This window comes from Rhodococcus sp. JS3073, from assembly GCF_026810085.1.
Taxonomy (GTDB): Bacteria; Actinomycetota; Actinomycetes; order Mycobacteriales; family Mycobacteriaceae; genus Rhodococcus_F; species Rhodococcus_F wratislaviensis.
In genome coordinates this window covers 1,885,153-1,940,989 of record NZ_CP113951.1, presented here as the reverse complement: position 1 = coordinate 1,940,989, position 55,837 = coordinate 1,885,153, and the positions used below count along the sequence as shown (strand labels likewise).

Below are 55,837 nucleotides of genomic sequence, written 5' to 3'. Positions count from 1 at the left end.
GCCCTGCTCGACCAGACCGACGGCATCGCCGCCCCGCTGCTCAAGGCGGTCGGCGTCGACCCCACCGCGGTCCATCGTGAAGCGCAGAATCTCGTCGACCGGCTGCCCAAGACGACGGGCGCCACGACCACACCGCAGCTCGGCCGCGAGGCCCTCGCCGCACTCACCGCAGCACAGCACCTCGCCACCGAACTCGACGACGAGTACGTGTCGACGGAACACCTGATGGTCGGGCTCGCCTCGGGTGAGTCGGATGTGGCCGGGCTGCTGAAGCGGCACGGCGCCACCCCCGAGGCGCTGCGCGACGCGTTCACCACCGTGCGCGGCAGCGCGCGCGTCACCAGCCCGGATCCGGAAGGTACGTACCAGGCCCTCGAGAAGTACTCCACCGACCTCACCGCGGCGGCCCGGAACGGCAAGCTCGACCCGGTGATCGGCCGCGACACCGAGATCCGCCGCGTCGTGCAGGTACTCAGCCGCCGGACCAAGAACAACCCGGTGCTGATCGGTGAGCCCGGCGTCGGCAAGACCGCCATCGTCGAGGGGCTGGCCCAGCGCATCGTCGCCGGCGACGTTCCCGAATCGCTGCGTGGCAAGTCCGTGATCTCCCTCGACCTCGGATCGATGGTCGCGGGCGCCAAGTACCGCGGCGAGTTCGAGGAGCGACTCAAGGCCGTCCTCGACGACATCAAGAACTCGGCCGGTCAGGTCATCACGTTCATCGACGAGCTCCACACCATCGTCGGTGCGGGTGCCACCGGCGAGTCCGCCATGGACGCAGGCAACATGATCAAGCCGATGCTCGCCCGCGGTGAGCTGCGGCTCGTCGGCGCGACCACCCTCGACGAGTACCGCAAGTACATCGAAAAGGACGCGGCCCTCGAGCGTCGCTTCCAGCAGGTGCTGGTGGGCGAACCGTCCGTCGAGGACACCGTCGGCATCCTGCGCGGGCTCAAGGAGCGGTACGAGGTGCACCACGGCGTGCGCATCACCGACTCCGCGCTCGTCGCCGCCGCCACGCTCAGCGACCGCTACATCACGTCCCGGTTCCTGCCCGACAAGGCGATCGACCTCGTGGACGAGGCCGCGTCCCGGCTGCGGATGGAGATCGACTCGCGACCCGAGGAGATCGACTCCGTCGAACGCATCGTCCGCCGACTCGAGATCGAGGAGATGGCGCTGCAGAAGGAATCCGACGCGGCGTCGAAGGACCGGCTCGAGAAGCTGCGTCAGGAACTGGCCGACGAACGGGAGAAGCTCAATCAGCTCACCACCCGCTGGCAGAACGAGAAGCAGGCCATCGACTCCGTGCGCGGGGTCAAGGAGCAGCTCGAGATGCTGCGCGGCGAGGAGGAACGCGCCGAACGCGACGGCGACCTCGGCCGGGCCGCGGAGCTGCGCTACGGCCGCATCCCGCAGCTCGAGAAGGAACTCGAGCAGGCGGCCCACGAATCCGGTGCCGCCGCCGACGGCGACGTCATGCTCAAGGAGGAAGTGGGTCCCGACGACGTCGCAGACGTGGTCGCGGCATGGACCGGCATCCCCGCCGGCCGCATGATGGAGGGCGAGACGGCCAAACTGCTGCGGATGGAGTCCGAGCTCGGCAAGCGGGTCGTCGGCCAGGAAGAGGCCGTCGTCGCCGTGTCGGATGCGGTTCGCCGCGCCCGCGCCGGAGTCGCCGACCCCAACCGGCCCACCGGGTCGTTCCTGTTCCTCGGACCCACCGGCGTCGGTAAGACGGAGCTCGCGAAGTCCCTCGCGGACTTCCTGTTCGACGACGAACGCGCCATGGTCCGCATCGACATGTCCGAGTACAGCGAGAAGCACTCGGTGGCCCGGCTCGTCGGCGCCCCGCCCGGATACGTCGGGTACGAGGCCGGCGGCCAGCTCACCGAGGCCGTGCGGCGGCGTCCGTACACGGTGGTGTTGTTCGACGAGGTGGAGAAGGCGCACCCCGACGTGTTCGACATCCTGCTCGCCGTCCTCGACGAAGGCCGGTTGACGGACGGTCAGGGACGCACGGTCGACTTCCGCAACACCATCCTGATCCTCACGTCCAACCTCGGTGCGGGTGGATCGCGGGAGCAGGTGATGGATGCGGTGCGGCACGCGTTCAAGCCGGAATTCATCAACCGGCTCGACGACGTCGTGATCTTCGACCCGCTCACGGAAGAGCAGCTCGAGTCCATCGTCGACATCCAGCTCGACCAGCTGTCCCGCCGGCTCGCGGCGCGGCGGCTGACTCTGGACGTGTCCGACTCGGCCCGCTTCTGGCTGGCCGTCCGCGGCTACGACCCCATGTACGGGGCCCGGCCGTTGCGCCGGCTGATCCAGCAAGCCATCGGCGACCAGCTCGCGAAGCTGCTGCTCGCCGGTGACGTCAAGGACGGCGACACCGTCCCCGTGAAGGTGTCCGAGACCGGGGACGCGCTCGTCCTCGGCTGATCCCCCATGTGAGTGGCACGGTGTGCTCCCGCACGCCGTGCCACTCACCTGTGTTTTCACAGCGACGTCTTAAGTTTCGCCGTTACCCTGGACCGTCCGTAACCGCAGGACACCGGCCAGACGAACCCGAGGGAGGGGCCGATCATGACGAACCCCGACGACCCGCGCACCCCGCAGGAACGCGCGTACGACGGAACCGAGTCGTGGACGACGGAGGACTCCGCCTCGAGGGCTGGTGGCGAGGATCCCACGCAGGCGTGGTCGCGGCAGGACCAGCCGACCGAGCATCTCGCCTCGACCGAGCAGCGCACCGAGTACCTGGGCCCCGCAGGCGGTCCGACCGAGCAGTTCTACACGTCCGACCCGACCGCGGCGTACGGGCAGAACCAGCCCAATCCGACGCAGGCCTACCCGACCTACGATCCGCGGTACGACCCGCAGGCTCCGCCGCCGAACGCCACGCAGGCGTATCCGGCGTACCACGCCCAGCAGTACCAGGGTGGGTATCCGACGGGGCAGTACCCGAACGCCCAGGACCCGCCGGACCAGTACCCGGGCTCCCGGTACCAGGCGCCGGTCGCGGAGACCACCGAGGAAAAGAAGCCCCGACGGATCGGCACCTGGATCGCCGCCGCGGCGGCCGCGCTGCTGCTGATCGCCGTCATCGGCTTCGGTGTTGCCCTCGTCACGACCGCGCCGAACAACTCGTCGAGCACTACCGCGGCGGGCCCGACCACGTCCCGTCCGCCCGCGACCACCGCGCCGCCGAAGACGACGGCCCCGCCGCCGTCGACGACGTCGGAGTCGCCGCTCGATCAACTCCCCGGCGGAATCGGCGAGGCCATCGGCGCTGCCGGCGCCGCGTTCGGAACGATCAGCGCCAACGACGGCTCCACACTCACCCTCGACGCACTCGGCGGTTCCCAGTTGACGGTCCAGACCAACGCGCAGACCAACGTGATCGCACTCGACGGCACCACGGTCGCCGATCTGAAGCCCGGATTCACCGTCATGGTGCAGGGGACGAAGGTCGAGAACGGCACGATGATGGCCGAGACGATCATCAGTACCGAGCTGCCGAAGCTCGGCGGTAACTGAGACGATGGGTCCGGGCAAAACCGACACGGGGTGTCCGGGTACCGCTTCGCCTCGTAACGGCGTCGACTCGCTAGGCTGATCACCGATGACGGGAATGTGGTTCGTACTGGCGTTGATCGCACTCGCAGGCGCGTGCGCACTGCTCTATTTCGATCGCTCGCGTCGTGATCAGACAGGTCGTGTGCGGCAGATCTGGGCCAAGGCCCAGGGCTACACGTACGACAACGTCGAAGAGAAACTGCCCGGCCAGTTCCATCGCGCCGCGCTGGCCAAGCAGGAGTACCTCAGCGCCATCGATGTGGTGAAAGGCGAACGCCGGGGCGAGTCGTTCATTCTGTTCGACCTCGAGGAGACCGCGACCATCGTCGCCGTGCGCCGCCGGGTGGGCTCGGACGTCGACATCGACCTGCGTCTCAAGTCGACCCCGCCGCCGAAGGACTCGGATCTCGAACTCCTCGGTGCCATCGGACCGCGAGTCGTGTTCGCCACCGACCTCGAAATCGCCCGCAGGGTTTGCGATCAGCGCATGGTCGCGTTCACCGAGTCGGTGCCGCCGCACGTGAACATGCTGTGGAGCGAGGGCGAATGGACCCTCGGTTCGCTGCCCATCGGCAGCAGCGGACGCGAGTGGGATTCGGCCATCGAGGCCGTCGCCCGGCTGTCCGGCATCCTGCACGTCCTGCCCCCGGTCACCGAGCCGCGGGGACTCGACCGCGGCCACCACGACCCGAGCCGGCCGCGACTGCGGGAAGGCGCTCCCGCCGAGGCGCGTCCGGCGTCTCCCCGGCAGCAGACCCCAGGCGCTCCCCGCCCGCCGGCACCAGGCGCTCCGCGCCCGTGAGTGCGTGACGAGTCCTGGGACTCGCTAATCGCGCACAGGCGCGCAGCGCCTTGCTACCGTCACCGGTATGTCGACGCCCTCCAGTTCCGCCCGACCCGTTGCCCTCGTCACCGGACCGACGTCGGGGCTCGGTGCCGGTTTCGCGAGGAAGTTCGCGTCTCTCGGTTACGACCTCGTGCTCGTCGCGCGTGACGAGACCCGCTTGCACGCCCTCGCCGACGAAATGAAGGCGTTGTTCGACACCGAGTCCGAGATCCTGCAGGCCGATCTGGCGACGGTGTCCGGGCGCGAGGAAGTGGCGCAGCGCCTCGGGAAGGGTGTCGAGGTGCTGGTCAACAATGCCGGATTCGGCACCTCGGGGGAATTCTGGACCGCGACGCCGGAGCTGCTGCAATCGCAGTTGGACGTGAACGTCACCGCCGTCATGCAGCTGACCCGCGCGGCGCTGCCCACCATGATCGCGTCGGCGAACGGCACCGTCATCAACGTGGCGAGTGTCGCCGGACTGCTGTCCGGGCGGGGATCGACCTATTCGGCGAGCAAGGCGTACGTGATCTCGTTCTCCGAGGGATTGGCGAACGGGCTGGGCGGCACGGGTGTGCGGATCCAGGCGCTGTGCCCGGGATTCATCCGCACCGAGTTCCACGAGCGCGCGGGCATCGAGATGAGTTCGATTCCGAAGCCGATGTGGCTGAGCGTCGACCAGGTGGTCGCGGCGTCGCTGGCCGATCTCGAGGACGGCAAGGTCGTGAGCATTCCCGGCCTCCAGTACAAGGTGCTGACGACCGCCGGTCGGCTCGTCCCGAAGAGTCTGGTCCGGCGGCTGACCAACGTATTCGGCCGGGGGCGTGCCCGCACGTAGAGGTGGGTAGGGTTTCGGGCATGAGTGATCGCGAGGATCTGGCCGCGTTGGTGCGTGAGCTGGCTGTTGTGCACGGCAAGGTGACGTTGTCTTCGGGCAAGGAAGCCGACTACTACGTGGACCTTCGCCGCGCCACGCTGCATCACGAGGCGGGCCCGCTGATCGGGAAGCTGCTGCGTGAACTGGTGGCGGACTGGGATTTCGACGCCGTCGGCGGGCTGACGATGGGCGCCGACCCGGTGGCGATGGCCGTGATGCACGCTCCGGGCAGGCCGATCGATTCGTTCGTCGTGCGCAAGGCTGCGAAGGCGCACGGCATGCAGCGGCAGATCGAGGGACCGGACGTCGTCGGCAAGCGTGTCCTCGTCGTCGAGGACACCACCACCACGGGCAACTCTCCGCTCACGGCGGTGAAGGCGTTGCGTGACGTCGGGGCGATCGTCGTCGGTGTCGCGACCGTCGTCGACCGCGCGACCGGTGCCGACGAGGTGATCGCGGCCGAGGGTCTCGAGTACCGTTCGCTCCTCGGTCTCCCCGACCTGAACCTCTGACCACACACGTGAGTGGCGAAGCGTGCCGGAGCACACTTCGCCACTCACGTGGGGGTATCAGTCGGCGTCGGCGGCCGTGACGGCCAATGCCTCCTCGACGCTGTGCGGTTCGGGATCGTGCTCGTCGACGTGGGCGAGGACCTTGCGGCCGGTCGCGAGCACGATGATCGCGGCGGCGGTGCACACAGCGCCGACCCAGAACGGCATGTGGATGTTGCTCTCACCGAGCTTGCCCGCGACCCACGGTGCGGCGGCGCCACCGACGAAGCGGACGAAGCTGTACGCCGCCGACGCCGTCGACCGCTCGACGGGGGCGGAGATCATCACGGTCTCGGTGATGAGCGTGTTGTTGACGCCGAGGAAGAGCCCGGCGAGCACGACCCCGACGACGAGCACGGCCTTGTTGTCGGTGAACGCGGCCATCATGGCGAGATCGAGCGCGAACAGCGCGAGGGCGACCATCATCATCGGCAGGGTGCCGAAGCGCCGCTGCAGGCGCGGGGCGAGGAACACCGACGCGACGGCCAGCGCGAGACCCCATCCGAAGAAGATGAATCCGATCGAGTACGTGCCCATGTCGAGGGGGAACGGCGTGTACGCGAGCAGTGTGAAGAAGCCGTAGTTGTAGAGCAGTGCGGTGATCGCGACGGTGAGCAGGCCGCGGTGGCGCAGGGCGAGGAACGGCGCGGCGATCGACGTGCGGTGCTCCGGCTTGGGTGCGGACGGCAGCATCACCACGATGAGGATGAACGCGACGGCCATCAGGGCTGCGACGCCGAAGAACGGTGCGCGCCAGCTGATGTTGCCGAGGACACCACCGACCAGCGGGCCGACGGCGATGCCGATGCCCAGCGCGGCCTCGTAGAGGATGATGGCCCGCGCGACGCCGCCGCTGGCCGCGCCGACGATGGCGGCGAGCGCGGTGGCGATGAACAGGGCGTTGCCCAGTCCCCAGCCGGCGCGGAAGCCGACGATCTGGCCGATGGTGCCGGAGCTGCCTGCCAGCGCCGCGAACACGACGATGACGGCAAGCCCGGTGAGGAGCGTCTTCTTGGCGCCGATCCGGCTCGACACCACGCCGGTGATGAGCATCGCGACACCGGTGACCAGCATGTAGCTGGTGAACAGCAGCGACACCTGGGACGGTGTCGCGTCCAGTTGCTCGCCGATCGGTTTGAGGATGGGGTCGACGAGCCCGATGCCCATAAACGCGATGACGCTGGCGAAGGCGACGGCCCACACCGACTTCGGCTGGTGGAGGAGACTCGGTGGCGCCTCGCTGGATGTGCTGTTCGTGACGGTTGCGGTCGTGGTGCTCACGGCCACCTCCTTCGATGTACGTCGGGGTGTGGATGGGTTGTCAGGAGCGGGCCGACGACTTGACGATCGAGCGCAGTTCCGACAGGCCCTGCGTCAGTCGTTCGAGTTGCTCGGGCTCGAGGTCGGCGAAGTGCGGGGCGAGTGCACCCGCGATCTCGTTGCGGGACACGGTCAGCCATTCGCGTCCCAGATCCGTGATGGATACCCGGACTGCCCGGGCGTCCTCGGGATCGGGGCGGCGGGCCACGTATCCGCGATCGGCCAGTTTCTGGAGCAGTGCGGTCGCGGACGGTTGTGAGCAACGGTCGATGCGGGCGAACTCGCTGATGCGTAGCTCGCCGTGGTCGTCGAGCAGGGCGAGGGCACGTGTCCACGGCCGGGGGTGAGCCTCGGATCCGAAGGAGCTCGCGAGCCTGGTGAATCGGTGAGAATTCGTGACCAAGTCGACGAGCAGGCTCTGCAGCCGCGTGTCGTCGTCCATGGCCAACACATTACATAGGCTAACTAACTATGTAAACCCGATGAAGTGCCGCGCGGCCCGCATCCGCCCCCGGCATCGCGACGGCGGGGTGCGGGCCGCGAAGGTCAGGACGAGTGCTTCGCGCCCTGTTCGACCTGGCGCCGCAGGGTGGCGTCGGTGTGGCGGATCGCCTGCGCGACGAAGGGCTCGATGATCTTGCCGAGCGCCTTACCTGCGAGTCCGCCGGGCAGGTCGTAGTGGAAGTCGACCGTCAGGCGGGTCTCGGTTTCGCCGACCGCCTCGAACTGCCACCGAGACCGGGTGTACAGGCCGTCGATCGATTCGAGCTCGATCACCGAATTGCGTTCCCATCCGGTGACCTTCACCACGGAGCCGAGAGTCTTGGGGCCGACCTTCATCGCGGCGTCGTAGACCGCGCCGAGTCCCCGATCCTGGTCGCCGATCGGATCGAACTTCGTGATCCCGAACATCCAGGACGGGACGTGGCGATAGTCGTCCACGTAGTCGAACGCGGCCGCGACCGGTGCGCCGGCGAGGGCAGTGTGATGGATCTCGATCATCGTGACTTTCCTGAGGGGTGGAGGGCGGGGGACTGTTCTGTCCGGTACGGCCGGATGGCGTAGTTCTCGAGGTCGAACCGGGCGAGGCGACGGCGCAGGGACCCGGTGGACCAGGGCCAGGCGGCGAAGTTCCTGCCGTCGGCGTCGAGGTAGTAGCTACTGCAACCGCCATTGTTGAAGACGGTCGGCTCCAGACCCTTCTGCACCGCGTCGTTGAACCGGCGGAACGGCTGAGCGCGCACCTCGAGCACTTCGATACCCTGCCGCTCCGCCTTGGTGAGTCCGTCGATCACGTAGTCGAGCTGGGTCTCGGCCAGTCCGAGAAACGAGTTGTACACCAGGATGTTCGGGCCGAGCATGATGTAGGCGTTCGGTGCGCCGGGGGTCGTGGTGGCCAGGTAGGCCTCGGGGCTCTTCGACCACTTCGCGGACAGCAGTGTTCCGTCGCGTCCGCGGATCCGGCTCGCGATCGGCGGATGACTCACGTCGAAGCCGGTGCCGAAGATGATGACGTCGACCTCGCGGCGGGTGCCGTCGGCTCCGACGACCACGCGACCGTCGACCTCGGCGAGGGCGTGCGGAATCAGCTCGACGTTGCTCTTCGTCAGTGCCGGGAGATACGTGTTGGACAGCAGGAGGCGTTTGCACCCCAGCGTGAAGTTCGGTGTCAGGGCCGCGCGAAGTGCCGGGTCCGGCACCTGCCTGGCGAGCCAGCGGGTACCGAGGGGGTTGAGGAGCCGGGCGGTACGTTCGCGGCGCATCGCCAGGGTGAGTGTCCGCAGGACGACGTCGAGGAGCCGCCGGAACGCGCGCTGCACCGAGGGCACACGTGTGAAGACCCGCTGGGCGAGCCGGGGGAACGGAAAGTCCAGGCGCGGCACCACCCAGGCCGGGGTGCGCTGGAAGATGTACAACTCCTCGACGTCCGGCTGAATCTCGGGGATGAACTGGACCGCGGACGCGCCGGTACCCACGACCGCGACCCTCTTTCCGGTGAGGTCGACGTCGTGGTTCCAGCGGGCGGAGTGGAAGATGTCGCCGTCGAAGCGGTCGATTCCGGGGACGGCAGGAGTGCTCGGTTCGGTGATGGGCCCCGCCGCGAAGATCACGTGCTGGGCCACGATCGTGCCGCGGCTGGTGTCGAGGACCCAGCGGCGGCGCTCGTCGGACCATGCGGCTTCGTGGAGTTCGGTCTGCATCGCGATCCTGGACTGCAGACCGAACGTGTCGACGGTGTCCTCGATGTAGGACAGCAGTTCCGGTTGCAGTGCGAAATTGCTGCGCCACCGCGGATTGGGGTGGAAGGAGAACGAGTACACGGGAGCGGGGATGTCGACACCGCACCCGGGGTAGGTGTTCTCGCGCCACACGCCCCCGACACGATCGGACTTCTCCAGGACGACGAAGTCCGTGATGCCCGCACGTTCGAGCTTGACCGCGGCGGCGATCCCGGACAGTCCGGCGCCGACCACGACGACGCGGAGGTGCCGCTCGTCTCCGCTGCCGTCGGGTGCGGCGGAGGGCTGAGTGGTTGTCGCTGTCATGGCTACTTCCCTGGGCGGATGTGGAACCGTCGACGTCAGTCTAGTTAACTGAGACGCCGTGTCACAGTAAAAGGAAGGAGGCGCGTTGGCAAGCAACCGCGTGTCGTTTGCGTCTTGACTTATATAAGCCGTCACTGAAATTTTGGCCGCATGCACGCCTTCGACGTTCTCGGCGATCCGGTCCGTCGTCGGATCCTCGAACTGATCGCGGCCGACGAGAAGACGTCCGGCGCCGTCAGCGACGTCATCCGCGCCGAGTTCGGCATCTCCCAGCCTGCCGTATCTCAGCATTTGAAGGTGTTGCGGGAGAACGGATTCGCCACCGTCCGGAGTGACGGTCCGCGGAGGCTGTACGCGGTGAAGGCGGAACCGCTCCGTGACATCGACGCGTGGCTCGGCCAGTTCCGGCGTCTCTGGGCGCCGCGGCTCGACGCGCTGGCCACCGAGATCGCGCGCGGGCGCCGCGAGAAACGACTGTCCGGCGAGGACGGAAGCGACACGACACGAGGGAGCGATCGATGATCGACGTGAAGGAACAGATCACCGCGGTACGCCGGTCGGTGGGCAGCCGGACACTCGAGGCGGGCGAGGCCCGCACCGTGACGATCGGTCAGACCTACGACGCCACCGTCGAGGAAGTGTGGGAGGCCTGCACCACCGCCGAGCGAATCCCGCGGTGGTTCCTCCCGGTGACGGGTGACCTGCGCCTGCACGGTCGCTACCAGCTCGAAGGCAACGCCGGCGGCGAGATCCTCACTTGCGACCCGCCGAACGGATTCACCGCGACCTGGGAGTACGGCGGCGACGTCAGCTGGATCGATGTGTCCTTCACCGGCGACCCGGCCGGGGGTACCCGTTTCGAACTCCAGCACACGGCGCACGTCGACGACAAGTTCTGGGACGAGTACGGGCCCGGAGCGGCAGGTGTCGGCTGGGAACTCGGGGTCATGGGGCTGTACTTGCATCTGCGGTCGGGGGAGTCGATGGACCCGAAGGAGAGTGAGGCCTGGTCGATGACCGGCGAGGGTAAGGAGTTCATCACGGCGAGCAGCGAGAAGTGGCGGGACGCGAGCATCGCGTTCGGTACGCCGGAGGGTGCGGCGACCGCGGCAGGTGATCGCACGACCGCGTTCTACACGGGAGCCGGCACCGAGGCGGGCTGATCCGGGTCCTGGAAGAATGGCGTTCGTGACCGAGCGCAAACCTCCCGGGGTGAGCTTCGAGAGCTGGATCGACAAACAGATCCGGCTTGCGCAGGAGCGCGGCGACTTCGACGATCTCCCCGGTGCGGGCAAGCCGATTCCGGCGGGCGATGTCGACGATGAACTGTGGTGGGTGAAGAACTACCTCCGGCGCGAGAATCTGCCCAGCGACTCGCTGCTCCCCACGCCGCTGCAGTTGCGGAAGGAGATCGAGCGGCTGCCCGACACAATCCGCGGGCTGCCGTCCGAGCGGGCGGTGCGGGATGTGGTGGCCCAGCTCAACCTGCAGATCGTCGCCTGGTTGCGGGCGCCCTCGGGTCCCCGGATTCCGGTGAGTCCGGTCGACGCGGACGAGGTCGTCGCGACGTGGCGGCAGCAGAATCAGCCGGCGCGGAAGCCGCCGGTGACGGCGCCCGTCGATCCCGAGTCGGATCCGCGGCGGGCGGGCAGGCGGTGGTGGCGGCGGAAACGGTGACGGATCACTCCTTCCGGAAATCGCCCGATTCCATCACCCGGGACACGAGCAGTCCGGCGATCAGCCCCCAGAACGCGGCCCCGATGTTGAGGAACTGCACGTTCGACACGGTCACGAGGAAGGTCACGAGCGCGCCCAGCGTGTGCCGGGAGCTGAACGCGGCGACGAACGAACCCTGCAGCGCCCGGAGCATCGCGAGCCCGCCGAGCGTCGCGACGAACGCCACCGGGGTGGCCAGCATCAGCTGAACGAACAGCGGCGCGAACAGGCCGACGACCATGGCGAGCACTCCGCAGACGACGGCCGCCGTGTACTGCCTGGTGCGCTGCCCCGACGCCACCAGCAGGGCGTTGGTCGGACCCGTCAGGCACGTCGAGACGGCTCCGACGGCGGAGGTGGCGAGGGACCAGGCCCCGCACAGGACGGTGCCGATGTTCATCGGCGGCTTGTGGCCGGCAGACGTCAGCACCGCCGCGCCCTGACCGTTCTGCACGACGATGACCGTGATCGCCAGCGGCACGACCAGCTCGGTGATCGCCTGCCAGGTGAACTGCGGAGCCTGGAACATCGGTGCCGCGATCCACGGCGTACCCGAGCCGGTGGGGTGGAAGCGGCCGGTGACCGCGACCGCGGCCGCCCCGACGAGCAGTGCGCCGAGGATCGGGGGCATCCACCGGCCGAACGCGGCGCGCGATGCCAGGACGACGAAGACGACGACCATCGGAACGGCCACGGCCGCATCGGTTCCCACGGCGTGAACCAGGTCGGTGCCGAACTTCAGGAAGACGCCGGCCACCATGGCCATGACGATCGGCATCGGGAGCATCGCCATCACCTGACGCACGCGCCCGGTCAGTCCGAGGGCGAGGATCACGAGCCCGGTCACCAGGAACGCGCCGAGCACTTCCGGCCACGACAGGTGGGTGAGCGAGCCGCCGACGATGATCGTGCCGGGAATCGTCCAGAAGAACGCGAGCGGCTGGCGGTACAGCCAGCTGGCGAGGGCGGTCAGGATGCCGTTGAGGAAGAAGACGCCGAAGATCCACGACGCCATCTGCTGGGGCGACAGTCCGCCCGCGGAGCCGGCGGCCAGGATCACGGCCACGGGACCCGTCGCGGAGAAGATCAGCCCGATCAGCCCGTTGGCGGCGTAGGTGCCGCCGAGGTCGCCGATCAGGCGGCGCGGGCCCGCAGGCGGCCACGGCGGTCGTTCGAAGCGAGGGGGACGAGTCTGCACGTCTTCGCTGCGAGTCGGTTCCTCGGTGGTCGTCATGTGGCCTTCCTGCTCGGGCAATGCTCGTTGTGTACGCAGAGCGGGCGTACATATCGCAATGCGTACATGATGGGTGTGGTGTGGATCATAACCACTCGCGTCCGGGGGTCCCACGTCGGGCCGTCGAACCCTGGGTGGGTGCTTTCCATCCCTGGGGGGAACGACACTCGGGCGGCATCGCGGCAGACTCGAAAGCGTCGACCCGACACCACCCGCACCGACGACCATGCGAGGAAGGGCCACATGGCTGAACTGACCCGAATTCCCCGAGAGCGACGCGCCGCGTACGCACGGCGCCCCACGGTGGCGCCGGAAGCCGAACCACGATGCGCCGTCGAACGCACATCGACGTTTCTGGCCTACGGCCTGCTCGCGTTGTTCGGCGGGCTCGGCATCTTCGGAACGATCTGCTCGGTCGATGCCATCCCGGACGGCGCGCGGATCGCCGTCGTCCAGACGACGCCGACGCAGTCGCACCCGCTCGATCTGCCGCATCCGGCACCGGACGCTCCCGAGCCCACCCCCGCCGGGGTGTGAGCCTCTAGGAGGCGACGTCGTCGCGCAGTGCCGCGAGTTCGAGCAGCCGGGGCAACATGTCCGGCGACGCGATCGAGGGCAGGAGTAGCGCCCACATGTCGGCCAGCCGCTCGTACAGGTCGGAACGTCCGGTCAGTGCCTCGGACACCAATTGCATGCCCGTGAACGAACTGACCAGGAACCGGGCGAGTGCGACGGGGTCGACGGTCGCGCGCAGTTCACCCGCCTCCCGGGCCTTGCCCGCGAGCGCGACGAGGGTGTCGGTCCAGTCGATGTAGGGATCGGTGGCCGGGCCGCGGGACGTACCGAGTTCCAGCGTGAGTCGCACACCCGCTCGCACGATCGGCTCGGTCAGCAGCTGGCGCGCCATCTCCTTGGCGCACAACAGGATCGCCTCCATCGGTGACTGTGCCGTCGCGAGCACGCGTTGCGCCGCCAGCATCGCCATGGCGTGCTGTTCCTTGATCACCGCCCAGGCGAGCGCTTCCTTGGACTCGAAATGAAAGTACAAGGCGCCCTTCGTCACGTCGGCATAGGAGAGGATCCCGCTCAGGCTCGCGCCGCCGTACCCGAGCTTCTCGAAGCTCAGTGCCGCACCCTCGAGTACCTGATGGCGGGTGGCTGCCGCGCGCGCCTGCTTTGCCATCACCTGTGCCTCACAATCGCGGATTCTCCGTCGCGTCCACTCTCAAGTCAACCACTCTTCGGGCCGGTAACCTCGGCACGTCCGCAAGTGTGGGAGGAAGACGTGAAGTCGAAGAACAATTGGGGTGTCGAGCACGCGGTGTTCGCCGGTGCGACGCTGGCCACCGTCGTCGGGGCCGTCACCGGGCGTAACCGGTTGCAGCAGGTCGCGAAACCACTGATCGCGCCCGCGCTCGCCGCCCGTGTGCTGCGGCGGCGCACGGACACGGACGCCGCCGATGTCGCACTACTCCTCGCCGGTCTCACGGCCGCGACCGTGGGCGACGTCTTCATGATCGATCCCGACGACGACGCCCGCCTCGTGCGTGGCGCGTCCTCGTTCGCCGTCATGCAGGTCGGCTATTCCGCGCTGTTGCTGCGCCGGGGCGCCCGGCCCACCGCGCCCGCATTGCTTCCCCGGCTCGCCGGCTGGGCAGGCGCGGCGGCACTGCTCCGCAGCCGGGCGAAGGAGGTCGCCACACCGTTGACCGCGTACGGGTCGCTGCTCGGCACCACGTCGACCCTGTCGGCCGATCCGTCCCTCGCGCCCGGTGCGGACGTCGTCGCGAATGTGGCTGTGCCGGGAACCGACCGGCGCAGCTGGCTCGGCGCGGGCGGGATGCTGTTCACCGCGTCCGACGGACTGATCGTGTTGCGGCGCTTGTTCATCCGGGGCGAACGGGGGCGGGCCGGCGCCGAAGGCGTGATCCTCGCCAGCTACGCGGCGGCCCAGTTGCTGCTCGTCGAGGGGATGCTCGCGCTCGGGCGTCGCCGGGTCACGGGCAGAGCATGATGTGGTCCCGGTCCTGCGGGTCCACGAGGACGGTGATCGTCTCGCCGGGCACGAAGCGGGTCGCGTTCTCCCGCCGCACCTCGTAGACGACACGTCCGGCGTAACTCTCGGAACCGGGCACGGTCAGCCGGAGGTCCAGTTCGGTGAGTTCGCCGTTGTCGGGAGTGCGGCGAAGCGGAGTGACGTGCTCGATGCGGGCCCAGCCCTCGAGTCCGTGCCGTTCGAGCTGGCGGTCGGCGCGGCTGGGCCGTTCGGCCGCCATCATCCCGAATCCCAGCGCCGAACCGAAGGCGGCGACCAATCCCATGATCTGGTACGGGATGGTGGCCGGAGGGGTGTGTTCGATCAACCATCCCAGCCAGACGGCGAGGACGATGACGTAGCCAACCGTGACGAAGCAGACCGTCCGCACGATGCGCTGATGATTCATCGATAGCCTCCACCTCCAGGTTAGCCCGTCCCGGCCTCTCCGAGGCGGCCCTGCCGCCGCACTGCCGTTAGAGTGCAGTGTCGGCAGCAGGTAAGCGTGTGTGGAGGTGGCCGTATGGCGTGGCGTCGGGTGTCGTTGGTGTGTCTGAGCATTGGCTCGGCCATGATGCTCGCAGGGTGTGGTGGGTCCTCGGACGCGGTGGCTCCGCCGCCGTCCACGACGACGACCGCGGCTCCTGTGACCACCACCACGACCACGGTTCCGCCGACGACCACCACCACGACGATTGCGCCGCCGACCACGACGACGGAAGCGCCGACCACGACGCTCGTCGACGTCCCCTACGAGCACAACGAGTCGTACTTCTTCACGTCCCCGGACGGTGGGTTCCAGTGCGGCATCATCAAGCTGCCGAACCGCACCGAGGCCGGATGCCAGGGGTCGACGAGCCCGGTGCCGCCGCGCCCGGCCGACTGCATGGTCGACTGGGGTCACGGCATCCGCGTCGAGAACGACGGCGAGGCGTCGTTCATGTGCGCCGGTGGCCTCGTCTACACGTCGGGCGGCGACGAACCGGACGCGGCCCTGCCCGCCGGGGCGAAGCTGGCGAAGCTCGGTTACACGTGCAGCACCACGGCCACGGCCGTCACGTGCACCAACGACGAGACGTCGCACGGTTTCACCGTCGCTCCCGATTCGAACAAGACGTTCTGACGTCGTGAGCGGAGTCGAGACCGGCCCGGTGGAGGTCGAAGTCGCCGAGGCGGGTCCCACCGAATGGGGGGACAACCCGAACGGCGTCGGCCCGTGGACCGAGGAGCACGACACCCCGGTCCCTGCCGACCCGCGTTACGACCCCGAACTGCTGGCCGGCGGCGATCGCCGCAACGTGGTCGACGCCTACCGGTACTGGACGCGGGAGGCGATCGTCGCGGACATCGACAGTCGTCGCCACCCGCTCCACGTGGCCATCGAGAACTTCGGCCACGACGCCAACATCGGAACCGTGGTGCGCACCGCCAACGCATTCGCCGCCGCCGCAGTCCACATCGTGGGACGGCGGCGCTGGAACCGGCGCGGGGCCATGGTCACCGATCGGTACCAGCACGTCCTCCACCACTCGGACGTCGACGGCCTCGTCGAGTTCGCACGTGAGCGGGATCTCACCATCGTGGCCGTCGACAACACGCCCGGATCCGTCCCGCTCGAGACGGCCAGTCTGCCCCGCGACTGCGTGCTCCTGTTCGGTCAGGAGGGGCCGGGAGTCACGGACCAGGCGAAAGAGGTTGCGGCGATGACGGTGTCGATCGCCCAGTTCGGTTCCACCCGCAGCATCAACGCGGGCGTCGCCGCGGGAATCGCCATGCATGCGTGGGTTCGTCAGCACGCCGACCTCGGCCGTGCCTGGTAGCGGAACCCCCGGGGAATAGGCAAGATCAACTCTTATGCAGGACTCGTGGTCGGCGCGCGCGGACGCCGCTGAAGAAGCGGTGGTGAGCAGGCACCTTCGCCGGCTGTGGGCGCTCCCGGGCACCACCCTGGGCGTCGTCGCCTGGCCGGCGGTGCGACGCGAGCGGCTGTTCCTCAGCTGGCACTACTGGTGGCAGGCCCACCTGCTCGACTGCGCCGTGGACGCGCTCGAACGGGACCCCACGCCGCGGCGTCGCCGTCGCATCGTGAAACTGGCGCGCAGCCACCGTCTGCGGAACCTGTCGGGCTGGACCAACAACTATTACGACGACATGGCCTGGCTGGGGATCGCCCTCGAGCGTGCCCAGCGAATGCACTTCATAGACAACAGAAGTGCGGTGCAGGCGCTCGAATCCCAGTTGTTCGACGCCTGGGCGCCCGAGGCCGGGGGCGGCATCCCGTGGCGGAAGGGCTCGAACTTCTACAACGCACCGGCCAACGGACCCGCCGGGATCATGCTGGCCCGCACCGGAAAGCTGTGGCGCGCCCAGGCCACGGCCGACTGGATCGACGACACGCTGCGGGACGTGCACACCAACCTAATCGTCGACGGCATCCATCCGGGCGGCGAAATCGAAAGGAACGTCTACTCGTATTGTCAGGGCGTCGTGCTCGGCCTCGAAACCGAACTCGCCGTGCGCCTCGGTTCGCCGCGGCACCGCAACCGGACCCATCGGCTGGTCGACGCCATCGACGAGCATCTCGCACCCCACGGCGTCATCGACGGCGGCGGTGGGGGAGACGGGGGCCTGTTCAACGGGATCCTCGCGCGGTATCTGGCGCTGACCGCGGTGATGCTGCCGTGGGAATCGCCCGCCGACATCCGGGCACGGGAGATCGCCGCCCAGCTCGTGCTGACCTCCGCGGAATCGGCCTGGGAGAACCGGCTGCAGATCGAGGGGCAGCCGCTGTTCGGCCACGATTGGACCACGCAGGCGCAGCTACCGGGGCTGGGCGGGGGAATCGCCACGTTCACCGGGGGCACCGTGCGGTCGTCGGGGATACCGGAACGCGACATGTCCGTCCAGCTCGGCGGCTGGATGCTGATGGAGGCCGCGCACATGGTCTCCGCGGCGGGATATCCGCGACGATAGGTTCGAATCACGCGAAACTTAACCGTGTCGCCCCCGATTCGGCGCTGCTAGACAGATCGTTATGTCAGATCAACAGCGGCAGCTGAGTCTCAACGCGTTCATCTACCCGGCCGGGCACCACGAGTCGGCGTGGCGCCACCCGCTCACGACGCCCGAGCGGCTGTACGACGTCTCCTACTTCCAGGACATCGCGCGGACCGCGGAGGCGGCGAAGCTGGACGCGATCTTCTTCGCCGACGGCCCGGCCCTGCGCAGCGACGTCGAGCACGGCGCCGCCGGAGCACTCGAACCCATCACGCTGCTGACCGCCATCGCGACCGCCACCGAACGGATCGGCCTGATCGCGACCGCGTCCACGACATACTTCGAGCCCTACAATCTGGCGCGGCTGTTCGCGTCCCTCGACCACATCTCCCACGGCCGGGCCGGCTGGAACATCGTGACCACCGGAACCGACCTGGCGGCCGCCAACTTCGGACTGGCCGGCCACCCCGACCACGCCGACCGCTACGCGCGGGCGCGGGAGTTCGTCGACGCGACCGTCAAGCTGTGGGACAGCTGGGAAGACGACGCCATCCTGATCGACAAGGCCGCGGGCATCTATGCGGACCCGTCGAAGATCCACGAAATCAATTACGTGGGGCGCCACCTGCGGGTGCGGGGACCGTTCAATGCGCCACGCTCCCCGCAGGGACACCCGGTGCTGGTGCAGGCGGGTGCGTCCAACGAGGGTCGCGCGTTCGCGGGCCAGTACGCCGAGGCCATCTTCACCGCGCACCAGCGGCTGTCCGACGGGCAGGCGTTCTACGCGGACGTCAAGCAGCGCGCGACGCAGTACGGTCGCAACGCGGAGCACGTGAAGATTCTTCCCGGCATCAGCCCGTTCCTCGGCGACACCGAGGCCGAGGCCCGCGACCTGGAACGGGAGTTCAACGAACTCACGTCGCCCGAGTACGGGCTCGCCCAGCTCGAGAGCCTCACGGGCTCGAGCGTGCGGCACCTCGAACTCGACGCCCCCGTGCCCGCCGGACTGTTCGGGGACGCCGGCGACGTCACGGACAACCAGCAGAGTCGCCTGCAGGTGATCGCCGGGATCGTCGAGCGGGAGAACCCGACCCTGCGCGGATTGCTGCACCGTCTCGCCGGTGCGCGCGGGCACCGGGTGGTCGTCGGGACGCCGGTGCAGGTGGCAGACACCATCGAGGAATGGTTCACGCAGGGTGCGGCGGACGGGTTCAACGTCATGCCGCCGTACTACCCGGGCGGTCTCGAGGTGTTCGCGGAGAAGGTGGTCCCGATCCTGCAGGAGCGCGGACTGTTCCGCACCGAGTACTCGGGCACCACCCTGCGCGACCACTTCGGTTTGCCCCGCCCCGAGAGCCAGTACGCGGACACGTCCGGCGCCGTCGCCCTGTAGGCGCGCGCCGGCTTCTGCTCGCGTGGGCTTCTGCTCGCGCCCGATGTCGCATCCGTTCGGTTCGAGTGGACGGATGTGACATCGGGAGCCCACGGCTTCCACCCCACCGCGACACTCCTGCGGACCATGCGCGGCGTCGTGGATCCCGGCGAGGTTCTCGGGGCGGGCCTGTACAACCCGGAGTCCGCGGCCGCGTTGCCCGGCTGGGCCGAGGAACTGGCCGGGGGCCACACCCCGGAGACCGAGGAATACGGCATCCGCAGCGTCACCTACCGGGCGTCGCGCCCGTTCCACCCGGCCCGGCTCGAGCGGGCGCTCGGACGGTTCACCGGCCTGCTCCGGAGCAAGGGCTTCTGCTGGATCGCGAGCCGCCCCGACCTCGCCGCCGTGTGGTCGCAGGCCGGTCCGAACCTGGTGATCGAGCCGGCCCAGCTGTGGGCGTCCGCCGACGAGACACCGGGGCAGGAGATCGTGTTCATCGGGGTCCGCCTCGACCTCGACGGTCCGCGGCGCATCCTCGATCCGGCGTTGCTCACCGACGACGAGCTGGCGTCAGGACCGGATGTGTGGGTTCGCCTCGATGACCCGCTGCCCGCGTGGGATGCGGTGCATCGGCACTAGTCGAGGACTTCTTCGACGGCCACTTCTTCGGGCGGCCGCGCCATCTCCTGCCGGTAGTGCCACACCCCGAGCACGGTGCCGATCACCAGCAGCGCGACCATCCCGGCGAGCACGGCCGGCATCAGCCACGACACCCGGTCCAGGAACGAGCCGAAGTAGAAGCCGATGAGCAGCAGGACGGGGGCCCAGAAGATTGCTCCGATGGTGCTCGCGATCGTGTACTTGGTGTGGTTCATCTTGGCCGCACCGGCGACGAGCGGGCACAGGGTGCGGACCCACGGAATCCAACGGGCGATGAGCACCGCCCAGAAGCCGTGCTTCTCCAACAGGACGTTGACCTTGTGGAGGTTGGTGTAGTTGAGATATTTTCCGCCCTTGCGGGCAAGGATGCGGTTGCCGGTGCGGTGACCGATGACGTAGCCCACCTGATTTCCGCAGATGGCGGCGATCATCGCGCCGACCGACAACGCCCACACGTGGCCGGAGCCCGACGCATGGTTGGCCAGCACGATTCCGGCGGTGATCAGCATCGAGTCGCCGGGCAGGAACAGGCCGAGGATCACCGCGCACTCGATGAACACGAACGCGAGGACGACGACCCAGACCAGCGCTGGGCCGGCCGAGACGAGAGGCCCGAAGCTGCCTGCTGCCGTGGTGACCATCGTCAGTGCGCTACCCCGATCGGTTTCAGGAGGTGGGATCGGTGGGGGTGGTGACGGGCTGCGCGTCCTCGGCCGGGGCGCCGTCGTTCTGGCGGGACTTCAGGATGCGCTTGCCCACCTCGACGATGATCGGCAGGACGGAGACGAAGACGATCAGCAGGAAGATGACGTCGACGTTGTCGCGGATGAACTCGATCTGACCGAGCAGGTAGCCGAGCAGTGTGACGCCGGCGCCCCACAGGATGCCGCCCACGATGTTGTACGTGAGGAACAGCGAGTACTTCATCCGCGACGCACCCGCGACGACCGGCGCGAACGTGCGCACGATCGGGACGAAGCGGGCCAGGATGATGGTGATCGGGCCGTGCTTCTCGAAGAAGGCGTGCGACTCGTCGATGTACTTCTTCTTGAAGAAGCGCGCGTCGTCGGATTTGAACAGGGCGGTCCCGCCCTTGATGCCGATGAAGTAGCCGACCTGGTCGCCGAGGATCGCGGCGATCGGGATCAGAACCAGGAGCACCCAGAGGGGAGCGAACGGTTCGATCTCCGTCGACTTCGACGCTGCGATGAGTCCCGCCGTGAAGAGGAGCGAGTCGCCGGGGAGCAGGGGGAACAGCAAACCGGACTCGATGAAGACGACCAGGAGAAGTCCGACGAGCACCCAGGTGCCGAAGGAGTTGAGGAGGTTCACGGGGTCGAGGAACCCCGGCAACAACGCGAGGTTGGTCACGGAATCCGATGCTGCCTGCACAATCACGGCCCTCAGCGTACCGGCGTATTCCCCGACTGTCGGAATACTGCAGGTCATGGTGTTTCCGCCGGGGCGGGGAAGGGTCGAATCGAGGTGCCACGACAGCCACCGGGAGACGTACGCTACCGGTATTGCCATACTGCTAGGACCACATCGCGCGCTGCGCTGATCGCGCGCGCCGAAATCGACTCTTTATGGAGGACTGCCGCCGTGCCAATCGCGACTCCCGAGGTCTACGCCGAGATGCTTGGTCGGGCCAAGGAGCACTCCTTTGCCTTCCCCGCCATCAACTGCACTTCTTCCGAAACCATCAACGCCGCCATCAAGGGCTTCGCGGACGCCGGCAGTGACGGCATCATCCAGTTCTCGACCGGTGGCGCCGAGTTCGGTTCGGGCCTGGGCGTCAAGGACATGGTGACCGGCGCGGTCGCACTCGCCGAGTTCGCGCACGTGATCGCCGCGAAGTACGACGTCACGATCGCCCTGCACACCGACCACTGCCCCAAGGACAAGCTCGACACGTTCGTCCGGCCGCTGCTCGAGATCTCGAGGCAGCGCGTCGAGGCCGGCCGCAACCCGCTGTTCCAGTCCCACATGTGGGACGGGTCGGCTGTCCCGATCGACGAGAACCTGGAGATCGCCAAGGAGCTCCTCGCCAAGGCGAAGGCCGCCAACATCATTCTCGAGGTCGAGATCGGCGTCGTCGGTGGTGAAGAGGACGGCGTGGAAGCCGAGATCAACGACAAGCTCTACACCTCGCCCGAGGACTTCGAGAAGACCGTCGACGCGCTCGGCACCGGCGAGAACGGCAAGTACCTGCTGGCCGCCACGTTCGGCAACGTGCACGGCGTCTACAAGCCGGGCAACGTGAAGCTGCGTCCCGAGGTGCTCGAGACGGGCCAGAAGGTCGCCGCCGCGAAGCTGGGCCTGTCCGACAGTTCGCAGCCGTTCGACTTCGTCTTCCACGGCGGATCGGGTTCGCTGAAGTCGGAGATCGAGGCTGCGCTGAACTACGGCGTCGTGAAGATGAACGTCGACACCGACACCCAGTACGCGTTCACCCGGCCAATCGTGGGCCACATGTTCAGCAACTACGACGGCGTCCTGAAGGTCGACGGCGAGGTCGGCAACAAGAAGGTCTACGACCCGCGCAGCTACCTGAAGAAGGCCGAGGCCGGCATGACGGCCCGCGTCATCGAGGCCTGCAACGACCTCAAGTCCGCGGGACGTTCCGTCTCGGGATAAGCGCTTCGCGCTCGTGCGCCTTTCCGGTAGCTGCCGCTACCGGAAAGGCGCACAGTCGTTTATCGGGGGTCGCAGATCTTCCAGGTGCCGTCAACCTTCTCGAGGTTGAACGTGCGCCACGACTGCTCGCCGGGGTTGGCGGCCGTGTGGGCTTTCACCTGGGCGATGGCGGTGTCGCCGGTGATCTGCACGGCGTCGACGCCGCCGACCACCGGAATGTTCTGCTGCGTCACGGCGACCTGGTGGACCTCGGCGAAATCCTGATCCGAGATGCCCTGGTAGTACTCGGCGAGGCTGCCGCAGGTGCTGGTGCGCAGCGTCGCGAGATCGCCCTGGGTGAGCGCCGCGACGAACGTGTCGATCGTTCCCTGCACCTGCGCCTCGGGTGAGTTCTCGGCCCGGTTGTTGGTGTAGACCACCACGCCGGCGACCGCGATGGCGGCGACGACGATGACGCCGGCGGCGATCGCGGCGAACAGCCACGCCTTGCCGTGCTTCTTCGCAGGCTGCTGCGCCGCTGCGACGCGTTGCGGTGCGCTCTGCTGGGGCGGCAGCACCCGCTGCGGTGCGGCCTTCGGCGGTGTGGGCGCCGGCCGCGGGGGAGCGGGCGGCGGGGGAACGGGCCGCGGTTTCTGAGGCTGGTTCGCCTGGGCGGCGGGTCGGGGCGGTGGCGGCGTCGCCGGGACCGCGGGCTTGGTCACCGGGATCGCGACCGTCTCGTCGTCGGACGGCGGTTTCGCCTGCCCCTGCGCCGCCGGGTTCTGTGTGGTGGGTGTGCGGTGCATCTTCACCGTCGCGGCGTCGCCCGAGGCCGGCACGCCCTTCTGCGTCGGGATCGCGGTGGTGGCCGCCTCGGATGCCGTGTCCGCGGGTGTCGCGGCGGCGTTCGCGCCGGCCTGAGGTGCCTCGGCTCGCGGGCGTGGCGCGGGAGGCTTGGGCAGTTCGGGCTGCGGCTCGTCGGCCTTCTTCTCTGCTGCCTTCTCTGGCGCCTTCTTCTGCGGGGGCTTCGGCTCGGGCGACTTCGGCGCGGCGGGCTCGGCATCTGCCGCGGGCTGCGCGGTCTTCGCAGGCTTCGCGGTCGTGTCGGCGCCACCCGTGCCCTTGCCGGTGGTAGTGCCGGCCGCGGCCGGGCCGGACGGTGCGTCCGTGGCCGGTTTCTGAGTCGATTCGTCTTTCTTCGGGTCCTGCACGCGCTGCCCCTCGGTCTGCAGAGTAATGAACGTTGGGGGCAGCCTAACGACAACGTGCGTCATCGGAGACCGCGACAGCCCGCGTCGCGGACGCGGGCCGGCGCAGTGACGGCGCCGCGGCGGGGGCACAATAGGCGCATGACGTCTTTCGGTGACCTTCTCGGACCACAGCCCACGCTGCTCCCCGGGGACGACGAGGCCGAGTCGGCCCTGTTGAACCACGAGGATCCGGCTTCCGTCGCAGCCGCCCATCCCACCGCATCCATCGCATGGGCCTACCTGGCCGAGGCGGCCCTCCAGGCCGACGAGACCATCGCGGCATACGCCTACGCGCGCACCGGGTACCACCGTGGACTGGACCAGTTGCGTCGCAACGGCTGGAAGGGTTTCGGCCCGGTTCCGTACAGCCACGAACCCAACCGTGGTTTCCTCCGGTGCGTAGCCGTGCTGGCGAAGGCGGCGAAGGCCATCGGCGAAACGGACGAGTACGCGCGATGCCTCGATCTGCTCGAGGACTGCGATCCCCGAGCTGCCGAAGCGCTTGGCGTCGGTTAACGCCCTCAGCTCGGCGAAAGTCCGTGGCCGGGACGGGCTGAGGACTTCGGCCCAGCGACTGCGGGTGTCGGCACTGCCCATCCTGCAGTGCGCGATCGCCGCCGGCGCCGCCTGGTGGGTGGCGACGGTGGTGATCGGTCACCCGACGCCGTTCTTCGCGCCGATCGCCGCGGTGGTGTCGCTGGGGCTGTCTCTCGGCGCCCGCCTGCGCCGTTCCGTCGAGTTGGTGGCCGGTGTCACGATCGGGATCGGGGTCGGCGACCTCATCGTCTCCGTCATCGGGAGCGGGACCTGGCAGATCACTCTGGTCGTGATGCTGGCGATGTCTGCGGCGGTGTTGCTGAACAGCGGGCCGATCTTCTCGATGCAGGCGGGGAACTCCGCGGTGCTCGTGGCGACGTTGCTGCCTCCCGGCGGCACCGCGGGTATCGACCGCATGGTGGACGCCCTGACCGGTGGTCTGGTGGGTATCGCCGTCGTCGCGCTGATTCCCACACATCCCGTGGGGCGGGCGCGGAAGTACGCCGCGAACGTTCTCGGGACGGCGTCCGAGGTGATGCAGCTGGTGGCCGACGGTTTGGTGGCCAACGACGACAAGCCCATCGAGCAGGCTCTCCAAAAGGCGCGGGCAACGCAGGCGTCCATCGACACGTTGCGGACCCACCTCGCGGGCGGCCGTGAGATCAGCCGAATCTCGCCGCTGTACTGGAACACCCGCGGCCGGCTCGAGCGACTCACCGCGGCCGCGGACCCACTCGACAATGCGTTGCGCAACATCCGGGTTCTTGCGCGGCGTTCGCTCACGCTGGTGCGTGACGACGAGATTCTCAACCCACGGCTCGTCGACCAGGTGGAGAAACTCGCCCACGCCCTGGAAACCCTCCGGCAGATGGCGCTCGCGGATCCCGGTCAGCAACCCGATCAGGCCGAGGCGGCGCGGGTGCTGCGTTCGGTGGCGTCCGGGTTGAAGCCGGAACTGGTGGAGAACGCGGGCTTGTCGGCCACGGTCGTCTTCGCGCAGATCCGGTCGCTGACCGTCGACCTTCTGCAGGTCGCGGGGCTGAAACGCATCTCGGCGATCGCCACCCTGCCGCCGACCGTGGAGAAGCCGGCCTATCGTCCCGAGCTCTGACCACCCGAGCACGCTGTTGAACATATGCGCATGTACGCATATGATCGGCACAAACTCGGGAGGAGGCTTACCCATGGGAGTCGGTCACGGACACTCGCACGGCAATACGCAAGGCAGCGGTGAGGTAGGTCCGTCGCGGGGGCGGATCCGTCGCATGGTGATTGCTCTCGTCATCCTCCTCGCGTTCCTGGTTCTCGAGGTCGTCGTCGGTCTGACCGTCAACTCGCTGTCGCTGCTCGCCGACGCCGGGCACATGCTGACCGACGTCGTCGGAATGTCGATGGGGCTCGTCGCACTTCTCCTGGCACGCAAGGGCAGTGCCACCGCGGCCCGGACCTTCGGCTGGCACCGCGCCGAAGTGCTCACGGCCATGGCCAACGCCGCGATGCTGCTTGCCGTCGCGGTCTGGGTGTTCTACGAGGCGATCTCCCGCATCGGCGACGCCCCCGAACTTCCCGGCATGGCGCTGATCCTCACCGCATCCGTCGGACTGGCCGCGAACCTCGTGGTGATGCTGATGCTGCGCGCCGATTCCAAGGACAGCCTGGCCGTCCGCGGCGCATATCTCGAAGTGCTCGCGGACGCCGTCGGCAGTGTCGGCGTGCTCATCGCCGGCGGACTCGTGCTGGCGTTCGACTGGACCTACGCCGACATCATCGTCGGTGTCCTCATCTCGCTGTGGGTCATTCCGCGGGCGATGAAACTGGCCGCCGCGTCGCTGCGCATCCTCACGCAGGCCTCTCCCGAGGACGTCGATGTCGAAACGGTGCAGGCCGACCTCGAAGCGCTGCCCGGGGTCACCGGTGTGCACGACCTCCACGTGTGGACGCTGACGACGGGAATGGATGTGGCCACCGTCCACCTGACCACGGACGCCGACTCGTCCGTCGTCCTCGAATCGGCTCGGATCGTCCTCGAGAGCCACCTGCTCTCGCACGCCACCGTGCAGGTGGAATCCACCGCCAACGGACGCCACTGCGCCGAGAACGTCACCTGGTAGGCGCCCTGTCTGTTTCGTCCGGTATCGCGGCGGGAAATCGTCGTGGGACGACTCACGGAAGGGAACACCATGTCCACTCTCGCAGCGTTCGCACGACCCGTCGCCGTCGCCACATTCGGTGCGGCCGCCCTCTTCGCAGCACCGGCCGCCGTCTCGGCTGCGCCGTTCATGCCCGACCCGCTGGCGAACTGTAAGCCCGCCGCGACGCTCGATGTCGAAAAGGAAGGCAACCAGGTCGAGTGGGAGTTCGAGGGGCCGGGGAACGCCACGACCGACGCTCAGGTGACGTACCTCAACATCGGCGGCCAGGCACCGACGATCGGCACGTCCGGACCGCTGACGAACGGTGAAGGTGTCGAACGAGAACTGCCAGGCTTCACCGGGCACCTGATCCCCGGCGGAACCTACGACCCCGACGGGCCCGGACCGCAGGCAGCGTGCACCCTCGGCTTCGGATTCGCCGTCACGCAGTGACCGTCACTTGGTGAACCGGGTGACGCCCGCACCCGGTCGCCACAGATCGACATACAGATGGTCGCCGTCGAGGGTGGTGAGCACTACCTCGTCGAGACCGAGTTCGAAGACGTCCGCCTCGGGGATCTCGTCGGGGTAGTGCTCGAGGATCTGCAGTTTCCGCTCCCCGAGGATCTCCTCTGCGCGGCCGCTGATCTTGGCGTCGCCGCCCTCCATCGTGTGGTGACCGGGGTTGCTGTGGAGAGAGAATCGCGGATCACGTTGGAGGTCGCGCACTTTGCGTGCGCCGACCATCGAACCGAGCAGTAACGCGCCCTCGTAGAACTCGACCTCGGTGCCGCTCACCCTCGGGGAACCGTCCTTGCGGAGCGTCGCCAGCACGTGGTGCTTGTGCGCCTCGAAGCGTGCGGCGACAGCCTTGGCGAGGTCGGGTGCGTCGGACTCGAACTGTGTCCAATTGGTCATGCCAACCAGTGTGCTCTCCTATCCCTGACATCTCCTGTCAGGGATTCTCACTAGAATCGGAGCATGCGTTCGAGTCGGCTCGTCGAGGTGATGCTTCGTCTGGAAGGCAGCCGCGGGGCCACCGCGCAGCAACTCGCGGACGAACTCGGGGTCTCGGTCCGCACCGTGTATCGCGACGTCACGGCGTTGTCGGCGGCAGGCGTGCCGTTGTGGACGGAGAGCGGACCCGGTGGCGGAATCCGGTTGCTCGACGGCTGGCAGTCGAAACTCGGCGGCATGACGGGGGCGGAGACGTCCGCGTTGATGTTGCTCGGCGTCCCGTCGATCGCCGACGATCTCGGACTTCGCGACGTCACCGCTGCGGCGCAGTCGAAGCTGTTGGGGGCGTTGCCGGTCCCGCTGCGCGCCGGGGCTCAGCTGTGGCGGGACCGGCTCTACGTCGACGCCCCCGGTTGGTTCGCCGGGCCGCGCGACACCGGTGATCTCCCGGTGGTGGCGTCGGCGGTGCTCGAGGGTCGGCGCCTCGGCATCCGCTACCGCAAGGGGAGCCGTTCCGCGGCACGAACTCTCGACCCTCTGGGGTTGGTGGCGAAGGCCGGTGTCTGGTATCTCGTTGCGCAGCATCGCGGACGGACGCTGTCGTACCGGGTGTCGCGGATCAGCGGCGCGACCGTGCTGAGGCAACCGGCGGTGCGGCCGGATGACTTCGATCTGGGTGCGTGGTGGACGGCGTCGGTGGCCGAATTCGATCGTGCGCTCCTGCGATTCCGGTGCCGGGTGCGGCTCTCGCCCGCGTCGTGGCGCCGGCTGCCCCAGGTGGTCGGTGTGGAGGCCGCACGCGTCGAACCCGGACCGCCCGACGACGAGGGCTGGGTAACCGTCGACCTGTTGCTCGAGGCCGAGGACGTGGCACTCGACCAGTTGACCGTTCTCGGCGGGGGAGTCGAAGTGCTCCAGCCGCACTCGCTGCGCGAATCGCTGCGTGCGGTGGGAGACGCGATCGCCCGCCGGAACGGCTGAGGCGGACTACTGCCGCGTCACCCGAGTCGTTCGAGCACCGTGGCATTGGCGAGTCCGCCTGCCTCGCACATGGTCTGCAGTCCGAACCGGGCCCCGCGCTGCTCCATCGCGTTCACCAGCGTGGTCATGATCCGGGCGCCGCTGGCCCCCAGCGGATGCCCGAGCGCGATCGCACCGCCGTGCACGTTGACGCGGTCCAGGTCGGCTCCCGTGTCTGCGGCCCAGGCCAGGACCACCGGCGCGAAGGCCTCGTTGACCTCGAACAGGTCGATGTCGGAGATGTCGAGCCCGCTGCGCTGCAGTACCTTGCGTGTCGCGGGAATGACGGCGGTGAGCATCATCAGCGGGTCGTCGCCGACGACGGAGAAGCTGTGGAGCCGGGCCAGGGGCCGCAGTCCCAGACGTCCCGCGATCTCACTCGTGGTGATCATGAGCGCCGCACTTCCGTCCGACAGGGGACTGCTGTTGCCCGCGGTGATCGACCAGTCGATCTGTGGGAATCGCTCCCCGTAGAAGTCGCTGCGGAAGGCGGGTCGCAGGCCGGCGAGAGTTTCCAGTGTCGTGTCCGGCCGGATGGCCTCGTCGACGGTCAGCTCCGGCAGGACGGCGAGTTCCTTCGCGAAGTTCCCGGCACTCGTTGCCGCCGCGGCCTTCTGGTGGCTGCGCAGGGCGAACTCGTCCAGCTGGGTGCGCGACAGTCCCCACCGGGCGGCGATGAGTTCGGCGCTGATGCCCTGCGGGACCAGACCGTCGGGGTAGCGGCGCTCGAAGCCCACGCCCATCGATTCGCGTCCGATGCTGCTGGACCCCATCGGAACTCGGCCCATCGATTCGACACCGGCGGCGACGACGATGTCGTAGGCGCCGGACATCACGCCCTGCGCGGCGAAGTGAACGGCCTGCTGGCTGCTGCCGCACTGCCGGTCGACGGTCGTGCCGGGCACGGATTCGGGAAATCCGGCGGCCAGAAGTGCACTGCGGGTGATGTTCTGGCTCTGGTCACCGACCTGGGTGACGGTGCCGCCGATGACGTCGTCGATCAGTGCGGGATCGATTCCCGTGCGCTCGACGAGGGCCGACAGGCTGTGGGCGAGGAGGTCGACCGGGTGCACTCCGTGCAGGGCGCCCGAAGGCTTGCCCTTGCCGATCGGCGTGCGGACGGCCTCGACGATAACGGCGTCTCTCATGACGGTTCCTTTCGGTGCTGTGAGTACTTGTCAACCGCGGGCGGTTGACAAGTACTCACGGGGTGGGTTCATCCCTGAGGCGGCGAGTGCGGCGACGACGGCCATCACGGCCACCGCCGACCAGGCGAGTTGGAATGCGGAGTGGGTGTCTTCGTAACCGGCGGTCGTACCGAGGAGGGCGACCAGCATGCTCACACCCAGCACGGTTCCGATCTGACGGCTCATGGTGACGACGGCGCTACCGGTGGCCGCGCGCGACTGCGGTAGTCCGGCGGTGGCGGACGACAGAATCGTCGGCAACGCCAGTCCGACCCCGACACCGGCGATCATCCAGCCGGGCAGCAGTTCCGACGCGTACTGCGGTTCCATCCCGACGGACGAGAGAACGAGTACGGCGCCGGCCGCCCAGAGGGCGCTGCCCGCCGCGGTGAGCGCTCCGGCCGAGAATCTGCGGGACAGGAACTGGCCGACGATGGCGAACACCGGCACCATCAACGGGCCCGGCGCGATAGCGAGACCCGTCAGCAGCGCGGAGTACCCCCACACCTGCTGCAACCACAGGATGTTCGCGAGCAGGCCGGCCGCGAAGGCAGCACTGAACGCGAGGGCGGTCACGTTCGACCAGGCGAACGTGCGCACCTTCAGCATGGCGGGTTCGATGAGGGGCTCGCGCTGCCGGCTGTTGCTCCACCAGAACAGTGCGACGGACGCGGCAGCCACGGTGAACGCGATCGCGATTCGGGGGTCCCCCCATCCCCAGTCGGGCCCCTGGACCAGCCCGAGTGCGAGGGCGCCGATGCCGACGGTCAGCAGGACAGCGCCGAACAGGTCGAGGTCGGTGTCGCGGGCGGTCGGACGGAAGTCGGGGACCAACCGGACGGTGGCGATCAGGAAGGCGATACCGATGGGGACGTTGATCAGGAAGGCCCAGCGCCACGACGCCTCGACGAGCAGACCACCCACCACGGGTCCGAAGGCCGCGGCCGCGGCGCCCGACGCGGCCCAGATCCGGACCGCGCCCGCACGCTTGGCCTCGGGGACCGTGCTGATCAGCAGTCCTAGGCCGGCGGGGGTCAATGCGGCCGCACCGACGGCCTGGAGAAGTCGGAAGGCGACGAGCAGCCACAGTGAGGGGCTCAGCGCGCACGCCGCGCTGGCCGCCGTGAACAGCGCCAGCCCGAGAAGGAATCCGCGCCGGCGGCCGACGCGGTCGGCCCAGCGTCCGAGCGGAACCAGGAGTGCGGCGAACACGATCGCGTAGCCGCCCAGCACCCAGCTGAGGTCGCCGAGGCCGTAGCCGGGGTAGCTCGCCGCGATGTCGCCGAACGCGACGTTGACGACGAACAGATCGAGGCTGGCGACGAACGACGCGCCGGAGAGGACGGTGAGGAGTGGGCCGAGCCGTACTTTCTCACGCACCTGACTATTGAGGGCCATAGTCAGCAATGTACACCTGACTATGGCTATGGCAAGTCAGGTGTGACGGACGCCTCGGATCGACGGTTTGCGCTGCAGAGATCCCGTGGCAGTCCTAACGTGAGGCATGGCTGTTCTGACCCCCGGCTTCCACGGCAGGCCTCGCAGCGAGCATTCTCTTCCGCCCGGGCAGTACGAGGTCGGGGACTTCCCGGTCCTCTCGGCGGGACCGACGCCCCGCGTCCCGACCGACACGTGGACGCTGACCGTGACCGACGAGACCGGCCGGCGCCACGAGTGGTCGTGGGCCGAATTCATGAAGCTCCCGCAGGAGCGGCCGACGGTCGACCTTCACTGCGTCACGCGATGGTCGAAGTTCGGAACCTCGTGGAAGGGCGTCTCCCTCGACACCCTGTTCGCGGACGTCGAGACGTCCGCAGGATTCGTCCTCGTCGGATGCGACGGCGGTTACACCACGAACCTCCCCGTCGCCGACATCCTCGGTGGCAAGGCGTGGATCGCGCACACCTACGAGGGCGCGCCGCTCGCGCCGGTGCACGGGGGTCCGGCCCGTCTGCTCGTGCCCCATCTCTACCTGTGGAAGTCCGCGAAATGGGTTCGGTCGATTCAGCTCGTCACCCAGGACGTCCCGGGATTCTGGGAACAACTCGGCTACCACGATCGCGGCGACCCGTGGCGGGAGCAGAGGTACCAGGGTGACCAGTGAGCTGTTGGGCCGCGCCGTGCTCAGCTGGCGAGTGGCGGAACTCGTCGAGTCGTGGCCCGAGACGGCGAGTGCGCGGGCCCTGGTCCTCGAGGTTCCGGACTGGCCGGGGCACCGCGCCGGGCAGCACGTCGATCTCCGCCTGACCGGCCCCGACGGGTACACCACCGAACGGAGCTACTCGCTGGCGTCGCCGGCCGAACGTTCACCGGGTGGGTGGCGACTGCAGTTGGTCGTCCAGCGGGTGGCGGATGGTGAGGTGTCTCCGTATCTGACCGATATTTTCGCCGCGGGCAATCTGATCGAGGTGCGCGGACCGATCGGCGGCTGGTTCGTGTGGTCGCCGCGCGAGGGTGGCGGCGCGCCGGTGCTTCTCGTCGCGGGTGGATCGGGCGTCGTGCCGTTGATGTCGATGATTCGCGAGCGGCGGTTCCGGCACGACCGCACGCCGTTCCGGCTCGTGTACTCCCTCCGGACGCGGGCCGACGAATTGTTCGCGGACGAGCTGAACAGGCCCGGGAGCGGCGACGGGGGAGTCGAAACGGTCGTTCTCCACACCCGCGAGGACTCGCCGCGGCGCCCGGCGGGGCGGATCAGTGCCGCCGATCTCGCGGCGTGGGGATGGCCGGCGGACTTCGCGCCGCGCTGCTTCGTGTGCGGGCCCACCGGATTCGTCGAGGAGGCGGCTCGCCTGCTGCTCTCGCTCGGGCACTCGCCGGACGACATCAAGACCGAGCGGTTCGGTCCCTCGGGGCCGTGACCGGAGGAAGGAATTGTCGATGAGTACGTTGCAGGGCAACGACTTCGAGGACGGGAACGTTCTCGGCGGGCCGTTCGCGGAGATCTTCGTTCACGACCTCACCGCGGCGACCGGGCAGTGCCGGTTCTGCGGTCTCGACGGACCGATGGCGGCCGTGCACGTCTACACGCGTGCGCCCGGTGTCGTCGTGCGGTGCCCGGGATGTCAGGAGGTGCTGCTGCGGCTGGTGTCGACTCCGCGCGGGCTCGAACTCGACGCCAGCGGGCTTTCGCATCTGTCCTGGAGGCTGTGACCGCTGACTATGGAGTCTGCAAGTCAGCTATGCTGAGGTGCATGGACGCGGCACGGTTGGACGGCTTTCTCGCAGATCGCGACACCTGGCGGGCGACACACTGCTCCATCGGCAAGGCGATGGACGTCATCGGCACGCGTTCGGCCGTCCTGATCCTGCGCGAGGCCTACTACGGCACCACGCGATTCGACGACTTCGCGAAACGGGTCGGCATCACCGAGGCGGTCGCGGCATCCCGGCTGCGTGAACTGACCGCCGAGGGCCTGTTCGAGCGGCAACCCTACAAGGAGCCCGGGCAGCGCACCCGCTACGAATACGTGCTCACCGAGAAGGGGCGCGACCTGCTGCCCGCTGTGCTCGCGCTGATGCAGTGGGGCGACAAGTACCTCCAGGGCAAGTACGGGCCGCCGATCGGACTGGCGGACGACGCGACCGGCGAACCCGTGCGCGTCGAGGTCCGCAGTCCCGACCGGGAGGTGCCGTTGGCGGAACTGCGGCTGACCCCCAACTTCACCGAAGAGGATGCGTCCCGCCCGTGAGTACTTGTCAACCGCCCGCGGTTTGTTGAGTCTGGGGACATGTGAGACAGATGATGTCTACCCAGATGTGAGACACGCTGCCGTCGACGAGGTGTGAGGCACCTGACTGGTCGTGAACTTGGTTCATGACCGGAACGGATGCCGTCATGGACCTGCTACACGCCCTGCTGGTGCTCGCCCACGCCACCGGCGCCGACATGTTCGACGGGAACTTCGCCCGCTGGTGCGCCGACCACGGGATCTCCCGCGCCACCGCCTACCGACACAAGAAACGGATCGAGGAGGAGGGCCGGTGGACCACCCGGTCCCGCCGGCCCACCTCCTGCCCACACGCCACCCCACTACCGGTCGAGATCGAAATCGTGCGGCTCCGCCTGAACCTGCCCCACCACGAGCGCGGCGCCGACACCATCGCCTACCACCTGCAGGCCGTCGCCGACAAACACCACTGGGCCGCCGAGGGCTGGACCATCCCGTCCCGGGCCACGATCAACACGATCCTCTCCCGCTACGACCTGGTGATCCCGGAACCGAAGAAACGCCCGGAATCGTCGTACCGCCGGTTCTGCTACCGCAACCCCCGCGACTGCTACCAGATCGACGCCACCCAGGTCCGGTTGGCCACCGGCGAGAAGGTCGTCGTCTTCGAGGTCCTCGACGACTGCACCCGCACCCTGGTCGCCACCCGGGTCGCGGACGCCGAGACCGCCGCCGGGGCGATCGCGGCGATCACCGCCGCGTTCACCGGCTTCGGGATCCCGGCGTTGGTGCTCGCCGACAACGGCAGCGCGTTCACCTCCCGCCGCACCAAGGGCGGCATCTCCGGCTTCACCCGGGTCGTGGAGCAGGCCGGGGCCCGGCTGATCCACTCCACCCCGTATCACCCGCAGACCTGCGGGAAGGTCGAACGCCACCACCGCACCTTCAAGCAATGGTTGGCCGCACGGCCCACCACCGCGGCCACCACCGCCGAACTGCAGCAACTGTGCGAGACCTACCAGCGGTTCTACAACACCGAACGCCCGCACAGCGCCGTCAAGATGCCACCGCTGCAGGCCTGGCGGAATGCGGCGATCCACGGTGGGCCACAGCACCTTCCGATCCAACACGACGCCACCGTGCACGCCCTCGTCGTCTCCTCCACCGGCACCGTGTGCGTCGACTCCCGCGCCCGCCTGAGCGTCGGCCGAAAGATGGCCGGACAGACCGTCACCCTGCTGCGCGACGACGACCACGTCACCGCCTACACCACCGACGGCGACGTGATCGGCCACCTACACCTCGACCACACCAAGCGCTACCAAGGCAAACTCCGCCCCGCCTAAAATCTGTCTCACATCTACGTAGACACCCGTGTCTCACATCTACGTAGACAGCACAAACCGCCCGCGGTTGACAAGTACTCACGGGTCAAAGCCAGAAGCGCATCAGACGGTTGCCGTACTGGGCGTAGATCTCCGGCACACCGGACAGTTCGAACAGCCGGTAGATGACGTCGAAGAACACCACGTTGATCGACGGCACGAACAGCAGCGCCACGAGGATCAGCAGCCCGTACGGCTTGAACTGGTCGACGGACCTGCGGGTGCGGGGCGACAGGAACGGCTCGAGCGCGGCATAGCCGTCGAGCCCGGGAACCGGCAGGAGATTGAGCACGGTGGCCATCACCTGCAGGAACGCGAGAAAGCTCAGTCCCGTCCAGAACACCAGGTGGTCGCCGCCCAGCCCGAACCAGCGGATCACCACGAGGAGGACGATCGCGGACACCAGATTCACCGCGGGTCCGGCGAGCGACACCCGTGCCTGCACCTTCGGCGAGAACAGCCCGGTGCGCAGGTACACGGCGCCGCCGGGCAACCCGATCCCGCCGAGCGCGATGAACAGCACCGGCAGACCGATCGACAGCAGCGGGTGGCTGTACTTCACCGGGTTGAGCGTGAGGTAGCCGCGCACCTCGACGTCGGTGTCGCCGTGCCGCCATGCCGTGAACGCGTGCGCGAACTCGTGCAGGCAGAGCGTCACCACCCATCCCGCGACCACCAGCAGGAACACCCCGACGTGGCCGAGCACCGACGCCGGTTCGGCACGCCACGCGAGAACACCGCCGGCGACTGCGACGGCGACGACCAGGAGGAACACCGGACTGGGACGGACCGCGGTGGTCCGCGCCCGGGGCAGGCTCATCGGACCAGCAACCACTCTTGGTCGTGGCGGTAGAACGTCGAACGCTTGACCTCGCGCGGGTTCGGCACACCGTCGCGGTCGAGCGCCGCGGCGGGCGACCCGAGCTGCACGGCGCGACCCTCGACCCAGCGGCGGGGCAGCCAGCGCCGGCGAGGTTCGACCGACGCCCGCAGACCGGGCATCCGGGGGGTCGGGGTGACGTTCATGCTCGTCGTCGTCCCCGAGAACAGCCGGGTGTCGTCGACGTAGGCCTCGCCGACGAGGGGGCCCCCGTCCGGGCCCGTGACGGTGGCGCACCCGACGAGCGCGATCCCCGCGTCGTCGCGGATGAGCGGGACCGGTTTGGCCGTTCCCTTCAGCGCGGTGCGGGCGCCGCGGGCGCCGGAGGACAGGTGGTAGGCGTCCGTCGCCTCCGAACGATGCTCCGCGACGTACGCGAGCTCGATGTGCAGGCGTTCGGTGCGCATCAACCGGGTGAGGGTGGCCGCGAAGGCGGCGTCACTGCCCACCACGATCAGCCGCGGATCCACGACCACCTGAAGTTTGGAGAAGACCTCGTCGAAGTCGTCCTTGTCCGGGACGGCGGGTGCGCTGGAGGTCGAAATGGAGCCCAGAGGTAGGGGAAGCGGCACGTCGCCGCATATGAGCACTACGGGGGTCAACGCCACTCCTCGCCCGGATGTCCCGCCGCGATTTCCGCAGCTTCCCTTTCGGATCATCCTAGTGGCACGCCCGACATGGCCTCCCCAGCCGTACTGTGGGGTCTGTTCTCCGTGCCCTCGGCTAGACTGTTCCCCCGGCCACTGCCTACGAACGGCAGGACCACGCAGTCGGATACGACTGTACGTCGACCGTAGGAGACAACGTCATGCCGGCAATCGTCCTGATCGGCGCCCAGTGGGGCGACGAGGGCAAGGGCAAAGCTACCGATCTACTGGGCGGACGCCTGCAGTGGGTGGTGCGCTACCAGGGCGGTAACAACGCCGGACACACAGTGGTTCTTCCCAACGGCGACAAGTTCGCTCTGCATCTGATCCCGTCCGGAATCCTCACTCCGGGCGTCACGAACGTCATCGGCAACGGTGTCGTGGTGGACCCGGGAGTGCTGCTCACCGAACTCGCCGGACTCGAGGAGCGGGGCGTGGACACCAGCCGCCTGCTGCTCTCGGCCGATGCGCACCTGATCATGCCGTACCACGTTGCCATCGACAAGGTGACCGAACGCTTCCTCGGGGCCAAGAAGATCGGCACCACCGGCCGCGGCATCGGGCCCTGCTACCAGGACAAACTCGCGCGTGTCGGCGTCCGGGTGCAGGACGTGCTGGACGAGAAGATCCTCACCCAGAAGGTCGAGGCGGCACTCGAGTTCAAGAACCAGGTGCTCGTCAAGATCTACAACCGCAAGGCCCTCGACCCGCAGCAGGTCGTCGACGAGGTGCTCGAGCAGGCCGACGGTTTCAAGCACCGCATCGCGGACACGCGTCTGCAGCTCAACGAGGCACTCGAGCGCGGCGAGACGGTGCTGCTGGAGGGTTCGCAGGGCACGCTCCTCGACGTCGACCACGGCACCTACCCGTACGTGACGTCGTCCAACCCGACGTCCGGTGGCGCAGCGGTCGGTTCGGGCATCGGACCCACCAAGATCACGACGGTGCTGGGCATCCTCAAGGCGTACACCACCCGCGTCGGCTCGGGTCCGTTCCCGACCGAACTCTTCGACCAGAACGGCGAATACCTCGCCAAGACCGGCGGCGAGGTGGGTGTCACCACCGGCCGTGCCCGTCGCACCGGCTGGTTCGACGCCGTGATCGCCCGCTACGCAACGCGTGTCAACGGCATCACCGACTACTTCCTCACCAAGCTCGACGTGCTCAGCAGCCTCGACACCATCCCGATCTGCGTCGGCTACGACGTCGACGGCGTGCGGTACGACGAGATGCCCATGTCGCAGACCGACGTTCATCACGCGAAGCCGATCTACGAGGAAATGCCCGGCTGGTGGGAAGACATCTCCCACGCCCGGACGTTCGAGGAGCTCCCGAAGAACGCGCAGAACTACGTCCTGCGCCTCGAGGAACTGTCGGGTGCGTACATCTCCTGCATCGGCGTCGGCCCCGGCCGCGACGAGACCATCGTCCGCCGCGACGTGGTGCGGTAGTCCGCTCACTCTTCGTTTCACTTACCGTCGCCCGATGTCACCGCGGTTCTGTCAGATCGAACCGATGTGACATCGGGCGACGGGTAGGTGGCGCTGTGACCTACAGGGTTGCCGGCAGGGACGCCGCGAGGCGCTCCAACGTCGGCTTGCGCCCGTGCTCTATGTGAGCGAACGCGCTGGCTTCCGCCAGTCTCCCGTTTCCGCTGCGGATCGCTTCGACGAGTTCCCGATGCGCTGCACACGACACGGCGGGATTGTGGTGCCACGTCAGCCGGAACAACCAGTGGACCCGGCCCATCAGCGAATTCATCACCGACACGAGTAGCTTGTTGCCGGACAGTTCGACGACGTCCATGTGGAACCGCGCGTTGACCGCCGGGATCAGGAGCGGTTCGTCGTTTCCGATCAATTCCTCGGTGCGCGCCATCGTCGACAGCAGTTCCTCCATGGATGCACCCCGAGCGACGTTCTCGGCCGCGCATCGTGCCGCGTACGGTTCCAACGCCAACCGCACGTCGAACAGTTCCTCGATGTCACGTAGTGACAGCTGAGTCACGACCGCGCCCCGCCGGGGCAGGATCTGAATGAATCCGTCCCATTCCAACTGCGGCAACGCTTCGCGGAGCGGGACCCTCGAGACGTCGAACTCCTGCGACAATTCGCGCTCCCGCAGGCGACTGCCGGGTGGGTAGGCGCCCGAGATGATGCGCTCGCGAATCACCGAATAGATCTGCTTCGGGAGCGGCACGTCCGACAGTCCGCCGGCCACGCCCGTGCCCAGAGTCGGCGTCGTGGATTCCGCGACCCCGCTCTCGCCGTTCAGGTTCACCGTCATGAACCGATCATGGCATACCAAGTTGAAGTCGACCACTGGACGCGTTTCACGATGGTGCTGGTCAGAGGGATTAACCCGAATGTAACGCTCCACGCTTGGCGCTCGGGTTCCGCACTTGGTAGACCATATACATCCGGCCCGGCAGCGCAGTGTGGCGCAATTCGGTCGCCGCTCACTTCGTCGAAAGCTTCGGAACTACCCTCTCCATTCGGAAGGAATCCCGTGTTCACTGAACGAATAAAGCTTGCTCGCAAGGGTTTCGGGTACGCGCTGATCGGCCTGGCGGTCACCTCCTCCCTGGTGGCGTGCACCAGCGCGGCCAGGACCGACGCCGGCGGGGGACCGGGCGACCGGCCCGTCGTCCTGGCCTACCAGAATCAGATCGCCACACTCGACCCCATCCGCGCCGACTACGCTCAGACGAACTTCGTCGACCAGGCGTTGTACGACACTCTGGTCACCTACGACGCCGACAACGAGATCGTCGGTCAGCTGGCGTCCGAGTTCGCCCCGTCCCCGGATGCGCGATCGATCCAGATGACCTTGCGCGCGGCGACCTTCCACGACGGTGCCCCAGTCACCGCCGAGGACGTCCGGTACACGCTCGATCGGACGGCGGCACTGGGCCAGGGCATTGCCGGCCAGATGACCGGATACCTGGGTACCACGGTCACCGGCCCGCAGAGCCTGACGATCGAACTGACGGAACCGAACTCGCTGTTCCTGGGCGCTCTCTCAAAGATCTACATCCTCAACTCGGCCCTGGTGAAAGCCAACGAGGGGACCGACCGGGGGCAGGCGTACCTCGCGGGCCACGATGCCGGGTCCGGGCCCTACGTGCTGGCAGGCCCGGGCGGCGCCGACACGTACACGCTGACACGGTTCGACGACTACTGGGCGGGCGGCGAGGGGCGTCCGGCCGCGCTCGTCTATCGGCGAATCGACGAGAGCGCCACGCAGAGTGCGGAACTGAAGGCCGGCAACATCGATGTGTCGTTCGGGCTCACCAACGCCGACGCCGAGGCGCTGAACGGCTTCTCCGGTGTGACGGTGCAGAGTCAGCCGGTCAACCTGCAGGCGAACATCTTCTTCAACGTGATGAACGGGCCGACGGCGAACAAGGCCGTACGGCAGGCCGTCCAGATGGCGTACGACTACACCGGTGGCCTCGAGACGATTCGGGGTGGCAACGGCAGCATCGCCACCGGCCCGCTGCCCGGACAGTTCTCGTGCCGGCCGGAGATGCCCGCCTACGGGCAGGATCTCGATCGGGCGAAGAAGTTGCTCTCCGACGCCGGGATGTCCGATCTGACCCTCACCATGAAGTTTCAGCCCGTCTTCAAGGAGCAGGAACGCGAAGCGACGCTGCTGCAGTCCAACCTCGCGCAGATCGGTGTCACGCTGGATCTCGAGCCCATCGCGTACGCGGACTATCTGTCGGCTCTGAAGTCGCCCGACTCGATTCCGCAGATGATGCTCGCCACCGACTTCGCGCAGTACCCGGACCCCGGAGTGATGCTGGTCAAGACGTACAAGTCGGACCAGGTCGGAACGAACAAATCCGGATACAGCAATCCCACGGTGGACGAGTTGCTCGGCCGGGCGGCCGAGACCTCCGACGCCGAGGCGCGGTGCGACCTGTACAAGCAGGCTCAAGAGGATATTCGCAACGACGCGGTGGCCGTCAACATGTACACCCTGGGGCAGACCACCGCTCACAGCAACAGGGTGACCGGTGTCGGTCCGGCGGTTGTGGGCAGCGGAGTCTGGGTTCCCGCGATTCGCGTGGCGTGAGGGAGTACCCGATGACCACACTCGACCTGCCTCGCGCAGTAAACCGTGTCACGGCGCCGGCGGCGTTTCTCGGCCGCAAACTGGGCGCAGCGCTCCTCACCCTGGTCGGATTGGCCACCATCGTCTTCGCCATGACCAAGGTGATTCCCGGGGACGAGGCTCAGGTGGCCGCGGGGGAGAGCGCCACTCCGGAACAGGTGGAAGAGGTGCGTAGTCAGCTGGGTCTCGACAAGCCGGCGGCCGTGCAGTATTTCGACTATCTCGGCCGGATGCTCCACGGCGATCTGGGCACCTCGAGTTCCACCCGTCAGCCCGTGCTCGACGACGTCCTCGCACGCCTGCCCGGAACGCTCGAATTGGTTCTTCTCGCAATGGTGCTCGCGGTATCCTTCGCGGTCCCGATGGCGACGGTCGCGGCGGCGCGATCACGAGGAGGATTCGACAAGGTCAGCCGCGTCGGTGCGATCGTCGCCTTCGGGCTGCCCGGTTTCTGGCTCGCGCTGATGCTGCAATGGGTGCTGGGCTCCTGGTTGCAGATCCTGCCGATCTCGGGACGCATCTCGGTGGGCGTCGAAGTCCCGCACCGAACGGGGATGACACTCGTCGACGCCGCCCTCGCCGGAGACTTCGCCGCGTTCAGCAATGCGTTTCAGCACCTGATGCTGCCCGCGTTCGTGCTCTCCGTCGCCGTCGCAGCACAGATGTTCCGGGCCCTCCGTGCCGATCTCCTCCGGGTCCGGAGCCGCGATCACATGACAGTTGCCCGAGCGAAAGGTGTTCCCACCCTGAGGTTGTGGACCCGGCACGCACTTCCCAACGCGACCGGACCGCTTCTGAACATCATCGGCATCGAGATCGGCATGCTGGTCGGTTCCGCGATCTTCGTGGAATCCGTCTTCGGGTTGTCCGGGGTCGGTGACTACCTCTCCAATGCGGTGAGTCGCAAGGACATCACCGCGGTCATCGGCACCGTCACGGTCATCGGTGTGATCGTCGTCGTCGCGAATTTCATCGTGGACATGCTCCAGCTGGCCCACGACCCCCGGCTGCGCACACCCGGAAAGGTGCAGTGAGTCCGATGAGTCTTGCAGCGAATGTCACCGGAGTGGCCGGACTGGCCGGCCGATGGCGATCCGCGTCGATCCGCGGTCGTCGACGCCGATCGCGATGGGGACTGCTCGACAGTGTGGTGGTCGGTACCGTCGCCGTGATCGTGCTACTCGCCGTCGTCGGTCCGTGGGTCGCACCCGAATCCGTCTACCGGTCGGACATCGCGAACGCCCTTGCCGCTCCCAGCAGCGACCACTGGCTGGGGACCGACGACCAAGGGCGAGACGTGCTGTGGCGCACGATCGCGGGTGCCCGGTCGTCGGTGCTGTCCGCCGTTCTGGTCGTCGCCGCGTACTCGCTCATCGGAACGGTGCTCGCCACGATGGCCACCGTCGGAGGACGGTGGGTCGACGAAACTCTCATGCGGGTGACGGACATCGGGTTCGCTCTCCCCGGACTCGTCGTGGCACTGGGTATCGCCGCCGCACTCGGTCCGAGCCTGAGCAGCGCCCTGATCGCGATGATCGCCACCGGCTGGCCGTACACGGCGCGACTGCTGCGCGGCGTGATGCGCGAGACGATGGCGTCGCCGTTCGTGGACGGTGCAGTGGTCCTCGGGGTCAGCCGATGGCGCCTGATGACACGGCACGTGCTGCCGAACTCGCTCGACGTCATGACCGTCAAATGGGCGGGGGACATCGGCAATACCGTCCTGGTGCTCGCGGGTCTGTCGTTCATCGGTGTCGGTGCGCAGCCGCCGAGCGCAGAGTGGGGCGCGGCCGTCGCCGGCGCACGTGACTATCTGTCGACGGCCTGGTGGGCTGCGCTCGTGCCGGGCATCGCGATCGTCATCACGGCCGCGGCCTTCGGGCTGCTCGGTGACATGTTGCACGAGCGGCGCGACCCCGCACGACAAGGAGTGTGATCGATCATGACGACAGAAGTAGCTCAGCGCACCGCACTCCTCCGGATCTCCGGGCTGACCATCGACACCGAGCCGGGTGGCACGTCCGTCCGGTTGGTGGACGGCGTGGATCTCACGGTGACGGCGGGCGAGCGCGTGGCTCTGGTGGGAGAATCGGGTTCGGGAAAGTCGGTGACGGCACGCGCACTCATGCGTTTGGACGGCGCACTGACGATCGGCGGTTCGATTCGGCTGGGCGACACCGAGATCCTGGCGCAGACCGAACGCCGCCTCGCCGCGATCCGGGGTAGTCGCATCGGGATGGTGTTCCAGGACCCGATGGGCGCTCTCGACCCGCTGCAGACCATCGGCGCGCAGGTGAGTGAGCCGCTGCGGCAACGCGGCGTCAGGAAAAAGGACGCACTTCGACGGGCTGCCGAGGTGTTGAGTGAACTCGGGGTCGCGCGTGCACACGAACGACTCGGCGCCTATCCGCACGAATTCTCCGGGGGTATGCGGCAACGGGTGGTCCTCGCGATGGCACTCATCGGGGAGCCGGAGATTCTGATCGCCGACGAGCCGACGACAGCGCTCGATGTCCGAGTGCAACAGCAGGTGCTGAACCTGCTCGACGAGGTCACCCGTGAACGAGGGCTCGGACTCCTGCTGATCACGCACGACCTCGGGGTCGTCGCCGGACTCGCCGACCGTGTCGCGGTGATGTACTCGGGGCGGATCGTGGAGGATCGCCCGGTCCGCGCACTGTTCGCGGACCCTCTGCACCCCTACACCGCAGGACTGCTCGCCGCAGTGCCGAGGCTGGATGTTCAGCTCGCCAGGATGACCACCATTCCCGGTGCGCCTCCGTCACCGGCGCTGCGGCCCGCCGGCTGCCCGTTCCATCCGCGATGTCCTGTCGCGATGGACCGCTGCGCGAGTGAAACCCCATCGATGACGGCGACCGCTGACGGTGGACGCCGCGCCTGTCATCTCGATCGAGGGAGCCGAAACTGATGAACGGGACACCCCTTCTCGACATCCGAGGTCTGAACAAGACTTTCGGAGGATCCCGCGGCAGCAAGGCACTCGACGACGTGTACCTGTCGGTGCCCGAGGGCGGCACGTTCGGACTGGTCGGCGAATCCGGTTCCGGCAAGTCCACGCTCATCAAGTGCATCGTGCGGCTCGAGCGACCGGACTCCGGGACCGTCACCTTCGAAGGGCGCGACGTCCATGCGCTTCGGGGCGGAGAGCTGCGCCGGTTTCGACGCGACGTCCAGTTGGTCGCGCAGGATCCGTACGCCAGCCTCAACCCTCGGATGACGGTGGAACAGATCGTCGGCGAGGGGCTCGTCGTCCACCGCCTGGCCCGTACCCGCGCGGAGCGGCGTGATCGGGTCGCGCAGACCCTGATCGAGGTGGGTCTCGACCCGGATGCGATGGCCCGATTGCCCGCGACGTTCTCCGGTGGACAGCGGCAGCGTATCGCCATCGCGCGCGCCCTGATCCTTCGCCCGAGGCTGCTCGTGTGCGACGAACCGATGTCGGCCCTGGACGTCTCGGTGCAGGCGCAGGTGATCAACCTGCTGGCGTCCCTGCACGAGGACCTCGGGGTGACGATCTTGTTCATCGCACACGATCTCGCGATCGTGCAGCAACTCTGTTCTCAGGTGGCGGTCCTTCGGTCCGGCGTGGTGGTGGAGGAGGGGCCCACCCGACAGGTGTTCTCCACTCCACGTCACCGATACACCCGCGAACTACTCGAGGCGGTGCCGGTTCCCGATCCGGTTCTAACCCGCGCCGGGCGAACCGTTCCCGGTGGCGCCCTGACTCTGCCGTGAGGGCCGTCGGGACGCAGCCTTCATCTCATCGATCATCCCTGACAGAAGTAGGTAGACATGCGAATTGGTGTAGACGGACGCAAGATTCCCGAGAGCCGCACTCGGGGTCCCGTGAACAGCCTCGACCACGCCGGCGAACTGGGTATGGCCGGCTTGTTCTTCCGAACGGTGCTCGATATGAGTCCGGCCCTGGACGCCGGTGAATTGCGCGACATCCGATCCAAGGCAGACGAACTGGGTATGTACCTGGAGACCGGTCTGGGCAAGGTCAATCCCTACGCGAACCCGGAGGCGCCGGAGCTGCGCGCCGTCGGCGACGGTGACATCGTCCTCGGCTTCCGCCGGATGATGGAAGCGTGCGCCGCAATCGATTGCCGTGAGCTGTGGGTGGCCACTGCGAACTACAAATCGGCGTACAGCGGCCGCTGGGCATACGACCGCTTCCGGACCGACGTGACGTGGACGGAACAACTGGCCGCGACGGCGCGTTTCCTCGGAACACTGGCTCCGATCGCACGAGACCTCGGTATTCACCTCAACCTGGAAACACACGAGGAGATCACGTCGTTCGAACTGGTCCGCCTGGTGGAGGCGGTCGGCTCGGACGTGGTCGGGGTCGTGTTCGACACCGCGAACGTGCTTCAACGCCTCGAACATCCCGTCTGGGCGGCCGAACGGCTGGCACCGTACGTGCGTCAGACACACATCAAGGACGCCGCGATCACGTACACCGAGGGTGGTCTCGCCTATCAGATGCGCCCGTGCGGTACCGGCGTCGTCGACTTCCATCGCATATTGCCGGTACTCGCGGCGGCGAATCCGGCGCTCAATCTCACGATCGAGAACGACGAGTCGCTCGACGACGTGCCACGTCCCCGGCGGACGATGCTCATCGAAGCGTTCGACCCCGAATTCCTGGACGGCCACCCCGATCTGACGGTCCAGGAGATGGCGGCGTACCTGGACATGGTGCAGTCGTACGATCGGCAGATCCGGTCGGGGGAACGGATCGACAACGCCGCCTATGCCGCGCTGCCGTACGGCTACGCGGAGACGGTGTCGTACATCAGGTCCAGCGCGGATCACGTGCGGAGCGTGTGCGCGGAACACGGACTTCCCGTCGAATCGACCACCGCGGCGGGCAATCTCGCGGAGTCGGCGCGGTGATCGCCGGCGACGACGTCGGCACCGTTCGCCGTGACCTCGGTGCGTGCGCGCGTGCGCTGGGCGAGGATTCGACCCCTCGGGAGACCATCCGCACGGCGTCGGGTCTCGGTCTGCGGCACGTGGAGTTCGCTTCTCCGTTCGCGATTTCGCCCACACTCGATCCGGCCGTCTTTCGGGCACTTGCCGACTACGGGCGTTCCCTCGGCGTTCGGCTGAGCTGCGCGCTGGGAACGGTGTCCGCCGGGCATGCCGAGCGGACCACACGATTCCGTGAAGCGGGGCGGGGCGACCTGGTGGCGGGATTGAGCCAGGCGTTGACGGCTATCGGTGAACTCGGCACCGACTACGTCCAGGTCGTCGTGGGGACGCTGGACGACCGCTATGACGCGTCGTTCGTGTGGCCGGAGCAACTCGACGCCACGGCGCAGTTGTATCGAAACCTGTCCCCGGTGCTCACCGACCTGGGCCTGAAGCTCGCGGTCAAGACGCATGAGGAGATCACGTCACACGAAATTCTCGCGCTCATCGAGGCCGTCGGCGCCGATCATCTGGCGGTGGCTCTCGATCCGGTCAATTTGCCGGTGCGAGGCGAGGATCCGGAGCTGGCGACTGCCCGGCTCGCACCGCACGTCGCCCGGATTCACTACGACGACGCGTGGATCACCTTCACCGGTCGCGGTCTCGCGCGACGGTTGTGCCCGGGCGGTGAGGGCGACATCGACTGGGGAGCGATCTTCCGCATCCTCGACGGCACAGGATCCGGCGCCCCGGTCCTGATCGACCTGCACCGCGGAGAGTTCGAGATGCCGGTGTGTGACGAACGGTGGCTGCTGCAGAACAGCGACGTCTCACTGAGGGAACTCTCGATCCTGTCGGCCAGGGCGCGGCCCGACCGGCCTCCGGTGATGGCCGCGGCGCCGCGACTGCACGCTGCACTGTCCGAACTGGCAACGATGACGCGCGGGACGGCGGCATGACCGCGACGTTGTTGCACGGAGCCACGGTCGTGACGGTGGACCGTGAACGCCGGATCATCGACGACGGCGCCGTCCTGATCGACGGCGGGCTCATCAGTGCGGTCGGTGCCAGCCACGCGCTCCTCGCCGTCACGGATCCGTCCGTCCGCCGAATCGACTGCCGGGGCAAGCTGGTGATTCCCGGTCTCGTCGACGCCCACGGTCACGCCGGCCACTCGCTGATCAAGACACTGGGATGCGACAGCCCGACGTTCTGGATGCGAACCGTCACACCGGCCTACTTCCACGCCACGACACCGGAGTACTGGTATCACGACGGACTCGTGTCCGCGCTCGAGCGCGTCCGCGCCGGAGTGACGTGCGGCGTCAGCGTCATGGGATCACGCCCCCGCAGTGACGATCCCCAGATCTCACTGGCTCACGCACGCGCCTACCGGGAGGTCGGAATACGCGACGTCGTGTGTGTCGGGCCGGCGGGTTTGCCGCTGCCCCACCCGGTCACGCACTGGTCCGGCGGGGTACCCCGTCGACGCGAGGTCGGATTCGACGAGTTGCTGTCCGGCGCGGAATCGGTGATCGAGACGGTGAACGGCTACGAGGGCGATCTCACGTCGGTGTTCCTGACCCCTTTCACGATCGTCCCCTCGGTCGATCCGTCCCACCCGTCGCGACCCGACGTCGCCACCCATCTCACCGACGACGATCGCTACCAGGCGCGCCGGGTCAGGGAAGCCGCGGAGCGCTGGGGTGTCCGCATCCACTCGGATGCCTTCGGTGGCATGGTGCGGCTCGCAGCGAAGGACCGGGAGCATGCGCTCCTCGGGCCGGACGTCCACCTGCAGCACTGCACCGGTCTGTCCGCCGAGGAGGTCGCGATCCTGGCGGAGACCGGGACGTCCGTGGGGCATGCGCCGGGAGGACGGGCACCGGTCCCTCAGATGCTGCAGGCAGGGATCACCGTTGCGATCACCACCGACGGGTCGTCGCCGCGGCGTCCCTTCGACCTCCTGCAGGCCGCCCGCGCCGCTCAGGCCGCCAATCAACTTCTCGCCGACGATCCCTACCTGCTGCCACCGGGCCGGTTGCTCGAGATGATCACGATCGACGCGGCCGCGGTCCTCGGAATGGCCGACGTCCTCGGATCCATCGAAGTGGGCAAACGAGCCGATCTGGCGATTCTCGACATGCGCAAGCCGCATCTCGTACCCAACTGGATGCCGGTGCATCGCCTCGTCTACGAGGCGACCGGAGCCGACGTGCACACCGTGATCGTCGGGGGAACGGTGGTGATGGAAGACCGCATCGTGTGCGGAGTCGACGAGGCGGCGGCACTGGACGAGGGGGACCGGCACGCCCGACTGCTCGTCGAACGCGCCGGCCTGGCGCACCACCTCACCGATCCCGGATGGCGAAGCAACAGGCGTGAATTCGACGAGCCGATCGAGGTGACGGTGCCATGACGGAACCGGTGGTCAGGATGACGGCTGCCCACGTCCTGGCCCATCGCGACGGCGATCACGTGCTCGTCTCCGACGGAGAGATCGTCTATCGGGGCGCGCGGATCCTGCACGCGGGACGGGGATGGGACGGCCCGGTCGACGAGACGATCGACTGCGGCGACGCCCTGATCATGCCGGGATTCATCGACCTCGATGCGCTGGCCGACATCGACCACGCGTTGCTCGACTCCTGGGCGACACCCGAACTGGCACTCGGGCAGCAGTGGTCGGCCGACTACTTCCGATCGGGGCGACACGACGTGTTCGACGCACCCGAACGAGCCGTCATCCGCGAATATGCTCTGGCGCAGCTTCTTCGGCACGGTGTCACCACCTTCATGCCGATCGCCTCCGAGGCTCACAGCAGCTGGGCGGAGACCTGTGACGACATGGTCGAGGTCGCGCGGATCGCGGAGCGTCTCGGAATCCGGGGATACCTCGGCCCCGCCTACCGGTCCGGCGTCAACGTCGTCGACGGTGGACGCCGGTCGGTGCTGTTCGACGAGGAACGGGGCCGAGCCGGGCTCCGGGACGCCGAGCGGTTCCTCGACTATGCCGCCGACCACGGCGGCGACCTCGTGCACGGCGCCCTCCTGCCCTGCAGGATCGAGACCCTGACCAGGGAACTGATGGCGGCGACCGCTCGGCTGGCGGTTGCCCGAGACACGGTGGTGCGACTGCACTGCATGCAGGGTGAGGTGGAGTTGGCGCTGCTCGACGAGTGGTACGGGATGCGCCCCGTCGAACTCCTCGAGGCGTCCGGACTTCTGGAGACGCGCCTGCTGGTGCCCCACGGTATCCATCTCGGCGCGCCGGGCGGCAGTCGCGGTCGGCAGGCGGACCTGCGGCGCCTGGCGGAGGCGGATGTCACCATCGTGCATTGCCCGATGACGTCCATTCGGTACGGGGCCGTGCTGGAGTCGTACGACAGCTACCGAACGGCGGGTGTCCACATCGCGCTGGGAACCGACTCGTTTCCCCCGGACCTCGTCCGCGGAATCGACTACGGCACCAATCTCGCCAAACGGGCCGACGGGTCACTGGCGGCGGGTGCCACAGCCGACTACATCCGTTCTGCGACGATCGGCGGTGCTCGTGCCCTCGGCAGACCGGATCTGGGTCGGTTGCAGCCCGGAGCGAGTGCCGACTTCATCGTCGTCGATCTCGCCGACTTCGCCATGGGAGTCCGCGACGATCCGCTCCGCACCCTCACCATGAACGGAACGGCCCGCGACGTCCGCCGGACGGTGGTCGCAGGCCGCACCGTCATGGCCGACGGCGTCGTCCTCGGCGCCGACCAGTCGCGGCTGCAGGCTCACGCGCAGGGTCTGTTCGAACGCATGCGAGCGGCCTACGGCGAACGCGACCACCGGCGCAGACTGCCGGCCGAACTCTTCCCGCCGACCTTCCCCGACATCACGAAAACCACGACACCGAAGAGGTATTCGCATGATCAATCCTGAGCGCTCCCACCTCGTCGACGGCAGTCACTGGGTGAGTCCCTTCAACTTCGACGCCACCGTCCAGGCGCAGTACGACTGGCCTTCACCGTTCGCGCTGATCGACAGCACGCTGCGGAAGACGCTGTTCACCGCAGGCGCAACCACATCGATGGACGGATTCGTGCGGATCGCCGCGGCGCTCGGTGCGGCGGGGGTCCGGGAGGAAAGCATCAACATCAACTGGGGTGGCGGAGCGTCACCGATGCCGCGCGAAGCGGCACTCGTTCAAGCCGTCGCCGCCCGGGACTTCGGATTCCGGCTCAACGTGTACGCCGACACCCTGCTGTCGGACGGAGAGAACTACCAGCAGGTCGGCATGACGGAAACCGTCGATCAACTGCACGAGTGGGGAGTGCGCACGTTCGCACCGGGCATCGTCCCGGCGCCCTCGGCCGCCGCCCGGTCACGTCAGTACCGGGATCTGGAGAGGTTCTTCGAGTACCTGCGTGAACTGGGCTGCGACGCCACGATCACGCTCGCCAACGTGGGCCGCCGCGACTTCGACGATCTGGTGGCAGCCTGCAACGTCGCCGCCGAACTCGGTGCGCGGCGCCTCGACCTGATGGACTCGACGAGCAGTCTCGGCCCGGAGGCGATGAAACTGTTCGTCCGCACGTTCCGGGAGCGCCTGGTCGAGGACGTGCCGATCACGATGCACGTGCACGACGACTTCGGACTCGGCACCGCCACGGCCATCGCGGCCGCGACGGCAGGCGCAAGCCCCGACGTATCGGTGTCCGGAATGTCCTACCGCGCCGGCTTCGCCGCGCTGGAGGAGGTGGTTCTCGGTCTCGAAGTTCTCTACGGCGTCGACACCGGGATCCACGTCGAACAGCTGACCTCCCTGGCGCAACTCGTCGCGTCCGAGAGCTCGGTGGGGCTGCCGCCGCTCAAGCCGGTGGTCGGAGGATATGCCCATCTCAAGCACATGCCCGGGGACGTCATCGCTGCGATCACCGGGGGAACCGACGTGTTCCCGCCCGTCTCGTCGTGCGTGAGCCCCGCCGTGGTGGGCGGTCGGCAGGAATGGGTATGGGACAGCCTCACCACCGACCGTATGGCCGAGGTGCTCCTGCAGTCACTCGGGCTCGAAGCCGACGCGGAGGAGATCGCGTTCGTCCGCACCGCCCTGGACGACGCGGTGGCGGCGGTGACGTCCTATCCACGGTGGCTGACCTCCGGGGAGGCGTCCCGGGTGGCGGAAGAAAGCCTCGCACTGTATCGGCGTGCGAGCGCCCATGCCTGACACTGCCGTTGTCACGCTCAACGCCCTGGACGAGTCCGCTCTGGAGAACGAGCTGCTGATCTGTACGCCGTCGCGGACCTGGGCCACCGCGGTGCTGTCCGCACGCCCGTACGCCGACCGTGAGGACCTTCTCGCAGCAGCCGCGGACGCATGGCGGTCCCTGACGCCCGCAGACGTCGCGACGGCGCTGGCGAACTACCTTCCGCTCTCGGACCCTCCCGACTCGGCCCATGCCGCCGCCGAGCACGGTGCACTCGTCGCCAGTTCGGCCGGAAGACTCACCGTCCTACGCGAGCGGGAGTCCCGGTATCGCGCCCGGTTCGGCTTTCCCGTGGTCATCGCGGCGAAGGGTCTCACTCTGGAGCACATCCTGGCGGAGATCGATCAAAGGCTGACCAACGACCGAGCCGACGAACTGGTTCTCGCCGCACGTCACATGGTCGCGATCGGAGAGGGGAGGATCGCGACGTTGATCGCGAGGTGTGAAGGGCCGGGGTGACTGCGATACATTCGAGCCGATGATCAGGACTGTCGAAGCGAGTACCCGGGCGCCGGCCGGCCGGTGGGACGACAGCTTCCACGCAGCGGCCGCCGTCCTGGAGGCATTCGGGCACGACTCGTCGCAGGCCGGCGGGTGCGTGGCGGTGGTGTCGACGGATCTCGGGGTCTGGGTGTTCGAAGGTGACCCGAGGTCGACGGTCGACGCGTTCGTCCACGCCGTGGAACGGGCGATCGTCGCCGGTGGGCAGGCGTTCGTGCTGGGATGCGCCCGGGTGACCGGGGCGGATCAGCGGGTCGTCCGGACCCTCCGGGTTCCCGGCGGCGACAGGATGGCGGCAGCCGCAGCGCTGGCGCGTGAACTCGTCGGCGACCCGCAGGCGACGGTCAGAACAGCACCGGGTCGTCGAAACCCGGAGTGTGTTCGAGGGCCAGCAGTTCGCGCTTGGTGAGGGTGCCGCCACCGGCGGAGAATCCGCCCACCTGCCCGCCGGCGGCGAGGACGCGATGGCACGGGATCACGACCGGCAGTGGGTTGCGGCCGAGAGCCTGTCCGACGGCCTGCGCGGCCCCCGGCTTGCCGAGTTCCGCCGCGATCTCGCCGTAGGTGAGCGTGGTGCCCGGGTCGATCGCGCGGGTGAGGTCGTATACGGTGCAGTCGAATTCGGGGACTCCCTCGAAGTCGAGGTCGATCCACCGCAGATCGTCGAGTGCGCCGCCCAGATGTTCGCGTATTCCGTCGATGGCCCGCTGGACCGGCGCCGGCGGCTGGTGCTCCACCGCATCCGGGAAACAGTGTTCGAGCCGCTGCCGGGTGGCTTCGGGTGAACCTTCGGGCAGTTGCACGCCCACGATCCCGGCGGCCCGCCACGCGATGGCGCAGGTGCCGAGGGCCGTGTCGAACAGGGCGATTCCTGTGGTCACCAATCCAGTATGCCTCCCACATCCGACGTTCACCTTCCGTTGACCACGGTTGGACATCCTCGAAGCTCGCCGACCGAGGAGATGTTTTCGTGTATCTGTCCCGCCGTACCCTGCTTCGCTCCACCGCACTCGGGTTGCTGGCCGTGCCCGCCGCCGCGTGCTCCGACTCCGGTAGCACGGGTCCGGCGCTGGTCCGTGAACGACCCACCCTGACGCACGGCGTCGCGGCCGGGGACGTGCGAGCCGACGGGGCGCTCGTCTGGGCGAGGTCCGACCGTCCGGCCACGATGATCGTGGAGACCTCGGCCACCGAGTCCTTCACCGACCCGGTGCGATTCGAGGGTGGGCTGCTCACCCCGGACACCGACGGCACCGGCAGGTTGCGGCTGACCGGGCTTCCCGCAGGGCAGCAGGTGCACTACCGGGTGACCCTCGAAGGCGACGACGGTGCCACCTCGGAGGCGGTGACGGGCGTCTTCCGCACCGCGCCGAGCGCGGCAGGCGACATTCGGTTGCAGTGGTCCGGGGACACGGCGGGCCAGGGATACGGAATCAACCCGGACGTCGGGGGAATGCGGGTCTTCGACACGATGGCCGCGCGCGACCCGCACCTGTTCCTGCACTCGGGCGACGTCGTGTACGCGGACGGGCCGTTGAAGGAGTCCGTCACACTGCCGGACGGACGCATCTGGCGGAACACGGTCAGCGAGGCGAAGAGCGCGGTTGCGCAGACGTTGGACCAGTACCGCGGCCAGTACGCGTACAACCTCACCGACGACAACTACCGCAGGTTCAATTCTTCGGTGGCACAGATCGTTCAGTGGGACGACCACGAGACCGTCAACAACTGGTACCCCGGCGAGGTGCTCGACCTCGCCGCGTACACGGAGAAGAACGTGGACGTGCTGGCACAGAGAGCATTCCAGGCGTACCACGAATGGCTGCCGGTCGAGCCGGCCGACGCGGTCGACGGCCGGGTGTACCGCAAGATCGGATACGGCCCACTGCTGGACGTCTTCGTCCTCGACATGCGCACCTACAAGGACGCGAACGGGGTCAACACCGGTGCGGCCGGGCAGATTCTCGGTGCGGCCCAGAAGGAGTGGCTGATCCGGGAGCTCGGTGCGTCCACGGCGACGTGGAAGATCATCGCCAACGACCTCCCGCTCGGGGTGGTGGTCCCGGACGGCGACACCGCGTTCGAGGGTGTCGCGAACGGGGAGCCCGGTCCGCCGTCGGGCCGGGAATCCGAGATCGCCCAGGTGCTGTCGGCGATCAAGGCGGGGCGGATCACCGGGACGGTGTGGCTCACCGCGGACGTGCACTACACGGCCGCGCACCGGTACTCGCCCGACCGCGCCGTGTACAAGGATTTCGACGAGTTCTGGGAGTTCGTCTCCGGTCCGCTCAACGCGGGCGGCTTCGGTCCCAACGACCTCGACGCCACGTTCGGTCCCGAGGCCGTGTTCGTGCACGCGCCGCCCGCACCCAACTCGTCGCCGCTCGACGGATACCAGCACTTCGGTGAGGTGTTCATCGACGGGCAGACGTCGGAGATGCGGGTGGATCTCCTCGACGCGGCCGGGACGGTGCTGTTCAGTCAGCTGCTGCCGCCGCCCGCGCGCTGACCCCACGTGAGTGCGAAAGTGTGCCCCCGCACACTTTCGCACTCACATGGGGGAGGTCCAGTCAGCAGAATCTGGACTGCTCGACCTGCTGCTCGGGTCCGGTGGCTCCTCGTGGAAAATCCCGCCGAGAGGGGCACCGATCCGGAACTGCTCGAGGCGAAACACGCCCTTACCTCCTTCTTTTGGGCCGTAGTGCGCGACCGCTGCGGCCAGGAGGACCATGCACGCGAGAGTGATCAGTGTCGTCATGGATTCGAGCTTCGCCATAACTGGCTTTGAGTTGAATAGCCAAGAGGTCGATACTGGACCGCATGATGACTCGCGTACTCGGTGCACGCTCCCTGGCCAGGGACCTCGGTAACTGGCAGGACGACCGCGGCCGCCGGTCGGCGGCGCGGCCCGCCTACCGGGCGCTGGCCGACGGGATCCGCTTACTCGTGCACGACGGCCGCATCCCGCTGGGCGTCGCGTTGCCGAGCGAGCGCGAACTGGCGTCGATGCTGGAGTTGAGCCGGACCACGATCACGTCATCGTATTCGGTGCTCCGCGACGAGGGGTATCTCATCAGCCGTCAGGGGTCGCGCAGCACTGTCGCGCTGCCGCTGGGGGCACGGCAGAACGGGCTGATGTTCCGGGCGCACCAGCCCGGTTCCGACAGCTCGGTGGTCGACCTCAGCTATGCGGCGATGGCCGCACCCGCGGAGGCGGTCGAGCAGGCCTACGCCTATGCGTTGCAATCGCTTCCGCAGTTCCTGCCCACTCATGGCATGGAGCCGGTGGGGATCGGCGCGTTGCGGGACGTGATCGCGGCCCGCTACCGGGCGCGGGGGCTGGAGACCTCGCCCGAGCAGATCATGGTCACCTCCGGTGCTCAACACGCGTTGCGGCTACTCCTCAACGTGCTCACCGCGCCGGGGGAGCGCGTGCTGGTCGATCACCCCACCTACCCCAACGCGCTGGAGGCGATCCGCAGGGTCGGTGCGCGTCCGGTCCCGGTTCCCGTCCGTCCGGAGGGCGGGGCGTCCGGGGCGTGGGATCTCGACGGAATCCGCAGCGCCGCCCGGCAGACCGCGGCCCGGATGGCGTACCTGATCCCGGACTTCCACAACCCCACCGGACTGTGCCTCGACGCGTCCGGGCGGGCCGAACTGGCGCGGATCGCGCGCGATACCCGCATGACCCTGGTGGTGGACGAGACGATGGTCGACCTGTGGCTGGACGAGCCGTCACCGGCGCCGGTCGCGGCGCACGGCAGGGGAGCCGCGAAGTCGGAGGTCGTGACGATCGGATCGGCGGCGAAGTCGTTCTGGGGCGGGCTCCGCGTCGGCTGGATTCGTGCCGATCCGGCGCTGATCACCCGGCTCGCCGGGGCGCGGGCCGCGGTCGATCTGGGCACGCCGGTGATGGACCAGCTCGCGGCGGCGCATCTGCTGTCCGACGACGAACTCGTCCTCGCGCGTCGCCGGGCGGAGCTGCGGGAACAGCGGGGCGCGATGCTCGACGCTCTCGCCGACCGCCTGCCGGACTGGATCCCGACCATCGGTTCGGGAGGGATGTCGCTGTGGCTGCGCATGCCCGCGCCGGTGTCGACGGCGCTGGCCGCGACGGCCCCCAATTTCGGGGTGCTGCTGGCGGCGGGACCGCGGTTCGGGGTGGAGGGCGCATTCGAGCGGTTCGTCCGGCTCCCGTACGCGCGGACGTCCGACGAGTTGCGTCGCGGTGTCGACTGCATCGCGGCAGCGTACGACACGCTGGCCGTCGACCGTGACCTCGCGGAACCGTCCCTCGTCGTCTGATCACGTGAGTGGCGAAGCGTGCCGGAGCACGCTTCGCCACTCACGTGGGGGTCAGGTCCAGACGGTGTCGATGTCGACGCCCTCCCGGGCAGGCGGGGTGGGTGCGCCGGCAGGGGTGCGGGAGAACCGCGGCGCCGGGGCGTGCTGGGTGACGCCGTCGAGGTCGATCAGCGACCCGCGGGCGGCGATGTGCTCGTTGGACGGCGCCTCCGCGAACGTCAGCACGGGCGACACGCAGGCGTCGGTGCCGAGGAAGATGGCCGCCCACTCGTCGCGGGTCTTCGACAGGAACTTCTCGGCGAAGACCTTCTTCATCTGCGGCCACGCCGAGATGTCCATCTGCTGCGGCAGTTCGGCGGGGTCGAGTTCGAGGCCCTGCAACAGCAGGGCGTAGAACTGCGGCTCGATCGAGCCGACGGCCATGTACTTGCCGTCGGACGTCTCGTAGGTGTCGTAGAACGGCGCGCCGGTGTCGAGCAGGTTGACGCCCCGCTCGTCGGACCAGACGCCGCGGCCGCGGAACGCCCACATCATGTGCGACAGGGCCAGTGCGCCGTCGACCATCGCCGCGTCCACGACCTGGCCCTTGCCGGACGACTGGCGCTCCACCAGCGCCGACAGGATCCCGAAGATCAGGAACATCGAACCGCCGCCGAAGTCGCCGACCATGTTCAGCGGCGGCACGGGACGCTCGCCCTTGCGGCCGATGGCGTGCAGGACACCG

58 protein-coding genes and 1 pseudogene (2 of these 59 running past the window's edge) are annotated in these 55,837 nt (G+C 68.0%); 41 read left to right on the top strand and 18 right to left on the bottom strand.

Annotated elements, in window-relative coordinates; genetic code table 11:
• The 5 genes from clpB to pyrE form a co-directional block, all read left to right on the top strand.
• Positions 1-2,445, top strand: partial view of an ATP-dependent chaperone ClpB gene (clpB, locus tag OYT95_RS09125; RefSeq protein ID WP_037243547.1) — the 3' portion only. The gene continues 108 nt to the left of window position 1, outside the view; the window shows 2,445 of its 2,553 coding nt (coding positions 109-2,553); its start codon lies off the left edge, out of view; it ends in the stop codon at positions 2,443-2,445.
• 144 nt (positions 2,446-2,589) lie between these two features.
• Complete coding sequence (locus tag OYT95_RS09120) at positions 2,590-3,543, top strand: DUF5666 domain-containing protein (protein WP_268791228.1); 954 nt, start codon at positions 2,590-2,592, stop codon at positions 3,541-3,543.
• A gap of 94 nt (positions 3,544-3,637) precedes the next feature.
• Positions 3,638-4,384 (top strand): hypothetical protein, encoded by a 747-nt coding sequence (locus tag OYT95_RS09115; RefSeq protein ID WP_268792220.1) that lies wholly within the window; start codon positions 3,638-3,640, stop codon positions 4,382-4,384.
• Between the two features lie 67 nt (positions 4,385-4,451).
• Positions 4,452-5,246 carry an SDR family NAD(P)-dependent oxidoreductase gene (locus OYT95_RS09110; protein ID WP_112299559.1) on the top strand — a complete coding sequence of 265 codons (795 nt, stop codon included), beginning with the start codon at positions 4,452-4,454 and terminating at the stop codon, positions 5,244-5,246.
• Between the two features lie 20 nt (positions 5,247-5,266).
• Positions 5,267-5,797, top strand: a complete 531-nt coding sequence (gene pyrE, locus OYT95_RS09105; RefSeq protein ID WP_005238397.1) for an orotate phosphoribosyltransferase — start codon at positions 5,267-5,269, stop codon at positions 5,795-5,797.
• 57 nt (positions 5,798-5,854) lie between these two features.
• Here pyrE and OYT95_RS09100 read toward each other — a convergent pair whose 3' ends face one another.
• The 4 genes from OYT95_RS09100 to OYT95_RS09085 all read right to left on the bottom strand — a co-directional run bounded on the left by OYT95_RS09100 (position 5,855) and on the right by OYT95_RS09085 (position 9,702).
• A complete protein-coding gene (locus OYT95_RS09100; protein WP_128639528.1) occupies positions 5,855-7,123 on the bottom strand; it encodes an MFS transporter in 1,269 nt (422 codons plus the stop codon).
• Between the two features lie 34 nt (positions 7,124-7,157).
• Positions 7,158-7,598 carry a MarR family winged helix-turn-helix transcriptional regulator gene (locus OYT95_RS09095; RefSeq protein WP_128639527.1) on the bottom strand — a complete coding sequence of 147 codons (441 nt, stop codon included), beginning with the start codon at positions 7,596-7,598 and terminating at the stop codon, positions 7,158-7,160.
• Between the two features lie 104 nt (positions 7,599-7,702).
• Entirely contained in the window at positions 7,703-8,158 is a 456-nt protein-coding gene (locus OYT95_RS09090) for an SRPBCC family protein (protein WP_037243560.1), read from the bottom strand.
• Positions 8,155-9,702, bottom strand: coding sequence for a flavin-containing monooxygenase (locus OYT95_RS09085; RefSeq protein ID WP_268791227.1), 1,548 nt, complete (start codon positions 9,700-9,702; stop codon positions 8,155-8,157). The genes OYT95_RS09090 and OYT95_RS09085 overlap by 4 nt, the downstream gene beginning before the upstream one ends.
• 150 nt (positions 9,703-9,852) lie before the next feature.
• Between OYT95_RS09085 and OYT95_RS09080 the strand changes: the two genes are divergently transcribed.
• Genes OYT95_RS09080 through OYT95_RS09070 form a run of 3 tightly spaced genes read left to right on the top strand, consistent with a single transcriptional unit; the run spans position 9,853 to position 11,379 of the window.
• On the top strand, positions 9,853-10,224 hold the full coding sequence (locus OYT95_RS09080) for an ArsR/SmtB family transcription factor (protein ID WP_268791226.1): 372 nt from the start codon (positions 9,853-9,855) through the stop codon (positions 10,222-10,224).
• Entirely contained in the window at positions 10,221-10,865 is a 645-nt protein-coding gene (locus OYT95_RS09075) for an SRPBCC family protein (RefSeq protein WP_268791225.1), read from the top strand. Before OYT95_RS09080 ends, OYT95_RS09075 begins: the two co-directional genes overlap by 4 nt.
• A gap of 16 nt (positions 10,866-10,881) precedes the next feature.
• Complete coding sequence (locus OYT95_RS09070; protein ID WP_268791224.1) at positions 10,882-11,379, top strand: J-domain-containing protein; 498 nt, start codon at positions 10,882-10,884, stop codon at positions 11,377-11,379.
• A gap of 4 nt (positions 11,380-11,383) precedes the next feature.
• On the opposite strand, the gene OYT95_RS09065 is transcribed toward OYT95_RS09070, so the two are convergent.
• Entirely contained in the window at positions 11,384-12,652 is a 1,269-nt protein-coding gene (locus tag OYT95_RS09065) for a benzoate/H(+) symporter BenE family transporter (protein ID WP_268791223.1), read from the bottom strand.
• Between the two features lie 243 nt (positions 12,653-12,895).
• Here OYT95_RS09065 and OYT95_RS09060 point away from each other — a divergent pair, with 243 nt between their 5' ends.
• Positions 12,896-13,189 (top strand): hypothetical protein, encoded by a 294-nt coding sequence (locus OYT95_RS09060; protein WP_268791222.1) that lies wholly within the window; start codon positions 12,896-12,898, stop codon positions 13,187-13,189.
• A gap of 4 nt (positions 13,190-13,193) precedes the next feature.
• Here OYT95_RS09060 and OYT95_RS09055 read toward each other — a convergent pair whose 3' ends face one another.
• On the bottom strand, positions 13,194-13,835 hold the full coding sequence (locus tag OYT95_RS09055; RefSeq protein ID WP_037243572.1) for a ScbR family autoregulator-binding transcription factor: 642 nt from the start codon (positions 13,833-13,835) through the stop codon (positions 13,194-13,196).
• Between the two features lie 102 nt (positions 13,836-13,937).
• On the opposite strand from OYT95_RS09055, the gene OYT95_RS09050 reads away from it, so the two are divergent.
• Entirely contained in the window at positions 13,938-14,666 is a 729-nt protein-coding gene (locus OYT95_RS09050) for a lysoplasmalogenase (RefSeq protein ID WP_268791221.1), read from the top strand.
• Here OYT95_RS09050 and OYT95_RS09045 read toward each other — a convergent pair.
• Positions 14,650-15,096, bottom strand: a complete 447-nt coding sequence (locus tag OYT95_RS09045; protein ID WP_037243576.1) for a hypothetical protein — start codon at positions 15,094-15,096, stop codon at positions 14,650-14,652. The two genes, OYT95_RS09050 and OYT95_RS09045, sit on opposite strands and share 17 nt — an antisense overlap.
• 114 nt (positions 15,097-15,210) lie before the next feature.
• Here OYT95_RS09045 and OYT95_RS09040 point away from each other — a divergent pair, with 114 nt between their 5' ends.
• The 5 genes and pseudogenes from OYT95_RS09040 to OYT95_RS09020 form a co-directional block, all read left to right on the top strand.
• Positions 15,211-15,810, top strand: coding sequence for a hypothetical protein (locus OYT95_RS09040; RefSeq protein ID WP_128639523.1), 600 nt, complete (start codon positions 15,211-15,213; stop codon positions 15,808-15,810).
• Positions 15,811-15,814: 4 nt separating this feature from the next.
• Positions 15,815-16,507, top strand: a complete 693-nt coding sequence (locus OYT95_RS09035; RefSeq protein ID WP_112299567.1) for a TrmH family RNA methyltransferase — start codon at positions 15,815-15,817, stop codon at positions 16,505-16,507.
• A 34-nt stretch (positions 16,508-16,541) separates the two neighbouring features.
• Entirely contained in the window at positions 16,542-17,660 is a 1,119-nt protein-coding gene (locus OYT95_RS09030) for a glycoside hydrolase family 76 protein (protein ID WP_112299568.1), read from the top strand.
• Positions 17,661-17,721: 61 nt separating this feature from the next.
• Complete coding sequence (locus tag OYT95_RS09025; RefSeq protein WP_128639522.1) at positions 17,722-19,077, top strand: LLM class flavin-dependent oxidoreductase; 1,356 nt, start codon at positions 17,722-17,724, stop codon at positions 19,075-19,077.
• A 99-nt stretch (positions 19,078-19,176) separates the two neighbouring features.
• Positions 19,177-19,698: pseudogene (locus OYT95_RS09020) on the top strand (GTP-binding protein); the annotation flags it as partial.
• Here the strand turns inward: OYT95_RS09020 and OYT95_RS09015 are convergent.
• Both OYT95_RS09015 and OYT95_RS09010 read right to left on the bottom strand, forming a co-directional pair.
• Positions 19,695-20,360 carry a DedA family protein gene (locus OYT95_RS09015; RefSeq protein WP_112299570.1) on the bottom strand — a complete coding sequence of 222 codons (666 nt, stop codon included), beginning with the start codon at positions 20,358-20,360 and terminating at the stop codon, positions 19,695-19,697. The pseudogene OYT95_RS09020 and the gene OYT95_RS09015 overlap by 4 nt on opposite strands.
• Before the next feature lie 25 nt (positions 20,361-20,385).
• Positions 20,386-21,168: a VTT domain-containing protein gene (locus OYT95_RS09010; RefSeq protein WP_052033777.1), complete on the bottom strand. Its 783-nt coding sequence runs from the start codon at positions 21,166-21,168 to the stop codon at positions 20,386-20,388.
• A 153-nt stretch (positions 21,169-21,321) separates the two neighbouring features.
• Here OYT95_RS09010 and fbaA point away from each other — a divergent pair, with 153 nt between their 5' ends.
• Positions 21,322-22,356, top strand: a complete 1,035-nt coding sequence (gene fbaA / locus OYT95_RS09005) for a class II fructose-bisphosphate aldolase (protein WP_037243588.1) — start codon at positions 21,322-21,324, stop codon at positions 22,354-22,356.
• Between the two features lie 59 nt (positions 22,357-22,415).
• On the opposite strand, the gene OYT95_RS09000 is transcribed toward fbaA, so the two are convergent.
• Complete coding sequence (locus tag OYT95_RS09000) at positions 22,416-23,546, bottom strand: Rv0361 family membrane protein (protein ID WP_268791219.1); 1,131 nt, start codon at positions 23,544-23,546, stop codon at positions 22,416-22,418.
• 138 nt (positions 23,547-23,684) lie between these two features.
• On the opposite strand from OYT95_RS09000, the gene OYT95_RS08995 reads away from it, so the two are divergent.
• The 4 genes from OYT95_RS08995 (at position 23,685) to OYT95_RS08980 (ending at position 26,707) form a co-directional block, all read left to right on the top strand.
• Positions 23,685-24,101, top strand: coding sequence for a DUF3151 domain-containing protein (locus OYT95_RS08995; protein WP_005260038.1), 417 nt, complete (start codon positions 23,685-23,687; stop codon positions 24,099-24,101).
• 64 nt (positions 24,102-24,165) lie between these two features.
• A complete protein-coding gene (locus OYT95_RS08990; RefSeq protein ID WP_081792763.1) occupies positions 24,166-25,233 on the top strand; it encodes an FUSC family protein in 1,068 nt (355 codons plus the stop codon).
• Positions 25,234-25,306: 73 nt separating this feature from the next.
• Positions 25,307-26,233, top strand: a complete 927-nt coding sequence (locus OYT95_RS08985; protein WP_268791218.1) for a cation diffusion facilitator family transporter — start codon at positions 25,307-25,309, stop codon at positions 26,231-26,233.
• Between the two features lie 69 nt (positions 26,234-26,302).
• Entirely contained in the window at positions 26,303-26,707 is a 405-nt protein-coding gene (locus OYT95_RS08980) for a hypothetical protein (protein ID WP_268791217.1), read from the top strand.
• A 3-nt stretch (positions 26,708-26,710) separates the two neighbouring features.
• Here the strand turns inward: OYT95_RS08980 and OYT95_RS08975 are convergent, their stop codons facing one another.
• Positions 26,711-27,172 (bottom strand): pyridoxamine 5'-phosphate oxidase family protein, encoded by a 462-nt coding sequence (locus OYT95_RS08975; RefSeq protein WP_268791216.1) that lies wholly within the window; start codon positions 27,170-27,172, stop codon positions 26,711-26,713.
• A 63-nt stretch (positions 27,173-27,235) separates the two neighbouring features.
• Here OYT95_RS08975 and OYT95_RS08970 point away from each other — a divergent pair, with 63 nt between their 5' ends.
• Entirely contained in the window at positions 27,236-28,192 is a 957-nt protein-coding gene (locus OYT95_RS08970; protein ID WP_268791215.1) for a helix-turn-helix transcriptional regulator, read from the top strand.
• 17 nt (positions 28,193-28,209) lie between these two features.
• Here OYT95_RS08970 and OYT95_RS08965 read toward each other — a convergent pair whose 3' ends face one another.
• Together OYT95_RS08965 and OYT95_RS08960 are read right to left on the bottom strand one after the other, a co-directional pair.
• Positions 28,210-29,379: a thiolase family protein gene (locus OYT95_RS08965; protein ID WP_268791214.1), complete on the bottom strand. Its 1,170-nt coding sequence runs from the start codon at positions 29,377-29,379 to the stop codon at positions 28,210-28,212.
• Positions 29,380-29,409: 30 nt separating this feature from the next.
• Positions 29,410-30,816: an MFS transporter gene (locus OYT95_RS08960; RefSeq protein WP_268791213.1), complete on the bottom strand. Its 1,407-nt coding sequence runs from the start codon at positions 30,814-30,816 to the stop codon at positions 29,410-29,412.
• A gap of 106 nt (positions 30,817-30,922) precedes the next feature.
• Between OYT95_RS08960 and OYT95_RS08955 the strand changes: the two genes are divergently transcribed.
• The 5 genes from OYT95_RS08955 (at position 30,923) to OYT95_RS08935 (ending at position 34,435) form a co-directional block, all read left to right on the top strand.
• Positions 30,923-31,522: a sulfite oxidase-like oxidoreductase gene (locus tag OYT95_RS08955; RefSeq protein WP_112299577.1), complete on the top strand. Its 600-nt coding sequence runs from the start codon at positions 30,923-30,925 to the stop codon at positions 31,520-31,522.
• Positions 31,512-32,279, top strand: coding sequence for a ferredoxin reductase (locus OYT95_RS08950; protein WP_268791212.1), 768 nt, complete (start codon positions 31,512-31,514; stop codon positions 32,277-32,279). Before OYT95_RS08955 ends, OYT95_RS08950 begins: the two co-directional genes overlap by 11 nt.
• 19 nt (positions 32,280-32,298) lie before the next feature.
• Positions 32,299-32,571: a DUF6510 family protein gene (locus tag OYT95_RS08945; RefSeq protein ID WP_037243613.1), complete on the top strand. Its 273-nt coding sequence runs from the start codon at positions 32,299-32,301 to the stop codon at positions 32,569-32,571.
• 41 nt (positions 32,572-32,612) lie between these two features.
• Positions 32,613-33,110 carry a winged helix-turn-helix transcriptional regulator gene (locus OYT95_RS08940; RefSeq protein WP_037243615.1) on the top strand — a complete coding sequence of 166 codons (498 nt, stop codon included), beginning with the start codon at positions 32,613-32,615 and terminating at the stop codon, positions 33,108-33,110.
• Positions 33,111-33,235: 125 nt separating this feature from the next.
• Positions 33,236-34,435: a DDE-type integrase/transposase/recombinase gene (locus OYT95_RS08935; protein WP_268791211.1), complete on the top strand. Its 1,200-nt coding sequence runs from the start codon at positions 33,236-33,238 to the stop codon at positions 34,433-34,435.
• An 85-nt stretch (positions 34,436-34,520) separates the two neighbouring features.
• Here OYT95_RS08935 and OYT95_RS08930 read toward each other — a convergent pair whose 3' ends face one another.
• Both OYT95_RS08930 and OYT95_RS08925 read right to left on the bottom strand, forming a co-directional pair.
• Positions 34,521-35,294, bottom strand: a complete 774-nt coding sequence (locus OYT95_RS08930; protein WP_268791210.1) for a site-2 protease family protein — start codon at positions 35,292-35,294, stop codon at positions 34,521-34,523.
• Positions 35,291-35,944, bottom strand: a complete 654-nt coding sequence (locus tag OYT95_RS08925) for a hypothetical protein (protein WP_037243619.1) — start codon at positions 35,942-35,944, stop codon at positions 35,291-35,293. The genes OYT95_RS08930 and OYT95_RS08925 overlap by 4 nt, the downstream gene beginning before the upstream one ends.
• Positions 35,945-36,162: 218 nt before the next feature.
• On the opposite strand from OYT95_RS08925, the gene OYT95_RS08920 reads away from it, so the two are divergent.
• The gene (locus tag OYT95_RS08920) at positions 36,163-37,452 is read left to right on the top strand and encodes an adenylosuccinate synthase (protein WP_037243621.1); all 1,290 of its coding nucleotides are present in this window, start codon (positions 36,163-36,165) and stop codon (positions 37,450-37,452) included.
• A gap of 100 nt (positions 37,453-37,552) precedes the next feature.
• Here the strand turns inward: OYT95_RS08920 and OYT95_RS08915 are convergent, their stop codons facing one another.
• Complete coding sequence (locus tag OYT95_RS08915; RefSeq protein ID WP_235214497.1) at positions 37,553-38,287, bottom strand: GntR family transcriptional regulator; 735 nt, start codon at positions 38,285-38,287, stop codon at positions 37,553-37,555.
• Positions 38,288-38,509: 222 nt separating this feature from the next.
• Between OYT95_RS08915 and OYT95_RS08910 the strand changes: the two genes are divergently transcribed.
• Genes OYT95_RS08910 through OYT95_RS08855 form a run of 12 tightly spaced genes read left to right on the top strand, consistent with a single transcriptional unit; the run spans position 38,510 to position 51,217 of the window.
• On the top strand, positions 38,510-40,081 hold the full coding sequence (locus tag OYT95_RS08910) for an ABC transporter substrate-binding protein (RefSeq protein ID WP_268791209.1): 1,572 nt from the start codon (positions 38,510-38,512) through the stop codon (positions 40,079-40,081).
• 11 nt (positions 40,082-40,092) lie between these two features.
• Positions 40,093-41,154, top strand: coding sequence for an ABC transporter permease (locus tag OYT95_RS08905; protein WP_268791208.1), 1,062 nt, complete (start codon positions 40,093-40,095; stop codon positions 41,152-41,154).
• Positions 41,155-41,159: 5 nt separating this feature from the next.
• Positions 41,160-42,056 (top strand): ABC transporter permease, encoded by an 897-nt coding sequence (locus tag OYT95_RS08900; RefSeq protein WP_268791207.1) that lies wholly within the window; start codon positions 41,160-41,162, stop codon positions 42,054-42,056.
• Between the two features lie 6 nt (positions 42,057-42,062).
• Positions 42,063-43,049, top strand: a complete 987-nt coding sequence (locus OYT95_RS08895) for an ABC transporter ATP-binding protein (protein ID WP_268791206.1) — start codon at positions 42,063-42,065, stop codon at positions 43,047-43,049.
• A complete protein-coding gene (locus tag OYT95_RS08890; RefSeq protein ID WP_268791205.1) occupies positions 43,049-43,876 on the top strand; it encodes an ATP-binding cassette domain-containing protein in 828 nt (275 codons plus the stop codon). The genes OYT95_RS08895 and OYT95_RS08890 overlap by 1 nt, the downstream gene beginning before the upstream one ends.
• A gap of 57 nt (positions 43,877-43,933) precedes the next feature.
• The gene (locus tag OYT95_RS08885; RefSeq protein WP_128639506.1) at positions 43,934-45,043 is read left to right on the top strand and encodes a sugar phosphate isomerase/epimerase family protein; all 1,110 of its coding nucleotides are present in this window, start codon (positions 43,934-43,936) and stop codon (positions 45,041-45,043) included.
• Entirely contained in the window at positions 45,040-46,020 is a 981-nt protein-coding gene (locus tag OYT95_RS08880; RefSeq protein ID WP_268791204.1) for a sugar phosphate isomerase/epimerase family protein, read from the top strand. Before OYT95_RS08885 ends, OYT95_RS08880 begins: the two co-directional genes overlap by 4 nt.
• On the top strand, positions 46,017-47,480 hold the full coding sequence (locus OYT95_RS08875; protein ID WP_268791203.1) for an amidohydrolase family protein: 1,464 nt from the start codon (positions 46,017-46,019) through the stop codon (positions 47,478-47,480). Before OYT95_RS08880 ends, OYT95_RS08875 begins: the two co-directional genes overlap by 4 nt.
• Entirely contained in the window at positions 47,477-48,982 is a 1,506-nt protein-coding gene (locus tag OYT95_RS08870; RefSeq protein ID WP_268791202.1) for a chlorohydrolase family protein, read from the top strand. Before OYT95_RS08875 ends, OYT95_RS08870 begins: the two co-directional genes overlap by 4 nt.
• Positions 48,969-50,267 carry a 2-isopropylmalate synthase gene (locus OYT95_RS08865; RefSeq protein ID WP_268791201.1) on the top strand — a complete coding sequence of 433 codons (1,299 nt, stop codon included), beginning with the start codon at positions 48,969-48,971 and terminating at the stop codon, positions 50,265-50,267. Before OYT95_RS08870 ends, OYT95_RS08865 begins: the two co-directional genes overlap by 14 nt.
• Entirely contained in the window at positions 50,260-50,766 is a 507-nt protein-coding gene (locus tag OYT95_RS08860; RefSeq protein WP_268791200.1) for a 2-oxo-4-hydroxy-4-carboxy-5-ureidoimidazoline decarboxylase, read from the top strand. The genes OYT95_RS08865 and OYT95_RS08860 overlap by 8 nt, the downstream gene beginning before the upstream one ends.
• Positions 50,767-50,785: 19 nt before the next feature.
• Entirely contained in the window at positions 50,786-51,217 is a 432-nt protein-coding gene (locus OYT95_RS08855) for a racemase (protein ID WP_268791199.1), read from the top strand.
• Here the strand turns inward: OYT95_RS08855 and OYT95_RS08850 are convergent.
• Positions 51,153-51,746, bottom strand: a complete 594-nt coding sequence (locus tag OYT95_RS08850; RefSeq protein WP_370180852.1) for a methylated-DNA--[protein]-cysteine S-methyltransferase — start codon at positions 51,744-51,746, stop codon at positions 51,153-51,155. The two genes, OYT95_RS08855 and OYT95_RS08850, sit on opposite strands and share 65 nt — an antisense overlap.
• A 32-nt stretch (positions 51,747-51,778) precedes the next feature.
• On the opposite strand from OYT95_RS08850, the gene OYT95_RS08845 reads away from it, so the two are divergent.
• Both OYT95_RS08845 and yczR read left to right on the top strand, forming a co-directional pair.
• A complete protein-coding gene (locus tag OYT95_RS08845; RefSeq protein WP_268791198.1) occupies positions 51,779-53,317 on the top strand; it encodes an alkaline phosphatase D family protein in 1,539 nt (512 codons plus the stop codon).
• Positions 53,318-53,628: 311 nt separating this feature from the next.
• Positions 53,629-55,113: a MocR-like transcription factor YczR gene (yczR, locus tag OYT95_RS08840; protein ID WP_268791197.1), complete on the top strand. Its 1,485-nt coding sequence runs from the start codon at positions 53,629-53,631 to the stop codon at positions 55,111-55,113.
• A 51-nt stretch (positions 55,114-55,164) separates the two neighbouring features.
• On the opposite strand, the gene OYT95_RS08835 is transcribed toward yczR, so the two are convergent.
• On the bottom strand, positions 55,165-55,837 hold the 3' portion of the coding sequence (locus OYT95_RS08835; protein WP_112299587.1) for a CaiB/BaiF CoA transferase family protein. Its footprint extends 425 nt past the window's final position; 673 of the gene's 1,098 nt are visible here — the last part of the coding sequence; the start codon falls outside the window, past its right edge; it ends in the stop codon at positions 55,165-55,167.

Coding starts and splice junctions, on each gene's coding strand:
- OYT95_RS09120 (WP_268791228.1), top strand. CDS start 2,590: ATGACGAACCCCGACGACCCGCGCACCCCGCAGGAACGCGCGTACGAC.
- OYT95_RS09115 (WP_268792220.1), top strand. CDS start 3,638: ATGTGGTTCGTACTGGCGTTGATCGCACTCGCAGGCGCGTGCGCACTG.
- OYT95_RS09110 (WP_112299559.1), top strand. CDS start 4,452: ATGTCGACGCCCTCCAGTTCCGCCCGACCCGTTGCCCTCGTCACCGGA.
- pyrE (WP_005238397.1), top strand. CDS start 5,267: ATGAGTGATCGCGAGGATCTGGCCGCGTTGGTGCGTGAGCTGGCTGTT.
- OYT95_RS09095 (WP_128639527.1), bottom strand. CDS start 7,598: ATGGACGACGACACGCGGCTGCAGAGCCTGCTCGTCGACTTGGTCACG.
- OYT95_RS09090 (WP_037243560.1), bottom strand. CDS start 8,158: ATGATCGAGATCCATCACACTGCCCTCGCCGGCGCACCGGTCGCGGCC.
- OYT95_RS09085 (WP_268791227.1), bottom strand. CDS start 9,702: ATGACAGCGACAACCACTCAGCCCTCCGCCGCACCCGACGGCAGCGGA.
- OYT95_RS09080 (WP_268791226.1), top strand. CDS start 9,853: ATGCACGCCTTCGACGTTCTCGGCGATCCGGTCCGTCGTCGGATCCTC.
- OYT95_RS09075 (WP_268791225.1), top strand. CDS start 10,221: ATGATCGACGTGAAGGAACAGATCACCGCGGTACGCCGGTCGGTGGGC.
- OYT95_RS09070 (WP_268791224.1), top strand. CDS start 10,882: ATGGCGTTCGTGACCGAGCGCAAACCTCCCGGGGTGAGCTTCGAGAGC.
- OYT95_RS09065 (WP_268791223.1), bottom strand. CDS start 12,652: ATGACGACCACCGAGGAACCGACTCGCAGCGAAGACGTGCAGACTCGT.
- OYT95_RS09060 (WP_268791222.1), top strand. CDS start 12,896: ATGGCTGAACTGACCCGAATTCCCCGAGAGCGACGCGCCGCGTACGCA.
- OYT95_RS09055 (WP_037243572.1), bottom strand. CDS start 13,835: ATGGCAAAGCAGGCGCGCGCGGCAGCCACCCGCCATCAGGTACTCGAG.
- OYT95_RS09045 (WP_037243576.1), bottom strand. CDS start 15,096: ATGAATCATCAGCGCATCGTGCGGACGGTCTGCTTCGTCACGGTTGGC.
- OYT95_RS09040 (WP_128639523.1), top strand. CDS start 15,211: ATGGCGTGGCGTCGGGTGTCGTTGGTGTGTCTGAGCATTGGCTCGGCC.
- OYT95_RS09030 (WP_112299568.1), top strand. CDS start 16,542: ATGCAGGACTCGTGGTCGGCGCGCGCGGACGCCGCTGAAGAAGCGGTG.
- OYT95_RS09025 (WP_128639522.1), top strand. CDS start 17,722: ATGTCAGATCAACAGCGGCAGCTGAGTCTCAACGCGTTCATCTACCCG.
- OYT95_RS09015 (WP_112299570.1), bottom strand. CDS start 20,360: ATGGTCACCACGGCAGCAGGCAGCTTCGGGCCTCTCGTCTCGGCCGGC.
- OYT95_RS09010 (WP_052033777.1), bottom strand. CDS start 21,168: ATGACCTGCAGTATTCCGACAGTCGGGGAATACGCCGGTACGCTGAGG.
- OYT95_RS08995 (WP_005260038.1), top strand. CDS start 23,685: ATGACGTCTTTCGGTGACCTTCTCGGACCACAGCCCACGCTGCTCCCC.
- OYT95_RS08985 (WP_268791218.1), top strand. CDS start 25,307: ATGGGAGTCGGTCACGGACACTCGCACGGCAATACGCAAGGCAGCGGT.
- OYT95_RS08980 (WP_268791217.1), top strand. CDS start 26,303: ATGTCCACTCTCGCAGCGTTCGCACGACCCGTCGCCGTCGCCACATTC.
- OYT95_RS08975 (WP_268791216.1), bottom strand. CDS start 27,172: ATGACCAATTGGACACAGTTCGAGTCCGACGCACCCGACCTCGCCAAG.
- OYT95_RS08970 (WP_268791215.1), top strand. CDS start 27,236: ATGCGTTCGAGTCGGCTCGTCGAGGTGATGCTTCGTCTGGAAGGCAGC.
- OYT95_RS08965 (WP_268791214.1), bottom strand. CDS start 29,379: ATGAGAGACGCCGTTATCGTCGAGGCCGTCCGCACGCCGATCGGCAAG.
- OYT95_RS08960 (WP_268791213.1), bottom strand. CDS start 30,816: ATGGCCCTCAATAGTCAGGTGCGTGAGAAAGTACGGCTCGGCCCACTC.
- OYT95_RS08955 (WP_112299577.1), top strand. CDS start 30,923: ATGGCTGTTCTGACCCCCGGCTTCCACGGCAGGCCTCGCAGCGAGCAT.
- OYT95_RS08945 (WP_037243613.1), top strand. CDS start 32,299: ATGAGTACGTTGCAGGGCAACGACTTCGAGGACGGGAACGTTCTCGGC.
- OYT95_RS08940 (WP_037243615.1), top strand. CDS start 32,613: ATGGACGCGGCACGGTTGGACGGCTTTCTCGCAGATCGCGACACCTGG.
- OYT95_RS08935 (WP_268791211.1), top strand. CDS start 33,236: ATGACCGGAACGGATGCCGTCATGGACCTGCTACACGCCCTGCTGGTG.
- OYT95_RS08930 (WP_268791210.1), bottom strand. CDS start 35,294: ATGAGCCTGCCCCGGGCGCGGACCACCGCGGTCCGTCCCAGTCCGGTG.
- OYT95_RS08920 (WP_037243621.1), top strand. CDS start 36,163: ATGCCGGCAATCGTCCTGATCGGCGCCCAGTGGGGCGACGAGGGCAAG.
- OYT95_RS08915 (WP_235214497.1), bottom strand. CDS start 38,287: ATGACGGTGAACCTGAACGGCGAGAGCGGGGTCGCGGAATCCACGACG.
- OYT95_RS08905 (WP_268791208.1), top strand. CDS start 40,093: ATGACCACACTCGACCTGCCTCGCGCAGTAAACCGTGTCACGGCGCCG.
- OYT95_RS08900 (WP_268791207.1), top strand. CDS start 41,160: ATGAGTCTTGCAGCGAATGTCACCGGAGTGGCCGGACTGGCCGGCCGA.
- OYT95_RS08895 (WP_268791206.1), top strand. CDS start 42,063: ATGACGACAGAAGTAGCTCAGCGCACCGCACTCCTCCGGATCTCCGGG.
- OYT95_RS08890 (WP_268791205.1), top strand. CDS start 43,049: ATGAACGGGACACCCCTTCTCGACATCCGAGGTCTGAACAAGACTTTC.
- OYT95_RS08885 (WP_128639506.1), top strand. CDS start 43,934: ATGCGAATTGGTGTAGACGGACGCAAGATTCCCGAGAGCCGCACTCGG.
- OYT95_RS08875 (WP_268791203.1), top strand. CDS start 46,017: ATGACCGCGACGTTGTTGCACGGAGCCACGGTCGTGACGGTGGACCGT.
- OYT95_RS08870 (WP_268791202.1), top strand. CDS start 47,477: ATGACGGAACCGGTGGTCAGGATGACGGCTGCCCACGTCCTGGCCCAT.
- OYT95_RS08865 (WP_268791201.1), top strand. CDS start 48,969: ATGATCAATCCTGAGCGCTCCCACCTCGTCGACGGCAGTCACTGGGTG.
- OYT95_RS08860 (WP_268791200.1), top strand. CDS start 50,260: ATGCCTGACACTGCCGTTGTCACGCTCAACGCCCTGGACGAGTCCGCT.
- OYT95_RS08855 (WP_268791199.1), top strand. CDS start 50,786: ATGATCAGGACTGTCGAAGCGAGTACCCGGGCGCCGGCCGGCCGGTGG.
- OYT95_RS08850 (WP_370180852.1), bottom strand. CDS start 51,746: ATGTCCAACCGTGGTCAACGGAAGGTGAACGTCGGATGTGGGAGGCAT.
- yczR (WP_268791197.1), top strand. CDS start 53,629: ATGATGACTCGCGTACTCGGTGCACGCTCCCTGGCCAGGGACCTCGGT.